The sequence below is a fragment of the Bradyrhizobium denitrificans genome (assembly GCF_013179005.1).
GTDB lineage: Bacteria > Pseudomonadota > Alphaproteobacteria > Rhizobiales > Xanthobacteraceae > Bradyrhizobium > Bradyrhizobium denitrificans.
The window spans coordinates 1-56,625 of sequence record NZ_JABFDP010000033.1; the positions used below are offsets into that span (position 1 = coordinate 1).

Below are 56,625 nucleotides of genomic sequence, written 5' to 3' on the forward strand. Positions count from 1 at the left end.
ACCCGCCTCTGGACCAGGGTTTATGAGTCCACGCCCTAGTGGAGACCGTGATTCCGTCGAACCCGGCCTATCAGGACACTCTGCATCAGATGACGAACTACTTCACCGCCCATGGCAGTTCGCTCGTCCAGGCGCAGCAGCAGGCGATCGCATGGATCGGCCAGACCGTACAGATGCAGTCGTCGCTGCTCGCTTATGTCGACGTCTACTGGGCCTTGATGCTGATTTCGCTGTCGGCGATTCCGCTGGCGCTCACCTTGCGCAAGGTCAAGCTCGGCGGCGGCCCGGCCATGGCACATTGAGGAGCGCGACTACGGTGGTGATGAACAGGCCCTCTCCCACAAGGGGCGAGGGCGCTGCATTGTACAGTGCGCCGGACGGCTCGTTGGTCCGGAGTATCTCTCTGCCAGGCGGGGCACGCTGCCGCTTGGCGGCGGCTTTGCCTACCCGACATGATCACGTCGCGCTCAGGCCTGTTCGTCCGCGATGCCGTTGCGCAACAGGCCGATACGGTCGATTTCGACCTCGACGACGTCGCCGGGCTTCATCCAGAGCGGGGGCGTGCGGCGGGAGCCGACGCCGCCGGGCGTACCGGTGGCGATGACGTCGCCCGGCTCGAGCCGGGTGAAGGACGAGCAATATTCGATCTGGCGCGGGATATCGAAGATCATCTGGCTGATCGTCGCCTCCTGCACCACCTCGCCATTGAGCCGGGTCTGCAGCTTGAGCGGGCCGAGATCGTCGATCTCGTCCGATGTGACCATCCAGGGGCCGAAGGCGCCGGTGTCGGGGAAATTCTTGCCCGGTGTGAACTGATGGGTGTGGCGCTGGAAGTCACGCACGCTGCCCTCATTGTAGCAGGCATAGCCGGCGATGTGCTGGAAGGCCTCGCTGCGCGGAATATAGCGGCCGGGCTTACCGATGATCACGGCGAGCTCGCCCTCGAAATCGAGATCGGTCGAGACGCGCGGGCGGATGATATTGCGGAGGTGCCCGGTCTGGCTGTTGGCGAAGCGGCCGAACACCGTGGGATTCTCGACCTCCGAGCGACCGGTCTCCTTGCGGTGGGTCTCGTAGTTCAAGCCGATGCACAGGATCTTGTCCGGGTTCGGGATCACCGGCAGGAAGGTGATCGTTGAGAGCGCATGCCGTGTGGCCTTGGCCGCCGCAGCCGCCGCCTCCGTCAGCGCGTTGGCCGCGATCGCCGATTTCAGGTCTGGGAAGCGGTCGCGCAGGAGGGCCCCGAGATCGGCGATCTCGTCACCTTCGACCAGTCCCCAGGACGGCGCGTCGTGAATTGTGAAGCTTGCAAATTTCATCTGATGTCCTTTGGTCAGGTCGAGGCCGCCGCGACGGCGGAGGAGGAAGACGGGTCCTGCGTCGTCCTCGCGAAGCGCGCAATCGTGCGCTCCGGGAAGATCAGCGCAAAGGCCGAGATGGCGCCGGTGATCAGCACGCCGGCGGTGAAGGTCATGGCATGGGCATAGCCGAGCGGGACGTTGCTGCCGGCCTCGCCGACGATCCAGCCGGTGAGCGCGTTGGAGACCAGCGCCGAGGCAGCATTGCCGGAGTAGATCACGACGATCAGCCGGCCGCGCTGCACGGCGGGCGCGATCGCGCCGAGCGCGACCGGGCCGAAGATCGTGGTGAGGCTGGGCGCGGCGAACGCGATCGCGACGCAGGCGAGCTGCAGCGGGCCTGTCGTGACGATGCTGAGCAGCAGCGCGCATCCGGCGGCGAGCAATGCCAGGCCCGAGGCATGGCCGAGGCAGGCGCGCAGGCTGAACCCCTTGCGCTGCAGATATTGCGTCAGCCAGGAGCCGCCGAGCAGCAGCGGCGACTGGAACAGATAGATGCCCGAGATGATCCAGCCGACGTCGACCTGCTTGTAGCCGAGCCCGAGCTGCAGAAAGGGCGGCAGCCAGGTCGCGGACATGCCGACGATCCAGTACGACGCGGTGGACATGATGATGACGCCGATCACGGTCGCATCGCCCCACAGCACGCGCACGGGCAGCGCCTTGTCCTTGGCGGCCGTGGCTTCAGGGCCGTGCGCGGCCGAATAGGGGCCTTCGCCGCCGATGAAGAACCAGCCGGCCATCCAGACGAGACCAAGCAGGCCGCAGAACAGGAAGCCGGTGCGCCAGCCGTAATTGACGATGACATAGGTCAGGATCGGACCGCCGGCCAGGAGACCGACGCTGATGCCCTGCAACACGACGGCGCTCGGCACGCTGCGCCGGTCGGCTGGAAACCAATTGTAGCAGGCATGCAGCGCGGTCGGCAGGCCCGGGCCTTCGCCGGCACCGAGGATGATGCGGCAGAGCACCAGCACGGCGATCGAGCTCGAGAAGAAGATCGGGAGCTGCGTCGCCGACCACACGCCGGCCATGATCAAGAGCAGCCATTTCACCGGAAAACGTCCGACGACGAACATGCCAACCGCCATGCCGGACAGCGAGAACAACAGAAAGAAGCTGCTGCCGATCAGGCCGAACTCCTTCGGGCTCAAGCCCAGTTCCTTCATCATCGGCACGGCCGACAGGCCGAACACCAGCTTGTCGAAGAAGTTGAGCGTCTGGAACAGGAACAGCATGATGAGGACGGCGATCGCACGTCCTCCCATCAGTCCGCTTCTGGCCTCGGTTGATGTCGTCATGGCGCTTCCCCGTTTGATATTCTTGTTGTGATTAGTTCAGTCGTTCGGTCAGCTCGCTCAGCAGTGCCGCGAGTTCCGGCGTGTCCTTGGCGACGCCGTAAACATAATGGTCGGGCCGGACCAGCGCGGCGCTGCAGCCGTGGCGCTCGAACCAGCGTGCGACCACGCCGCTTTCTTCGGGCAGGCCGCTGCCGCCGATACTGACCGTATGGATGCCGGCCGCGCCGGTTGCAGCATCGCTCGCGCGGAGCTCGCTGCGTCCGTCGAGGATCAGCCGCCATCCGGCGCCGGCCAACCGATCGAGCAGGGCCCGTTCGCCGTCGCACAGAATCCAGGGCTGCGGAAACAGCGTGCCGTTGGCCGCGTTCGGCTTGGTCGCCAGCAGGCCGGTGGTCAGCGGCGGCACGATCTCCTGACGGGTGATGGTGCGCGGCACGCCGCCGCCCTCGGCGAGGATGCGCGCATCGCGGGCCGCGGCGGCTGCCGGATCCTGCTCGCAGATGACGCGGCCGATCGCCTTGATGCGGGTGGTGAGCTCGCGCACATGGGTGCTGCGCTCGGCCTCATAGCTGTCGAGCAACGTTTCGCGCGACTGTCCGCGCAGCACGCGGCTGAGCTTCCAGCAGAGATTGGCGGCATCGCGCAGCCCCTGGCACATGCCCTGGCCGATGAAGGGCGGCTGCTGATGCGCGGCGTCGCCCGCGAGCAGCACGCGGCCCTGGCGCCAGCGGCTCGCGACCAGCGCATGGAAGCGGTAGCTCGCCGCGCGCCAGAGTTGGCCGTCTTGCGGCGCGAGCCAGGGCGACAGCAGCTGCCAGACGTGCTCCGGCTGCGCCATCGCATGGCGGTCTTCGCCCGGCCGCAGCATGATCTCGAAGCGCCGATGGTTGCCGGGGCCGAGAATGTAGGTGGTCGGGCGCGCCGGATTGCAGAATTGGGCCGCGGTTGCCGGCAGCTTGCGCACGCCGCTGTCGTTGACCCTGATGTCGACGACCAGCCAGGGTTCGTCGAAGTCGAGATCATCGAAGGTGATGCCGAGCTTCTGGCGCACGGTGCTGGAAGCGCCGTCGCAGGCGATGACGTAGTCGGCCGTGACCTCGCGCGTGGCGCCGTCCTCGCGTGTCAACACGACGGTGGCGGCGTTCGCGTCCTGGCGGATGTCGACCAGGGTCGTGCCGAGCTCGACCGTCACGGACGGAAGGCCGGCGACATAGTCGCGCATCACCTGCTCGACCGGCGGCTGCGTGAACACCATGCTCGGCGTGTAGCCGAGCGGGTAGGGCTCACCGATCATGTCGATGCGCCGGATCAACTGGCCCTGGGCGCCGAAATGCTCCGATGCCGGAAACGGCGCGACGTAGCGGCTCACCTGCTCGGCGATGCCGAGATTGTCGAACAGCCGCATGATCTCATGATCGAGCGCGATCGCGCGCGGCTTGTCGTAGATCTCGCGGGCGCGGTCGATCGCGAGCGTCGTGATGCCGTCGCGGCCGAGCAGGCTCGCCGCGATGGCGCCGGTCGGACCGAAGCCGATGATGACGACCTGATAATGGTTTGCGTCTGACATGAATGACATGAGTCCCGGCGCTCTCGGCGTGAAGAAGGATCAGGCGGCGAAGCCGACCGCGAGCTGCGCGGCCTTGACGTGTTCGGCCTTGGGCGGCGCGATGCCCCATTGATCGGTGCGGCCGGGCGGCCAGACCCAATGCTCGGGCCCGCGCACGACATAGTCGTCGTCGACCTGCAGCACCTCGGCGGTGTATTCGATGACGGTGCCGACGGGATCGATGAAATAGGCAAACACATTGTCGCCCGGGCCATGGCGGCCGACGCCCCAGGCGATCGGATAGCCGGCATCGATCATGCGGCCCGATCCGCGCATCACGCCCTCCCAGGTCGGCATCAGGAAGGCGACGTGGTTGAGTCCATTGACCTTGGCCGCGGCGATCACGACAGCATGGTGGTCGGAATTGCAGCGAACGAACGCCATCGCCGCCGAGCGGTCGGTCAGCTTGAAGCCGAGCGCCCGCGCGTAGAATGCGGCGGTGCGATCGACATCGGTGCTGTTGAGATTGACGTGGGCCAGCCGCTCGGGGAGCTCAGGCCGTGACGGCCTGGCATCGTGCCTGATATCGCCATGGACAAAGCGCAGCAGGCCGCCCTCGGGGCTGCGGAGCGTCATGATCGTCCCGCCGTCGGGCGCCACATTCGCCGCCGGCGCGGCGATCAGCGTCGCGCCTTGTTCAATGGCATTGCGAGAGATCGCCTCGAAGTCATCGGCGTCGGCAACGCGGAAGGTCACCGCTCTCAGCTCGGTGCGCGCGCTCCGATGCAGCGCGACGACGTGATGATCGCGTCCCGTTGCGCGTAGATAGACGACGCCATCTGCCGTCCCGACGCGCTCCAGCCCCCAGACCTCCCGATAGAACGCTTCCGAGCGTGCGAGATCGGGCGTGCCGAGATCGACGCTGCGCAGAGCCGTGACCGGAAACCGGGTCATGAGCGTGTCCTCCCGCGCAATCACCTGAGGCGACGCGCCATGTTTCTTTATGCCGTGGGCCAGCGAGCCGGCTGGAGCGTTTTATTACATAAAAAATCGGAATCAACCAGAATTTATAAATTTTACGTTCTCGGATCGGGCTCTATATATGTTGCGCGATTCAGAGGAGATCGAACGTGGACGCAGCGGTAGCTGTCGAGGGGCAGGTCCCGGCGACCCAGGCAAGCCATGTCTATGATCGGCTGCGCGAGGACCTGCTGTCCGGGCGGCTCGCACCGTCGCGCAAGCTGCAGATGCGTTTCCTGACCGAGACCTATCAGACCGGGCAGACACCGCTGCGCGAGGCGCTCAACCGGCTGACAGCTGACGGCTTGGTCGAGGTGCGCGAGCAGCGCGGCTTCTACGTCAAGGACATCAGCCGCGCCGAGCTCGCCGAACTGACCAAGACGCGCTGCTGGGTCGAGGCGCTGGCATTGCGCGAGTCGATGGCGGCGGCGACGCCGCAATGGGAGGAGCAACTGGTGCTGGCCCAGCATCGCCTCAGCCGGGCGCCGCGCTCGCTCAATGCCACCGCGTTCGAGGACAATCCGGAGTGGGAGCGGCTGCACCGCATCTATCACCGCGTCCTGATTTCGAACTGCGGCTCGCAATCCCTGATCGGCTTCTGCGGCCAGCTCGCCGACCAGCTCTACCGCTATCGGCGGCTGTCGATCCGCAAGGCGTTTCCGTCACGCGCGGTCGGCGACGAGCACGCTGCGATCGTCGAGACGGTCCTGAACGGGGATATCGAGCGCGCGGTGCAGCTGTTGACGGCGCACTACCAGCGCACCGCCGACGTCATCCTGCAGGACGAGACCATCTTTCCGGAGCTGCGAGACCGCGGCCCCGGGAAAGGTGAGTAGTTGCTCACGTTGATGCGGCCAGGAAGAAGTCGACGCGCTCTTCGACATAGGTCTGCGCTTCCTTCTTCAGCGCGCGCACGTCCTCACCGAGCAGGGCGCGAAACAGCATGGAGAAGACTGCGAGGTCGATGAAGATCCTTGCGGTCTCCTCGATCCGCTCCGCCGCGAACGCGCCCCTGCCGTACAGCCCCTCTGCCCGCGCCAACTCGGCGATGACATGGCCGACATTGCGCGTGGCGCGCTGGCGCGCCGAATCCTGGACTTCCAGCGTGAGGTCGGGAAAGCGCGGACTCTCGGCAATGGCCGTGCGCATCAGGCCGATCGTCTCGTCCGCAAAGGCGCGTTCGATCAGCGTCACAGCGAGGTTGACGAGCCGCGCGCGGAAGGTGCGGCCCTGCGGCACCAGATTCTCATATTGTGTGTTGTTCGCGGCCTGACGGCCGATGACCGCCGCGAACAGCGCCGCCTTGCTGGGGAAGCGCGCATAGATCGTGGGCTTTCCGGCGCGGGCGGTCTGCGCGATCACGTCGACGCTCGCCCCTTCGAAGCCATGGGCCAGGAACACCGTCTTGGCGGCATCGAGAATGCGCTCCTCGACCTCGCCAGCCCGTTCGAGCGGCGGCCGCCCGACCTTGCCACGCGCCGTCTTGGGAACTGCCATCCGATCTGCCATCGCTTTCTATCGAGCTCGTTGAGATTTCAGCCCTCTTTGGCACACCAGCCGGGATTGATCAATCAAGGGCGCTGCTGCGGCGCGGGCTTTGGCCAGTATCGCCTTGCATCGCCCTTCCAGGGCGTCCTCGCCCGCCAGACCGCTGAATACGGCTGTGGACCCCCTGCATCCGCCAACGCTCAGGCCGCCTTGTCAGGCGCAGGGCTCGGCATCGGCGTGTCTGCGCGCTCTGCCGAGAGCAGCATCAACGCCGCCAGCGCCGACAGGCTGAGGCTCGCTGAGACGAGCAGCACCATTCGGCCGAGCGCGTCGATCAGCAGGCCGAACACCAGCGGCGCAAAGGCCTGGCAGATCCGCGATGGTGCGCCGATCAGGCCGAGCCGGTAGGCGTAGTTGGCCGGGCCGAAGATCGCGAGTGGCAGCGTGCCGCGGGCGATGGTCAGGATGCCATTGCCGGAGCCGTGCAGCAGCGCGAACGCCGCGGCCGCTCCGCCGCCGAACAGCGCGATGGTCAGGGCGCCGATCGGATGGGTGATGCAGGCCAGCCGCGCCGAGGCGAGCGGATGAAAGCGGCTGAGAAAGCCGGCCTCGACCACGCGCGCGGCGACCTGCGCCGGCCCGATCATCATCCCCGCAAACAAGGCCTGCGCCGGCGTCGCGCCGAACGCCTGCATCAGCCGCGGTAGATGCACGGCCATCGCCGCGGTCACCGTCCAGGCCGCGGCCATCGCGAAGGCGATCAGGACCATCGGGCGGTCGAGCGGGATCTTCGGCTTGGTGGTCTGCTCCTCGCCCGCCGCGATCTGCGTCGCGCGCGGCAGCGAGAGATTGAGCGGCAGGCCGATGACGAGATGCGCGATGGCCCAGGCAAAGCAGGTCTCGCGCCAGCCGATCGTCGCCAGCCCCCAGGTGCTCAGCGGCCAGCCGACCGTCGAGGCGAAGCCGGCGATCAGGGTGATGCCGGTGATCGCGCCGCGGGCGTCCTTGCCATAGATGCGCCCGAGCGTGCCGAACGCGGCGTCATAGAGGCCGAGCCCCATGCCAACGCCGAGCCACAGCCACGCCACTGCCATCACCCAGAGCGAATGCGACAGGCCGAGCAACGCGAGTCCGATCGCGAGCACGATGTTGGAGGCACACAGCACCTGCCGGCCCCCGACGCGATCGATCTGGCGGCCGATCCGCGGACCCAACAGGCCGGAGATGATCAGCGAGGCGGAGAACGCGGCGAAGAACCAGTTGTTGGACAGGCCGAGATCCCGGGCGATCGGATCGGCCAGGATCGCCGGCAGATAGTAGCTCGAGCCCCAGGCCAGGGTCTGGGCGGTGCCGAGAGCGATGACCACGCCCAGCCGTCGTGCCTGCATTGTCAGATCTTTCGCCAGTTCGCGTTACGAGCAGCCGCAGCCCGCGCGCCCCGCCGCCTTGGCCTTGGCGTCGTCCGCGCAACAACTGTCTACGCGCGACGGAGCAGGGCCGCCACAGCAGCCGGACAAGGCAGCAATGCTCTCCAGTCCGCCGCGGGTGCAGACACCGGTCTCGGGCAGTTGCAGCTCGACCCGTGCGGCCGCCGCCTTGTCGCCGGCGATATCTGCGGTGATCGAGCGGACCTGCTCATAGCCGGTCATCATCAGGAATGTCGGCGCCCGGCCATAGCTCTTCATGCCGGCGAGGTAGAGACCCGGCTCATCGGCTTGCGCCAACTCGCGTGCGCCGTGCGGCCGGACCGTGCCGCAGGAATGTTCGTTCGGATCGATCAGCGGGGCCAGCGCCACCGGAGCCTCGATCGCCGGATCGAGCCGGACGCGCAACTCCGACAGCAGCGACAGGTCGGGGCGGAAGCCGGTGGCCACGATCAACTCGTCGGTGCTGACGGTTCGGCCGCTGCTCGCGACGACCTGCAACTGGCCATCCTGTCCGGCGATCTGCGTCACATGAAATCCGGTCTCGAGCCGGATGCGTCCTGAACGCACCAGCGCCGCAAACGCCATGCCCAGCTCGCCGCGTGCGGCGAGCTGGTCGGCGCTGCCGCCGCCAAAAGCGCGCGTCGGATCGTCGCCGCGCAGCAGCCAGATCGCCTGCGTTCCCTGCGCCTCTTCGGCGAGGGCGGCGAGCTCCATCAGCGTGCCGATCGCCGAATGGCCGCTGCCGAGCACCGCGACGGTCCTGCCGGCATAGCGGCCGCGCTGCGCGTTCAGCACGTCGGGCATTGCATAGGCGATATGGTTGCGATGGTCGATCTCGCCGCGCGCGGGCAGGCCATTGCTGCCGGCCGGATTGGGCGAGAACCAGGTCCCGGACACGTCGATGACGGCATCGGCCTGCATGGCCGCCTCGCCGTCGCCGTTGCGATAGCGGACCTCGAACGGCACCGCCGCGCGTCCTTTCGACTTGGCCTTGTCGAAGCCGACGCGGCTGATCGCGGTGACGCGATGCGAGGTATGCACGACCTCGCGCAGCGCCGTGCGGGTCGCCAGCGGCGCAAGATACGCCTCGATCAGTTCGCGCCCGGTCGGATAGACCTCGGGAGCGGGCGGAGTCCATCCGGTCGCGGAGAGCAGCCGCGCCGCCGCCGTATCGATGTTGTATTTCCACGGCGAGAATAGCTGCACATGCTGCCATTGCCGGATCGCATGGGCAGCCTCCGGACCTGCTTCGAGCACTACAGGTAACAGGCCGCGCGCGAGCGCATGCGCCGCAGCCGCGAGTCCGACCGGCCCGGCGCCGATGATCGCGATCGTCTTTACTCCCGTCATGGCTTATCCTTTTATATTTCTAGAATGATCGAATAATGAGGCAAATGATCACGCCGCCGGTCTGGCCGAGCCACAGCCGCTTTCGTCCACGCAGCATTCCGAGACCAGAAATCCGACCAGTGAGCGCATCATGTCGTACTCGGCATGGCAGACCAGGGTGGTGCCCTCGCGCAGTTGCGAAATCAGCCCGACCGCGACCAGCGTCTTGACGTGATGCGACAGTGTGGACGCGGGGATCTTCAGCCGCTCCTGCAGTCGACCGACCGGCATGCCGGCATGACCGGCGCGCACCAGCGCCCGGTAGATCTTCAGGCGCGTGGTGTTGCCGAGGGCTTCCAGGCGGGCGGCGGCATCGTCGAGCTTCATGGTCCCAAGCTTGCCGCACGCGGCCGGTGGGAGTCAACGCTATTTCTAGAATATTCGAAATAGCGGGTGAGAGTGCCAGTCTGGGAGGCTTGACCTCCGGTCATTATATCGGTAATTCTGGATATATGGAAGACGAACAAGCCGTCCTTGCTTTGGCCGCGCTGGCTCAGCCGACCCGGCTGCAGGCTTTCCGCCTGCTGGTGCAGAACGAGCCGCAGGGGCTGCCGGCGGGCGAGCTCGCGCGCCTACTTGAGGTGCCGCAGAACACGCTGTCGGCACATCTGGCGGTGCTCGCCCGCGCCGGGCTCGTCCGCTCCCAGCGGCACAGCCGCTCGATTGTGTACCGCGCCGATCTTACTGAGCTCCAAGCGGTCACCTTGTTCCTCCTGCAGGATTGTTGCGGTGGCCGGCCTGAGATCTGCGCCCCCGTGATTGAGAGCCTCACCCCGTGCTGTCCGCCCAAACGCAAGGACAAGAGCCGTGCCTGATCGCATCTACAATGTGCTGTTTCTCTGCACCGGAAACTCGGCGCGCTCGATTCTTGCGGAATCGATCCTGCGCAAGCAGGGCGCCGGCCGCTTCCGCGCGTTTTCGGCCGGCAGTACGCCGAAGGGCGCTGTGCATCCACTGGCGATCGAGCTGCTCGCGCGCATGGATTATCCGACCGATGATCTGCGTTCCAAAAGCTGGAGCGAGTTCGCCGTCGCGGGCGCGCCGGTGATGGACTTCGTCTTCACCGTCTGCGACGCCGCGGCCGGCGAGGCCTGCCCGATCTGGCCGGGGCAGCCGATGACGGCGCATTTGGGCATCGAGGATCCGGCGGCGGCCGAAGGTACGGAGCTGGAGCGGCTCGCCGCGTTCACCACCGCCTTCCGCTATCTGAACAACCGCATCGGCGCCTTCATCCAGCTGCCGCTCGATCGCATCGACAGGCTGTCGCTGGGGACGCGGCTGCGCGAGATCGGAACCCGTGAGGGGGCTACATCCTCGCGCTCCGACGTCGCGTGATCCGATGACAGTGTTCGAGCGCTATCTGACGATCTGGGTCCTGCTCTGCATCGTTGCGGGCATCGGCTTTGGCCATCTGATGCCGGACGTCTTCGCGGCGGTGGCGGCGGCGGAAATCGCCCGGGTCAACTTGCCGGTGGCGGCCCTGATCTGGCTGATGATCATCCCGATGCTGTTGAAGATCGATTTTGCCGCGCTCGGCGGTGTCAAGGCGCATTGGCGCGGCATCGGCGTCACCTTGCTTGTGAACTGGGCCATCAAGCCGTTTTCGATGGCGCTGCTCGGCAGCGTCTTTATCGGCCATGTCTTCGCGCCGATGTTGCCGCCCGGGCAATTGTCGTCCTACATCGCCGGTCTCATCCTGCTCGCCGCCGCGCCATGCACGGCCATGGTGTTCGTGTGGTCGAATCTCTGCGAGGGTGAGCCGCATTACACGTTGAGCCAGGTCGCGCTGAACGACGTCATCATGGTGTTTCTGTTCGCGCCACTGGTCGGCCTGCTGCTCGGCGTCGCCTCGATCACGGTGCCCTGGACCACGCTATTGCTGTCGGTGCTGCTCTACATCGTGGTGCCGGTCATCGTCGCTCAGCTTTGGCGAGCGGCCTTGCTGCGGACGAAACACGGGGCGTTAGAGCGCACCTTGCAGGTTTTGCAGCCGGTCTCGCTGGTCGCGTTGTTGGCGACGCTGGTGCTGCTGTTCGGCTTCCAGGGCCAGCAGATTCTCAGGCAACCCGTGGTCATTGCGATCCTGGCCGTGCCGATCCTGATCCAGGTCTATCTCAATGCGGGCATTGCCTATTGGTTGAGCCGTCGCCTCGGGGTTGCCTGGTGCGTCGCCGCGCCGGCCGCCTTGATCGGCGCCAGCAATTTCTTCGAGCTGGCGGTCGCGGCTGCGATCAGCCTGTTCGGGCTCGATTCTGGTGCCGCTCTGGCGACGGTCGTCGGGGTTCTGGTCGAGGTCCCCGTGATGCTGTCGGTCGTGCGCATCGTCAAGGCGAGCCGCGGCTGGTACGAAGCGGGACAGGCGGCGTAGCGACGTCTCACTTGGTGCAGGATCCGGAAAAGCGGAAACCGGTGCTCCGAACCGATCATGCTCGAACAAGAGTGAGATCTGATGCGTTTTTGTGGAAACGCCTCATGATCGAGGCCGAGCGACCCAGCGGGCCGTCTCAGCGGCGCGGCTCGTCCTCGTCGTCATCGTCACCTTCATGATCTCGCTTGCTGGGTTCGTAACGCAGGTCTGGCTCCTCCGGCAAGGTGTGCAGCGCCGCCAATTGCAAGTAGGCCGGTCCAGCTGGATCGATGCGGGCCACGGGCACGAGATTGGGGGAGCCATCTGCTGCAGCCAAGGTAAAGGCCAGCATGCCGCCAAGTCCCGCCACCAGCGTGGCGAGTGTCAAAATATCCCGCACGACTACCCTCCTCATGACCAGGGCAGGCATCGATACAGCCGTCGATACCCGCGCCGGTAGGATTGTGTCGCACCGACCCTTACCGTAGCCTGTCGCGCGGCGTCAGCGAATTGTAAGCTTCCCTGGGGCAGGATGCCGCTGTGGACGACATTTCGCCGCCTGCATTGGTTGAGCTCAATTCCGACATCGGAAAATCAAACTAATATCCGTACCAGCTCCCTAGCATTTGCAAATGCGCCGCGATCCGAGTTCGGCAACCGGGAGCGGTGCAAGCCATGACCGTTTCGATAACTTCGATAACCAAGGCGCTACGTCCCAGGAAGTCCATGCATTTGCCTCAAATTGGACAGTTCATGCGCATCATGATGCTGGCGATGTTGATCTCGACGGCGGCATCGGCGGCGACGGTCGCGCGCGAGGACGATCGCGAGCGTCGCGACGCGATGCGCCGCGCGGTTGAATCTGGCGATGCCATGCCGCTGTCGCAGATTCTTCCCAAGCTGCGCAGCCGGATTGCCGGGGATGTGACCGGCGTCGACGTCGAGCGCCAGCGCGGCCGCTGGCGCTATGAGTTTCGCATCATCGGCCGGGATGGCCGCGTGCGCGATGTCTATGTCGATGCGCGCAGCGGCGAGATCGAGCGGATCGAGGAAAAGTAGATGCGTGTGCTGCTGGTCGAGGATGATCCGCGGCTGTCGTCCGACCTGTCGCGGACGCTGCAGGCGGCAGGTTATCTGGTCGAGACATCCGATAATGGCGAGCAGGCCTGGTTTCTCGGCGATACCGAGGATTACGGTGCCGTGGTGCTCGATCTGGGCCTGCCGGGCATGGACGGCCTCTCGGTCCTGAAGCGCTGGCGCACGGCCGGTCGGCACATGCCGGTGCTGATCCTGACGGCACGTGCGAGCTGGGCCGAGCGGGTCGACGGTATCGATGCCGGCGCCGACGATTATTTGCCGAAGCCGTTTCGCAACGAGGAGCTGCTCGCGCGGCTGCGGGCGATCGTGCGGCGCTCCGCCGGCCATGCCGCTCCGGTGCTCTCGTCCGGCGATCTCATGCTCGACGAGCGCCAGATGAAGGTCAGCCTAGCCGGCGTGCCGGTGCCGCTGTCTCAGCTGGAATATCGTCTCATTGCCTATCTGCTGCGGCAGAGCGGCCGGGTCGTGCCGCAGCATGAGCTGGAGGAGAATGTCTATGGCCTCGGCCATGATCACGACTCCAACGCGCTGGAGGTGCTGATCCGGCGCGTGCGCAAGAAGCTCGGCGCCGAGATCATCGAGACCCGGCGCGGTTTCGGCTACATGATCCCGGAGACGGCTGAATGAGGTGGGGCTCGCTGCGGCTGCGGCTGGTGGCGGCGGGCACCATCGCCCTTCTGGTCGCGCTCGGTGTCGCCGGCTTCGGCATGGTCGTGCTGTTCAAGCGCCACGTCGCGCGGACGCTCGCCGCCGACCTCGATATCCACTTGCGGCAGCTGTTGAACGGTCTCGAGCTCGATCCGGAGGGACGGATCATGGTGTCCCGCCCGCCGGCGGATCCGCGTTTCACGGTGCCGCTGTCGGGGCTGTACTGGCAGATCTCGGACGATCGCGGCCAGCTGCTGCGCTCGCGCTCGTTATGGGACGCGATCCTGCCGCTGCCGATCGATGAGCCGGGGCCGACCGACGTGCATCAGCACGAACTGGCCGGCCCGGACGGCGCGCGCGTGCTGGTTGCCGAGCGCGGCATCCTGATGAATCCGGAGCGCCAGAGCCGGGTGCGGGCGGCCGTGGCCTACGATCTCGATGGCGCCACCAGCGCGGTGCGCACCTTCGCCAAGGATCTCTCGATTGCGCTCGCCGTGCTCGCGTTCATCCTGGCCGTGGGCACCTCGGTTCAGGTCAGTCTCGGTCTGCGTCCGCTCGCGGTGCTGCGCCGGGGCGTTGCCGAGATCCGCAGCGGCAAGCGCCGGCATCTTCCGGTCGAGGTGCCGACCGAGGTGGCGCCGCTGGTCGAGGAGGTCAACGCGCTGCTCGACGCCCAGCAGCGCGAGATCACGCGGTCGCGCAGCCGCGCCGCCGATCTTGCGCATGGCTTCAAGACACCGCTCGCGGCGCTGGCGGCGGACGCCGCCCGACTGAGGGAGCTCGGCCAGCTGGAGCTCGCACGCAATGTCGAGGATGTTGCCGACGCGATGAGCCGGCAGGTCGATCGTGAACTGGCGCTGGCGCGGCTGCGCGGCAAGGTGCGTGGCGGGCCCGAGGCTGCGACGGAGCTGGCGCCGCTTGTCGATGCCCTGCTGGGGACGCTCGGCCGCACGCCGGCCGCCGCTCACGTCAGCTTCGACGGTGCGGTGCCTCCGGGCATGCGCTTGGCGATGGATCGCACCGATCTCGCCGAGGTGCTCGGCAATCTCCTGGAGAACGCCGCGCGACATGCGGTGAGCACGGTTCGCATTTTCGCCAGTGTGAGCCCGCTGTTCGTATCCGTCGAGGACGACGGACCAGGAATTCCGGATGCGCAGATCGGCCGCGTGCTCGAGCGCGGTGGTCGGCTCGACGAGCAGGGGCCTGGGAGCGGATTAGGGCTCGCGATCGTGCAGGACGTGCTCGAGGCCTATGGCTGGCGGTTGCAGATCGGCCGCTCCGAACTCGGCGGAGCCAGGATCACCATCGCGCCGGCGCTGACGTCAGCGGCGGGCCGGCCCGCGCCGAGCCGGCAGCGGAAGGAAATGCGGTCCATCCTGACAGCAGGCTGACGTCCCGCGTCAGCGCCGCGACGCCTGCGCTGCTTTATCCCTCGGACATGCCACCCCGCGCCTCGGCTCGCCAGCACGGAGGTGCTCCACGCATCGACGAAGGATCTGTCTCATGCGCCTACGAAACTCTGCCAAAACCTACGGGTCTGTCGCGATCGGACTGCACTGGATTGTCGCAGTTCTGGTGCCCGCCGCCTGGATATCCGGTCATCTCGGCGACATGCTGCCGCGCGGGTCGCATGATATGGGCCTGTTCATGCACGTCTCGCTCGGACTCGCGATGCTCGGCTTCGCGCTGGCGCGCCTGGCGTGGCGGCTGGCCGATCCGCCGCCGACGCCGGAAGCGACCAAACTCGGACCGTGGACCGTTCATGCCGGCGAGATCGTGCATCTCTTGATCTACGGCATCATGTTCGCAATTCCGATCCTGGGGATTCTCACCCAGTTCGCGCGTGGCTACGGGCTGCCGGTGTTCGGCCTGTTCGAGATCGCCTCGCCCTGGGTCGGTGATCGCGGCTTCGCCCATGACATGAAGGAGATGCACGAGGCCTTGGCCAACGGCCTGATGATCCTGATCGGCCTGCATGCCGGCGCGGCCCTGCTGCACCATTATTGGCTGCATGATCGGACCTTGAAGCGGATGGTGCCGGGACTGCGGTGATCCTTCCTGTCATACAGGCAGGCTAGAAGCTTCGGTCGAGGACCGAACCGGAGGACTGCATGCCTGCGACGCCGCATCTCGAAAAGCACTTCACCGCCACAGAAGCCGTTCGTGACGTGGTGATCGGGATGGCGGATGGGCTGACCGTTCCGTTTGCGCTGGCGGCCGGTTTGTCGGCCGCCGTCACCTCGACCGGCGTGATCGTGACGGCCGGCCTCGCCGAGGTCGTCGCGGGTGCGATCGCGATGGGGCTGGGAGGCTATCTCGCGGCCCGGACCGACGCCGAACATTATGCGGCCGAGGAGAGGCGGGAGAATGACGAGATCGACCGCCTCCGTGGTCGGGAAATCGAAGAGGTGGCGGCGATCTTCAGAGATTACGGGCTCAAGGGCGACGCCCTGACGACGGTGGTCGAGGCGATTGCGGCCGATCGCAAGCGCTGGGTCGACTTCATGATGCGCTTCGAGCTCGGCCTCGAACGTCCCGATCCCAAGCGCGCGCCGGTCAGCGCGGTGACGATCGGCGGCTCCTACGTGATCGGAGGGCTGATCCCGCTGATCCCCTACATGCTGGTCCACGACATTTCGGGCGCGCTGCGCATCTCCGTGATCGCGACCGGCGCGGCGTTGCTGATCTTCGGCGCCATCAAGGGCCACTTCACCGGCGTCAGCAAGGTCAAGTCGGCCTTGCAGACCGCGCTCGTCGGCGGCCTCGCCGCCGGCGCCGCATTCTGGCTGGCCCATCTGTTCGGGTAGGCAAGGGCGGCCAGCCTCGATTCCAGGCCGCAGCCGATCGCTGCCGGGAACCAAACTCCGCAGCCACGGTTAGATGGCATGCAGGAGGACTCCCATGCGCCGCGCCAAGATCAAGCCGACCCGCAACAAGCTCGACATGACCGACGAGGCCCAGGTCCGCGTTGTGACCAAGCGGCTCAAGATGTCGCCCGCCGAGCTGGCTGAGATGGTCGGCCGCATCGGCAATTCCATCACCGCGATCAACAAAGAGGTCACGCAGCAGCGCGCCGCGAAGCTGGCAGCGCCGGCCGGCGCGGTGATCGCCTCGGTGACCGTGACCGAGACGAAGGCGGAAGTCATCATGCCGGACGACACGCCGCCGGCCACCTGACAGCCGGAAAGTCCTAATCAACACCTGACATCCGCATTCGGGCTTTAAACAAGGGGCAGACGATGGATCAGCGCACCGATCGGGGTGACGCGTTGACGCGGGCAGCACTCAACCTCCGCAAGGCCAAGATCAGCGAAGGGCGGCCGTTTCCGCTGGGCGCCACTTGGGACGGTCTCGGCGTCAACTTTGCGATCTTTTCCGCGCACGCGACCAAGGTCGAGCTCTGTCTGTTCGATGAGACCGGCGACACGGAGCTCGAGCGCATCGAGCTGCCCGAATACACCGACGAGGTCTGGCACGGCTATCTGCCGACGGCGCGCCCGGGGACGGTCTATGGCTATCGCGTGCATGGACCCTATGAGCCGGATGCCGGCCACCGCTTCAATCCCAACAAGCTGGTGATCGATCCCTATGCCAAGCAGCTGATCGGCAATCTGCGCTGGGGTCCCGAGCTGTTCGGCTACCAGCTCGACCATGCCGACAAGGATCTCTCCTTCGATGATCGCGACAGCGCGCCCCTGATGCTGAAATGCCGGGTGATCGATCCGGCCTTCACTTGGGGCACCTCGCGCAAGCCGGAGATTCCGTGGGAGCGGACCATCTTCTATGAGATGCACGTCAAGGGCTTTACCAAGCTGCATCCGCTGGTGCCGGAGGCCGACCGCGGCACCTTCGCCGGCCTCGCGCATCATGACATTCCAGCCTATTTGCGCTCGCTCGGCATCACCTCGGCCGAGCTGCTGCCGATCCATGCCTTCATCGACGACAGCTATCTGATCGAGAAGGGGCTGCGCAATTATTGGGGCTATAATTCGATCGGTTTCTTCGCGCCGGAACCGCGCTATTTGAAGACGCCGTTCGCGACCGAATTCAAGACCATGGTCAACCAGTTCCACGCCAACGGCATCGAGGTGATCCTCGACGTGGTCTATAACCACACCGCCGAAGGCAACGAGCTCGGTCCGACCTTGTCTTTCAAGGGCATCGACAACGCCAGCTACTACCGGCTGATGCCGGAGCAGAAGCGCTACTACATCAACGACACCGGCACCGGCAACACGGTGAACCTGTCGCACCAGCGCGTGCTGCAGCTGGTGGCGGATTCGCTGCGCTATTGGGCGACGGAGATGCGGGTCGACGGTTTTCGCTTCGACCTCGCTACCATCCTGGCACGCGAGCCCTATGGCTTCGACGAGGGCGGCAGCTTCCTGGACGCCTGCCGCCAGGACCCGGTGCTGTCGAGTGTCAAGCTGATCGCCGAGCCCTGGGACATCGGTCCCGGTGGCTACCAGGTGGGGCAGTTTCCGCCGGGCTGGGCGGAGTGGAACGACAAGTTTCGCGACACTGCGCGGGCGTTCTGGAAGGGGGACGGCGGCACGCTCGCCGATTTCGCGAAGCGCATCTCCGGCTCGGGCGACCTCTTCAACAAGCGCGGCCGTCGGCCCTGGGCGAGCGTGAACTTCATCACCGCCCATGACGGCTTCAATCTCAACGACCTCGTCTCCTACAACGACAAGCACAATGAGGCGAACGGCGAGGACAATCGCGACGGCCACAGCAACAACCATTCCTGGAACTGCGGCGTCGAGGGACCGACGGACGATCCCGAGATCATCGGCTTGCGCGAGCGGCAGAAGCGCAACCTGCTCGCCACGATGCTGCTGTCGCACGGTACGCCGATGCTGCTCGCCGGCGACGAGTTCGGCCACTCGCAGGGCGGCAGCAACAACGCCTATGCGCAGGACAACGAGACCACCTGGCTCGACTGGATGGGCATTGCGCCGCAGGGGCGGGCTCTGCGCGAGTTCACACGCAAGCTGATCGCGATGCGCAAGGCGTTTCCGATTCTCTACCGCAGCCGTTTCCTGGTCGGCTCGCACAATGAGGACCTCGGCGTCAAGGACGTGACCTGGCTCGCTCCCTCAGGCGAGGAGATGACGACCGAGCAGTGGACCGACGACAACGCGCGCTGCTTCGGCATGCTGCTCGACGGCCGCGCCCAGGAGACCGGTGTCAAGCGCCGCGGCTCGGACGCGACGCTGCTTTTGATCTACAATGCGCATTTCGACGTGGTGAACTTCACGCTGCCCGCGGTGCCCGAAGGACACAATTGGCTGGCGCTGATCGACACCAACCAGCCTGATGCGCAGCTCCAGTCGTTTCCCTTCGGCCATGTCTATGCGGTCACGGGACGGTCGATGCTGGCGCTCGGCCTGTCGTCCGAGCAGCAGCCGATGCGCAGTCTGCGCCACGGCCTCGGTGCCCTGCTCGACATCGCGGAGGCGCCGCTGCCGGGGTAGGGGTCTTCGCGGGAGATCGCGGTTAAAGGACGTGGAGGCCAGACGCTTGCGGCCGTCCGAGCCATGAGGCCGAGCTGTCGCGGCATCAGCCGGCGGCCGCTGTCCGGCGTGCTTCACGCCCCCCGCGCGTATTTCGCAAGCCGCGCGTCCAGCACGCCGAGCATGGCCTCGCGCGCCGGATCGCGCGAGCCGCGCAGCCATGCCGCGGCCAGCGGCAGTCGTCCCGCGGTGCCGCCGCGCTGCAGCCGCAGCGGCACGAAGCGCACGCCCGACACCGCGAGCCGCGAGGTCCAGCGCGGCACGATGGCGATGCCGAGCCGGGCCGCGACGAGATGCACGATGGTCTGCTTCTCGTCGGCGAATTGCGCCACGTCGGGCGACAGCCCGGCCTGGGCGAACAGCTTCATTGTGAGGTCGTGGCTATGCGGGCGCGATCTCCGGTCCGGGACGATCAGCGGCTGGTCGGCGATGTCGGCGAGCGAGACCGAGGCGCGCCCGGCCAGCCGGTGCCGCTGCGGCAGCGCTACAACGGCGCTCTCGCTGAGCAGAGCACGGAATTCCAGCCGGGGGTCGGTGCGTTCGGGCGGCCGCACGAAGGCCAAATCGAGAGCACCCGAGAGGATCTTGGGCAGCAGCCGGATGGTCTTCTCCTCCATCAGCTGCACCGCGATGTCCGGATGGGCCTCGCGGAAATCATGCAGCAGCTGCGGCAACAATCCGGCGGCGGCGCTGTCGATGGCGCCGACCCGCAGCCTTGGTGCCTTGGTGCTGCGGGCGCGGCGGCGGAAGGAGGTCTCGACCGCCTCGACCTTCGCCAGAATGCTGCGGGCGTCGCGCAACAGCATCGTGCCGTGTTCGGTCAGCGATACCGCCCGCGTCGTGCGCGCGAACAGCGGCGTCGCCAGATCCTCCTCCAGCAGCTTGATCTGGCGTCCGAGCGCCGAGGGCAGCATCTGCAGCCGCTGCGCGGCCTTGCCGAAATGCAGCTCCTCGGCAGCAGCGATGAAGCAGCGGAGTTGGTGCAATTCCATCAGCAGCGATCCCGGGCAACGACGATTATATCATTTTTTTGTATAATGCCGCCGACATTGAAGCCAGTCCCTTTTACCGCCTACGGTCCCTCGATCAACGACAAGATGGGACGAGGGAGGTGACGATGGCCGGAGAGCTGGAGACGCGCGTGCTGCGCAAGATCACGTTGCGCATCGTTCCTTTCATCATGCTGCTTTACTTCGTGGCCTTTATCGACCGCGTGAATGTCGGTTTCGCGGCGCTGACCATGAACAAGGATATCGGTCTGTCGGCCTCCGCCTACGGCTTCGGCGCTGGCATCTTCTTCTGGGGCTATTTCCTGTTCGAGGTTCCCTCCAACCTCGCGCTCGACAAGTTCGGCGCACGGATCTGGATCGCGCGGGTCATGATCACCTGGGGCCTCGTCTCCGGCGCGATGGCGTTCGTGCAGGGCCCGATGAGCTTCTACGTGCTGCGCTTCCTGCTCGGCGCCGCCGAGGCTGGATTCTTCCCCGGCATCATCCTCTATCTCTCCTACTGGTTTCCGGCGCGGCAGCGCGCCGCCGTCACCGCGCTGTTCATGGCGGCCGCGCCGCTGTCGACGGTGCTTGGATCGCCGGTCTCGGGTGCGCTGTTGGAAATGGACGGCATTCTCGGCTTCAAAGGCTGGCAGTGGCTGTTTCTGATCGAGGCGCTGCCGGCAGTGTTGCTCGGCTTCGTCGTGCTCGGCTACATGACGGACCGCCCGGAGCAGGCCCGCTGGCTTGCCGACGACGAGCGCGACTGGCTGGTGCGCACGATGAATGCGGAACTCGCGAGCAAGGCCGCGACCGCGAGCCACAGCATCTGGCGTGGCCTCGCCGACATCCGTGTGCTGGCCTTGGCGTTGGTCTATTTCGGCACCTCTGCCGGCCTCTACACGCTCGGCGTCTGGGCGCCGCAGATCATCAAGCAGTTCGGCCTGTCGTCATTTGCGGTCGGCTTCCTCAATGCCGTGCCGCCGACCATCGCGGTCGTCGTCATGATCCTGTGGGCGCGGCATTCCGACCGCACCGCCGAGCGCACCTGGCATGTCGTGCTGGCCTGCGTCGTCGCGGCCGTCGGCCTCTGGTTGGCCGGACTGTCGACCAGCGTCGCCGCGGTGCTCGCAGCGCTCACTTTGGTCAATGTCGGCATCTCATCGTCGAAGCCGCCGCTGTGGAGCATGCCGACCATGTTCCTGTCCGGTTCGGCTGCCGCGGCCGGCATCGCCACCATCAATTCGATCGGCAATCTCGGCGGTTTTGTCGGTCCGGCCATGATCGGATGGATCAAGGACCAGACCGGCAGCTTCAACGGCGGCCTCTATTTCGTCGCCGGCCTGCTGGTGGTATCGGCAGTGCTGACCCTGTTGCTGGCGCGATCACAAAGCGCGAAGGCCGAGCAAGCGGCCACGCAGTCCTGACCCTCATACGGAGCCTCTTGTCATGCGCACTCATTCCATCGCCGCCATTCCCGCCGACGGCATCGGCCCCGAAGTGATCTCGGCCGGCGTCCGAGTCCTGGAGGCGCTCGCCAAGCGCTCGGGCGACATCAGCTTCAACGTCAAGACCTTCGATTGGGGCTCGGACTACTACAAGAAGAACGGCGTGATGATGCCGGCCGACGGCCTCGCCGAGCTGAAGAAATTCGACGCGATCTATTTCGGCGCGGTCGGCGCGCCTGACGTGCCCGATCACATCACGCTGTGGGGCCTGCGGCTGCCGATCTGCCAGGGCTTCGATCAATATGCAAATGTGCGCCCGACCAAGATCCTGCCCGGCGTTTCTTCGCCGCTGCGCAATGTCGGCGTCGGCGATCTCGACTGGGTGATCGTGCGCGAGAACTCCGAAGGCGAATATGCCGGCATGGGCGGACGTGCGCATCGCGGTCTGCCGGAGGAGGTGGGCACCGAGGTCGCCGTCTTCACGCGCATCGGCGTCACCCGCATCATGCGCTTTGCCTTCAAGCTCGCGCAGTCGCGGCCGCGCAAGTTCCTCACCGTCGTCACCAAGTCGAACGCGCAGCGCCACGGCATGGTGATGTGGGACGAGATCGCCGCCGAAGTGGCGCGCGAATTCCCCGACGTGACCTGGGACAAGATGCTGGTCGATGCGATGACCGTGCGTATGACCCTGCAGCCGAAGAGCCTCGACACCATCGTTGCGACCAACCTGCACGCCGACATTTTGTCGGATCTGGCCGGCGCGCTCGCCGGCAGCCTCGGCGTGGCGCCGACCGGCAACATCGATCCGGAGCGCCGCTTCCCGTCGATGTTCGAGCCGATCCATGGCTCGGCCTTCGACATCACCGGCAAGGGCATCGCCAATCCCGTTGCGACATTCTGGACCGGCGCACAGATGCTCGAACATCTCGGCGAGAAGGAGGCCGCGACACGGCTGATGGCGGCGGTCGAGAAAGTGTGTGCGGCCGGCATTCTGACGCCCGATGTGGGCGGCAAGGCGACCACCAAGGAGGTGACCGACGCTGTCATCGACGCGATTCACGGCTCCAACGTCTGAGGCGAGCCGGTCTCCCGTACAATCTCGGCGTGTTCGGGGTTGCGCTTGCAATGGACGCTGCGGGGCGTATATCAGCGCTTCCGCTGCGTCCGCGCATGCCAATCACATGCACGTCATACAGACGCGACAAATGAAGCGGGGGAGAAAGGACACATCATGCGTCGTCACCGTCGAGCCAAGATCGTCGCAACAGTTGGTCCCGCCAGCAATTCTCCGGAGATGCTGAAGGCGCTGTTCCTCGCCGGTGTGGACACTTTCCGTCTCAATTTCAGCCATGGCACGCAGGCCGACCACGCCAAGGTACACGCCGCGATCCGCGCGCTGGAGAAGGACGTGCAGCGGCCGATCGGCATTCTGATGGATCTGCAGGGGCCGAAGATTCGTGTCGGCACCCTGCGCGACAAGAAGATCCAGGTTGAATCCGGCGAGACCATCCGCTTCGTATTGAACGGCACCGAGGGCGACAAGACCTCGATTCCGTTGCCGCATCCGGAGATCTTTGCGGCGGTCGCGCCCGGTCACGATCTTCTGATCGATGATGGCCGCGTGCGTGTACGCGTCACCGGCCTCGGCGACGACTGGATCGAGGCCAAGGTGATCGTCAGCGGGACGATCTCCAACCACAAGGGCATCAATCTGCCTGGCACCATCCTCGAACTGTCGCCGCTGACACCGAAGGATCGTTCCGATCTCGCTTTCGGCCTCGAACTCGGCGTCGACTGGGTGGCGCTGTCGTTCGTCCAGAAGCCGTCGGACGTGCTGGAGGCGAGGGGCCTGATCAACGGCCGCGCCGGAATCATGTCCAAGATTGAGAAGCCGGCGGCGCTCGACCGCATCGATGACATCATCCAGCTGTCCGACGCGATCATGGTCGCGCGCGGCGATCTCGGTGTCGAGATTCCCAATGAGGACGTGCCGGGCAAGCAGAAGGAGCTGGTGCGCGCCTGCCGGCTGGCGGTGAAGCCGGTGATCGTCGCGACGCAGATGCTGGATTCGATGGTGGCGACGCCGACGCCGACGCGCGCCGAAGTGTCCGACGTGGCGACTGCGATCTATGACGGGGCCGATGCGGTGATGCTGTCGGCGGAATCGGCCAGCGGCCAATATCCGCGCGAGGCGGTGGCGATGATGGACAGCATCATCAAGGCGACCGAAGGTCACAAGATGTATCGCTCGATCGTCGAGGCGACGCAGCCGGGCGAGGAGCAGACGCCGCCGCACGCCGTCGCGACGGCCGCGGCCGATCTCGCCTCGGCGATCCATGCCAAGGCCATCGTGGCCTACACGTCGAGCGGCACCTCGGCGTCACGCGTCGCGCGCAAGCGGCCGAGCCTGCCGATTCTCGCGATCACGCCGAACGAGGATACGTCGCGCCGCATGTGCCTGCTGTGGGGCGCGCACAGCGTCCTGTCGCAGGACGTGCAGAGCTACGAGGAGATGGTTGAGCGCGCGACGTTCTTCGCGGTCCAGGAAGAGTTCGCCCAGGCTGGCGACCTGCTGGTTGTCGTCGCCGGCATCCCGTTCGCACAGGCTGGCACCACCAACAATCTGCGTGTCGTGACCGTGCCCAGATAGGAGGCAGCGAAAATCCCGTGCGTGCGGGCCGCCTGTCGCCTGTTTGTCGCACCCCGCTGGTATCGCGGGAATGTGACGAGGACATCGCGAGTCGTCATACGAGCGGCGTCAGCAGCAGTCCGAAAGGGTCAGCTCTGTGATGCGGCCGGTCGTCATCGCAGTGTCATCAGGGACTGTTAGGTGGGCGCGCATGGGACTTGAGACTGCTGGTGAAGAAAGCCCGACCCGGCGCTTTCGTACGCTCTTCATCTCCGATGTTCATCTCGGAGCCCGCGGATCGCAGGCCAATCTGCTCGTCGATTTCCTGCGCCATCACGACGCCGACACCATCTATCTGGTCGGCGACATCATTGACGGCTGGGCGCTGAAATCGAGCTGGCACTGGCCACAGTCACACAACGATCTCGTCCAGAAGATGCTGCGCAAGGCGCGCAAGGGGGCGAAGATCGTCTATGTGCCTGGCAATCACGACGAGTTCCTGCGCGGCTATTACGGCACCCATTTCGGTGGCATCGATGTCGTCGAGAACATCGTGCACACCGGCAAGGATGGGAAGCGCTACCTCGTCATTCACGGCGACATCTTCGATCTCGTGGTCCAGAACGCCCGCTGGCTCGCCCATCTCGGCGACAAGGCCTACGACTTCGCGATCCAGATGAACCGTCTGGTGAACTTCTTCCGTCGCATGTTCGGCGTGCCCTATTGGTCGCTGTCGCAATGGGCCAAGCAGAAGGTCAAGAACGCCGTGAACTATATCGGCGCGTTCGAGACCGCGCTGGCGGCCGAGGCGCGGCGGCACGGCGCCGATGGCGTGATCTGCGGTCATATCCACTGTGCCGTGATCCGCGACCAGGACGGGATCCGCTACATGAATTGCGGCGACTGGGTCGAGAGTTGCACGGCGCTTGTCGAGCACGAGGATGGCAGCTTCGAGATTCTGACCTGGACCGATCCGTTGAAGCAGGCAGCCCCGGTTCCACAACTGACGGCCCGCGCCGCCTGAGACGATCTGAGCCTTCCCTTGATCTGAGCCTTCCCTTGCCTCCCGGCGATGGGGCGCGGTAAAATGGGGGATGACAGCCCATTCCCCGATCCTGCCCGTGACCGCTGCCGACATCGATGCCGCGGCGGCCACGCTGGCGCCCGTGGCGGTGCGGACGCCGCTGCTGCCGGCCCCTGTGCTCAGCGCGCAGTTCCAGGCGAATGTCTTCGTCAAGCCTGAGGTGCTGCAGCGGACCGGCTCCTTCAAGTTCCGCGGCGCCTACAACAAGCTGGCGTCGATCCCGCAGGCAGAGCGTGCCAACGGCGTCGTCGCATTCTCCTCCGGCAATCATGCGCAGGGCGTCGCTCATGCCGCGACGCTGCTCGGCATGCACGCGACGATCGTGATGCCGTCGGATGCTCCGGTGGCCAAGCGCCAGCGCACCAAGGCGTTCGGCGCCGACGTGGTGCTGTACGACCGCGACCGCGACGATCGCGAGGCGATCGCCCGTGACATCGCCGGCAAGTGCGGCTCGACAATGGTGCCGCCCTATGACGATCCCTACGTCATTGCCGGGCAGGGCACGGTGGGTCGCGAGATCGCCGAGGATCTCGCTGGGCTCGGCCTGTCGCCCGACGTGGTGATCGTGCCGGCCTCTGGCGGCGGATTGCTCGCCGGTGTGTCGACGGCGGTGAAGGCACGCTTTCCAGAGACGCAGATGATCGTGGCCGAACCCAAGGGCTTCGACGACCATGCCCGCTCGCTGCGGGCGGGCCACCGCGAGGCGCATGAGGCCAAGGGGCGCACGATCTGCGATGCGTTGATGGCGGCGATCCCCGGCGAGATCACCTTCGCCATCAACAGCCGGCTGTTGTCGGCGGCGGTCGAGGCCTCCGATGAGGAGGTCGGGCGCGCGGTCGGTTTCGCCTTCCGTGAATTGAAGCTCGTCGTCGAGCCCGGCGGTTCGGTCGGGCTCGCGGCGCTGCTGGCCGGCCGGCTCGACGTCGCCGGCAAGACGGTGGTGATCGTCTTGTCAGGCGGCAATGTCGATGCCGATCTCTACGCCCGTCTGATCGCTTGAGGATGGATGATGGTCTCAGCGGAAGCTGAGGCCACCCCGCGCCAATCCTCCACCACCTGGACGCGGTCCGGTCTGTGCGAACTGCGGCGTGCTGGGGCCTCGCATCGGACCGCGTGCCAGCGCGGGACGTTGCGCGGTGAAGCCCGGCTTGAATGGCCCGGAATTGCCAGGGAAGGGATGCCGGACGTCGCGGCTGTCGAACGGACGGCCGGGCGCGCGCTTCAGCGGGTCGCGCTGGATCTTCGCAACCGCAGGCGGGATCGGTGTCGGCATGGTCTTGTCGCCGATCTTGCTCGGACCGACCGGCCGTGGGTCGACGATCTTGCCGGCGGCGGGGGTGGCGATGGGCTTGCCGTTGGTGATGACGGTGGGCGGCAGCGTCGGGCGCGGCGGCAGAGTATTGGCCGGCGGATTGTTGTTCGGCAATTGCGGCAACGGGCCGGGACGCGCCTGCATCTGAGCGCCAGGGTTGAAGGGACGCGTCACCGGCCCCATCTGCGGCGGCATCATCAGGCGGCTCGGCTGCAGCACCGGGATCGGACGCGGCTGAGCCTGCAGCCGCAGCGCGACCGGCGCATACGGACTGTCGGCATAGGTCTCGCTGAAGCTCTTGTAGGCCTCGGGTGAATTAGCGAGCACCGTCCGGTGCCACGCTGCGGCTTGCACAAGGCCGGTGAGCAGGGCGCGGATGCGGTCGGCAAGCGGATCGCGCGGATACATCTCGATGAACTCGCGATAATATTGCGGGCGGTTCTCGGATAGGACGTAGTCGTAGGCCTGCCGCACGGACCGGCTAGGCAGGTTGGCTGCCATCTGGACCACCGGCGCGTTGTCGGCCGGACGCGCCGCGGCGACCAGCGTGTCGCCAAAGAATGTGAAATCGCTGGTGAGCGACGAACTCTCCCACGGCGTCTGCCGCCCATCGGTCACCTGGTTCACTTGCAGACGAATGCGCTTGAACAACTGCTCGATCGGCAGGTTCGGCTGTCGTGCCAGATTCAGGAAGGCCTGCGTATAGGGGCTGTGCTCGCCACGTCCGTCGAGCGCCTCTTCCCCGGGCGAGGTGGAGTAGCCGACGATCGAGCCGTTGGGCGCATCGACGATGGCGAGTCCGCGCCCGGCATCGCTGACGGTCGGGAACGGGTTGTTGCGGCAGGCATCGAGCACCACGATCCGCATGCGGCTCGGAATGGCATCGAGCGTGGCCATGAGATCGACCAGTCGGATCGTGCTCGTCGTCAGATCGGAGGGCGCGGAGATGCGGGCATCGATCGGAATCAGATAGTTCTCGCCCGCAAGCTGAATGCCGTGGCCGGCATAGTACACCATGGCCACCGCGTTCGGTCCATGCGCGGAGACGCGGCTTGAAAAATCCTGCACGACCTTCAGCATCTCGCTCTGCGTCAGGTCGGTTGCGGTGATGACCTCGAAGCCGGCCGAGTGCAACAGCCTGGCGACCGCATGGGCGTCGTTGTCGGGATTCGCAAGTGGCGGTGCATTTTGATAGTTCGCATTGCCGATCACGAGGGCGACGCGCGGTTCGACCGCTTGGCCGGTGTCCAGCTTTGTGGTGTCAGCTGTCCCCGGCGTGGCGGTGGCCAAGGCACGCGGCGGCGTTTGCAGGCTGTCGATGTCATTGGCGGCGCGAGCCAAGCTCGGGCCGAAGCAGGCGATCAGGCTCACCAGCCCGATGACGAGCAGGGAGTTCCAACCCGGCAAGCGAAAGCGGGACAGCGGAGCGGACACGGCGTTCTCCTCAAGCAGCGCGAAATGGCGCGAGAAGCACGCTACGTGGCTCGAACGGAGACGTACGTGACCGATGTCACCCAGCGGATATCGGCGGATCTGCCCCGGCCCATGACAGCCGGGCGGATCTCAGGAGAAGAACGCGATCTTCTCCGGCTGGCTCATGCGGCGGATCGGCGTCAGCGGATCGTTGCCGGACGGTTGTTGGCGCTGCAGCAGGCCGTTCGACAGCAGGGTCGAGCCCAGCGAGGGTTCATAGGCCGGCTTGGGCATTGCCTGGGCGGTGGAGCTGACGAGTGTCGCGAGCGCTTCCCGGTCGAGCGCGGCATTTGAAGGCTGCGGCACGGGCGTGCGCTGCGCGGCCGGGACGACTTCGACGCTGATTTCCGTGTCGACCGCGACTGATACTTCGAGGGTCGACGGTCCGACACGAGCCGCTGGCGTGCTCGGCGCCGGCATCGGCGCAACGGCCGGAGCTGGCGATTCGACAAGAGGCCTCGCTGCGGCGAGCTTCGCCGGTGCAGGCGCGGGCTCCGGCGCCATGGGTTCCAGCGCTATGGGCTCGGGCGCCAAAGCAGCCGCCATCAAGGGGGCCGCTGCCAAGGGCGCCGGCGTCATCGGGGCTTGCGTCGTCGGGGCAGGTGTCACCGGCGCATCAGTCATTGGAGCAGGCGTCAGCGGAGCAGGCGTCAATGCGGCTGGTTCGCTGAAGCTTGCGACGATGTCGTCATCGATTGCGGTGGGTTCCTCGATGTCAAAGCCCAAAGTCCGCGCGCGGCTGAACTCCTCGTCCTCGAACGGATCGGGCGCACCCATCTCGGCGGCGACCAGTTCCAGGATGGCCTGATCCTGCGCCTCGGCTGCCGCGGCCTCGTCGAGAGCTTCAGCGGGCACCGGCTCCGCGATCTGCTCCAACTCAGGCTCGAGCGCCGGGATCGTCTTGGCAGCCTCGCGCTGTGCGACATCGCTGTCGTTCGATGCGGGCGCCGGGGCCGGATCGGCAGGGGCGGCCGGCATGGCACCGGACGCTGTGGGCGGGTTGTCGGCCTGTTCGATCGCGGCGACGGCCGCGACGAGCTGGGACATGGCGGCCTGGACCTTCTGCGCGGCCTCCGGCTGCGTGGCCGGCTGGGCGGCCTCCTCGGTTGGAGGCGCTGCTGCCATGTCGGCGGTCGCCGTTGCCGCGGCCGTCTCAGGTGTCCGGGCCGCATCCGTCTGGGGGGATGCGCTCTCATCGCTCCCAGGCGTGATCGGCCCGTCGCCGCGATCCAGCTCCGCGAGGCGGGACTTGATGATCTCGAAGGCTGCCATCAACGCAACCTTCGGGTCGGTGCTGGCGAGCTGCTCGCAGGCCGCCTCGATCGACGTCACCTGCGAATCGATCAGATCGCAGATTCGCGAGTCCGCGCCGATCTCGCGCCAACGCCAGGAGATCTCCTTGATGATGCGGGTTCCCTTGCGCACGGGCGCGAGGTTCTGCTCAAGAGCCAGGCTGTCGACCGCCGACGCAGCCGCAAGCGCGGCATCCTCAACCGCCGCGCGGATCGCGGCCAGCGCTTCCGGCAGCGCTTTGTCGTCGGTGCGTTCGAACTCCTGCTGCTGCTGACGTTGCGAGGCCAGGGCATGTTCGATGCGTGCGACCGCGTCGAGCACCATGCTGGTGTCGGCATTGCGGTTGCGCTTGGCGTACTCGCCGAGGAACCAGCGGCCGCGCGAGGTCTCCATGAAGGCGTCCCGGATCGCCTCGTAGTCGGCCTCGTTCGGCTGTGCCGCGCGGGCGGAGATAGGCGAGAGGGCGAAGACTTCATCGACCATGGCAAACCCATCGCGCAAATTGCTGCGCGTTGGCATAACGATCACCATGATATTGACCGAATCGCAATTGAATTGATGCCACTATCCCGACAAATCTCCACCACATCGCCGGCCGTGGCGCGGCGATTCGCCGGCCGCCTGGGACTGTTTTACGGCGCGGTGTTTGCGTTGTCGGGCACGCACCTGCCGTTTTTTCCCGTGTGGCTACGGGCGATCGGGCTGGATGCCGCCTGGATCGGCATCGTCATCGCCGTCCCCGCGCTGACCCGGTTCACCGTCCTGCCATTGATCACCACATTGTCCGAGCGCCGCCAGGCGCTGCGCGGCGCCATGCGGCTGACCACTTTCGCAACGGCGTCAGGCTTTGCGATGCTCGGCTTTCAGCACGATCCCTGGCTGGTCTTCCTGGTCTATGTGGCTACCTGCAGCCTATGGACACCGGTCGTTCCGCTGACCGATGCGTATGCGCTGTGCGGCGTGATGAGCTACGGCTTGAACTATGGACGGCTGCGGCTGTGGGGCTCCGTCGCTTTCATCGTTGGAACGCTGCTCTGCGGCGCGCTGGCTGACGTTGTTGCGGCGCCGGACCTGATTTGGATCATCGTCTCGATGGCGCTGGTCGGGGTCGCGAGCGGCCTGCTGCTCGAGCGGCTGCCGCCGTTGCCGCGCGGCAGTGGCCCGGCGCGGGAGGGACGGCATCTGCTGAGCGATCCCGCCTTCCTGTGCATCATCATCGCGTCGGCCCTGATCCAGGGCAGCCACGCGGCCTATTACACGTTCTCCGCGATCGAATGGAAAGCACAGGGGCTCAGCGGGCTCATGATCGCCTGGCTTTGGACCATGGGCGTGCTCGCTGAGATCGTGGTGTTTGCTCTGTCGTCACGCTTCACGCTGGCGCCTGCAAGCCTGGTGATGATCGGTGCTGTCGCGGCCGTGCTGCGCTGGACGCTCACCGCCATGGAGCCGCACGCCATCGGGCTCACCGCGGTCCAGCTCAGCCACGGCTTCACCTTCGGACTGACCCTGGTCGGGACCATGGGGCTGCTGATCCGCCAGGTGCCGGCGCACGTGACCGCCCGCGGCCAGGGCTATTACGCAGCTGCCAGCGGCATCGTCGGCTCGGCCGCTTCAATGGTGTCGGGGCCGGTCTATGCGCAATACGGGCCCGGCGTCTATTTCCTTATGGCGGCGATGGCCGGATCCGGCGGCCTTCTGGTCTGGGTCGCGCGGCATCGCCTGGCGCATCAGCCCCACAGCGCTGCATCGGGCGGGTAGACGAGGCTGTCCTGATAGTACAGCCCGTGCTCGCAATCCTCGGCCAACAGCAGCGGCCCATCCAGATCGACAAAGCGCGCGAGCGGGGTCAGCAGCATGGCCGGGGCCATCGACAGCGACGTGGCGACCATGCATCCGACCATGATGTCAAAGCCCAGCGCACGCGCCGCATCGGCCATTGCGAGCGCCTCGGTCAAGCCGCCGGTCTTGTCCAGCTTGATATTGACGGCGTCGTAGCGACCGCGCAACGCTTCGAGCGAACCGCTCGCATGAACACTCTCGTCGGCGCAGATCGTGAGCGGGCGCGTCATCTGGGCCAGGGCATCGTCTCGTCCCGCCGGCAGCGGCTGCTCGACCAGCGTGACGCCGGCGGCGACGCAGGCGGCGAGATTGGCCTCCAGGTTCGCCTCGTTCCAGGACTCGTTGGCGTCGACGATCAGTTGCGATTGCGGTGCCGCCGCACGAACCGCGGCGATCCGCGCTGGATCACCATCTCCGCCGAGCTTGATCTTCAGCAGCGGGCGGTGCGCGGCCTTGGCCGCCGCCTTGGCCATGACCTCGGGGGCGCCAAGCGAGATCGTGTAGGCCGTCACGCAAGGCTCGGGCGCTGGACGTCCAAGCAAGTCCCAGATTCGCCGGCCGCTGCGCTTGGCCTCGAGATCAAGCAGCGCGCAATCGAGCGCGTTGCGTGCGGCGCCGGGTGGCATCGCCGACTGCAACGCGTTGCGATCGAGGCCGGAACTGACGGCGTCGCGCATGGCCAGCAGGGCGCTCAACGATGTCTCGGGCGTCTCGCCATAACGCGGATAGGGCACGCATTCGCCACGGCCTGTGAGCGCGCCGAGCCGGACCTCGGCCATGATGGTGACGGCTTCGGTCTTGGCGCCGCGGCTGATCGTGAAGCTGCCGGCGATCGGCCAGTGGCCGAGACGTGCGTCCAGTATTGGGAAACCGTTGGAAGTCATCTGGAAATCTGGCGATTTGTGAACCGGGATGAGGCGCTGGGGACTTGCGCGAGCGGAGCGACTATGGCTGTTGATGGGGGTCTCCGGCAAGGTGGTGGCGACGCGGTGGGATTTCTCTCGTCAAGGAGCGAACGTCCTGGGCTCCGAGGATGGTCGTCGTGACGGGCGACCCTGATCTGCAACGCAGTGGCGAGGGCAGTGCACTGTCGCTGCGCGCGACGGGCGCCTGGACCGCGCCGTTTGCGCCGTCGCTCGAGCGGCTCGTCGCCGATGCGGAGAAGCTCGCCGGCAAGAAGATCGATGTGTCCATCGATGTGTCGGAGGTCTCCAGGCTCGATACGTTCGGCGCCTGGCTGATCGAGCGGCTGCGCCGCAGCTTCACGACGGGAACCGCCGAGGCCAGGATCGATGGCCTGTCGGCGAACTATGCCAGTCTGGTCGACGAGGTCCGCCGCGTCAGCGCCGCGCCCGACGGCGATGCGACGGCGGTGACCATCACCGGCATGCTCGGCCAGATTGGCCGCAGCGTCGCCGGCATCTTCGGCACAGTGGCCGCCCTGATCGACATGCTCGGCGCCGTGATCGTCGCCAGCGGCCGGGTGTTCATCCATCCGCGCAGCTTCCGCCTGACCTCGACGATCCATCATCTCGAGCAGGTGTGCTGGCGCGCTGTTCCAATCATTGTGCTCATCACCTTCTTGATCGGCTGCATCATCGCCCAACAGGGCATCTTTCATTTCCGCAGGTTCGGCGCCGACATCTTCGTTGTCGACATGCTCGGCGTGCTGGTGCTGCGCGAGATCGGGGTGTTGCTGGTCGCGATCATGATCGCGGGCCGGTCGGGCAGCGCCTATACGGCCGAACTCGGCTCGATGAAGATGCGCGAGGAGATCGATGCGCTCAGGACCATGGGCTTCGATCCGATCGAGGTGCTGATCCTGCCGCGCATGCTGGCGCTGGTGATCGCGCTGCCGATCCTGTCCTTCCTGGGCGACATCGCTGCGCTCTATGGCGGCGGGCTGGTGGCGTGGTTCTATGGCGGCGTCGATCCCGAGGCGTTCCTGCTGCGCCTGCGCGAAGCGATCTCGATCGACCATTTCACCGTGGGCCTGCTCAAGGCGCCGGTGATGGCGGCGGTGATCGGGATCGTTGCCTGCGTCGAGGGGCTCGCGGTGCAGGGCAGTGCGGAGTCCTTGGGGCGCCACACCACGTCCTCGGTGGTCAAGGGAATCTTCTTCGTCATCGTGATGGACGGCGTGTTCGCGATCTTCTTTGCGACGGTCGGGATGTAACATGACGCAGGACGTGACAGATCCGATCATCCGCGTCCGCGGCGTCACCGTGCAGTTCGGCGCGACGCGCGTGCTCGACGAGCTCGATCTCGACGTCAAGCGCGGTGAGATCCTCGGCTTCGTCGGTCCATCGGGGGCGGGCAAGTCGGTGCTGACCCGCACCATCATCGGCCTGGTGCCGAAGCTGGCGGGGCGCATCGAGGTGTTCGGCGTCGATCTCGATGCCGCGGACCGCGCCAGCCGCCGCGCCGTCGAGCGGCGCTGGGGCGTGCTGTTTCAGCAGGGCGCATTGTTCTCCTCGTTGACGGTGCGGCAGAACATCCAGTTTCCGGTGCGGGAGTATCTCAGGGTCTCGCAGCGCCTGCTGGACGAGATCATGGTCGCCAAGCTGGTGATGGTCGGATTACGGCCCGATGTTGCTGATCGTTTCCCGAGTGAGCTGTCCGGAGGCATGATCAAGCGCGTGGCGCTGGCGCGCGCCTTGGCGCTCGATCCGGAACTCGTGTTCCTCGATGAGCCGACCTCGGGGCTCGACCCGATCGGCGCCGGCGATTTCGACGAACTGGTACGCACTCTGCAGCGCACTTTGGGACTGACCGTTTTCATGGTAACGCATGATCTCGACAGCCTCTACACGGCCTGCGACCGCATCGCCGTGCTGGGCAACGGCAAGATCATTGCCGCGGGATCGATGGCTGACATGCAGGCCTCGGAGCATCCATGGCTCCGGCAGTATTTTCACGGCAAGCGCGCCCGCGCGGTGGTGGGGGAGAGTGCCGCGACTGCGGTTCGTTAATTTGTGAGCGGGAGTGGCGACTCCCGCGACAAAACAGATGGGGCAGGTGCCGAACCCGGCGCCGACCGAAAGGCACGGCAGCGCGGGACATGATCGTCGCCGCCATGCCGGTACCGGAGTTGATAATGGAAACGCGGGCGAATTACGTCCTGATCGGTTCATTCACGCTGGCGGTGATCGCTGCGGCGGTCGGGTTCGTCCTCTGGTTCCAGAGCCTGCATACGACCAAGCAGCGCAGTCCCTTGCGGGTGGTGTTCGAAGGCCCGGCCGCCGGCCTGCGCAATGGCGGCAGTGTCAATTTCAACGGTATCCGGGTCGGCGAGGTGATCTCGGTCAAGCTCGACAATCCGCGCCGCGTGGTGGCGCTGGCGATGGTTGAGAACAATGCGCCCATCCGCAAGGACACGCTCGTCGGGCTTGAGTTCCAGGGTCTGACCGGAGTCGCCGCGATCGCGCTCAAGGGTGGGGAGGAGGCGGCACCGCCGCCGCCCCTGGATGAAGACGGTGTGCCGGTGCTGCGCGCCGACCCGACCCGGCTACAGGATGTGACCGAAGCGATCCGCGCCACGCTGCAGAACATCAACAAGGTGGTGGCTGACAACCAGGATGCCGTGAAGAACTCGATCAAGAACCTCGAGGTCTTCACCCAGTCGCTGGCGCGCAACTCCGAACGCATCGACGGCGTCATGAGCCGGGTCGACGGCATCATGGGCAAGGCCGATACGCTGATGCTCGGGCTCAATTCGCTGGCCGGCGGCAAGGATGGCGGCGAGTTGTTCCTGACAGTGAAGTCGATCCGCGAACTCGCCGAAGATTTCGACAAGCGCTCCGGCGCGCTGATGGCTGACGGGCGGCGGACCTTGTCCGACATCAGCCGGGCCGTGAACAATTTCGACCGCAACCCGACCCGCGTCCTGTTCGGCGCCAGCAATTCAAGTCCGAGCAATGCCCAGGCCTCGCAGCCCGCACCGGCGCCCGCGCCGCCGGCCAGCAGCAGGCGATGAGACCCGGCGAAGAGCAGGCTTCGTGGCCGCAAATCGTACGGGGCGTGCCGCGCCGACCTCGATTGATTGCTCCCGGCGGGCTCCCTTAGTGACCTCGCGGTCCTGCTGAAGCAGGGCGTGACTGGCGGGGCCGATTCTATTGCAGTCCTCAAAGCGAAACGGAGGCCTTGCGGCCTCCGTGTGTCGTCGTTGCGCGGCGCGCTACTCGCCCCATTCGCTACTCGCTCTTCGCCCCACCGATCACGCCAGCCGGCCGGCGGCGTGGGCGAGCAGGGTGTAGACGAGGCCCGTCTCCGAGGTCAGCTGGCCGCGCAGAGCCTGCGGATTGCGATCGTCGCGCGCGACGTCATCGAGCAGCCGCTCGAACTCGGTGATGTAGCGGTCGACCGTCTGCTTGAAGGTGCGGTCGGCGCGATATTTGCGGGCGACCTCGTCGAACGCCTTCTGACCGGCCGGCGTATACAGGCGCTTGGAGAACGCCTTGGTCTCGCCGCGCTGATAGCGGTCCCACATCTCGGCTGCGAGATTGCGGTCCATCAGCCGCGCAATGTCGAGCGACAGCGATTCCAGCGGATTGCCCGGCTGGGCCGTCGCCGATCCGCGGCCGCGCGGCGCCGTCTGTCCGGCCGTGCTGTTGTCGGCGCGGTTGAGCAGGTCGGACAGCCAATTGTCGCGCCCCTGATCGGCGACCGGACCCATCGGCGGCGCCTCGACCCGGCGCGGCTGGGGCGGCGGAGGCGGCGCCGGCGGCTGCATGCCGAGATCCGGAGGCGGCAGGTTGGTGACGCTGGTCGAGCTCGACTCGCGCAGCCGCATCTCGGGCCGTGCGCCGACGGCGGCTGCCGCCACGATCGGCTCCTCCTGGCGGACGACGGCAGCGGGCGCGACTGCGACGGCAGCGGGGCGCGCCGTGCTGACGACATCCAGGCCGCGGCCGTGATGCGCGACGATACGGTTCAGCTCCGCCAGCGCCTCGATCTGGTCGACGATCACCTTGCGCATCTGCGCGGTGCTCTCGGCCGCTTCCTGAGGCATTTCGAGCACGCCGCGGCGAAGCTCGCCGCGGGTCGCTTCGAGCTCGCGGTGCATCTCGGCCGTCATCTGCTTCATGCTCGAGACCAGCGCGGCGAACTTCTCCGCCGACTGCTTGAACATCGCTTCGGCTTCCTGCGTGCTCTGCTGGTAGATCTCCTGCATCGAGGAGGTGGTCAGGCGGCGTTCCTCCTCCGCATTGGCGCGGATGGCTTCGAACTGACGGCTGATCGCGGTCGAGCCGGCGCCGGCGGTCTCGGCCACCACGCGCGCGATGTCGCGCGCCCGCTCCTCGGCCGCGGCCAGCGACTCGTCGAGCAGGGAGGTGAAGCGCGACAGGCGCTGATCGAGGTCCGCGGTGCGCAGATCGATGGTGGTGATCAGCGATTCCAGCGTCGACTTGCGCTCCGAGATCGAGACCGTCGCATCGCGGTTGCTCTGTTCGACCACCGCGGCCGCCTCGATCAAGGCCTTGCCATGGGCGTCGAACTGGCTCGACAGCGAGTTGAGGTCTTCCAGCGCCCGCGTCGTCTTCACGTTGAAGACGTTGAGCTGATCCTCGAGGTTCTGCGTCGCAGTGCCGTTCCGCGAGGTCACGTCGTTCATGGCGGTGACGAAGTCGGCGACGCGCGTCACCAGCGCCCGTTCGAGCGAGTTGAGGTTGTCGTGGGCGCCGGTGAGGACTTCCTGAAGCAGGATGTTGCCCTCGCGCAAACGCTCGAACAGAGCGACGGTATCGGTGCGCAGGATCTTGCTGGTTTCCTGCATTTCGGTGACGGCCGCGACCGAGACCTGGCGCGACTGCTCGATCGCCGCGCGCGAAGCCTGCTCCAGCTCCCGCAGCGACTTGGTGATCGCCGTGGTCGCGAGTTCGCCGGCCGAGGTGATGTTGCGGGCCACGTCCGAACCGTTGCCGCTGACCGCCTGAGCGAAGGCCTGGCCGCGCGCCTCGATCGACTTCAGTGCGTCCGCCGTGACGCGATCGACCTCGATCGTCAGCTGGTTGGTCTTCGAACTCAGCGTCTCGACCAGGGTGCCGCGCTTGCCATCGAGGATCTGCGACAGACGCTCGGTCTGCTGCTGCACATAGGTGACGATCTCGTCGGTCTTGCCGGTCATCGCCGAGCCGAACGAGTTGCTGGCTGCGAGCACCGAGCGCTCGATTTCGGTCGAGGTCGATTTCACGCGCGTGGAGACCTCGTTCGAGGCGGCGACGAGCGCGCTCTGCGCGTTCAACGCACTGTTCTGGATCGCATCCGTCGTGTTCGCCGCGACGCTGTTGATCGAGCGCTCGATCTCCGAGGAGATCGCCTTGAGCTGGCCGGCGGTGTCCGTCGAGGTCGCGGTCAGCATGTCCTGCGCCTCGCGGGCGCCGCTCACGATCACCGAAACGGTCTCGGTCGTGGTCGTGGTCAGGATGGTCTGCGCCTCGCGCGCGCTGCCGACCAAGGTCGCCGCCGTGTCGGCCGAGGTTGTCGTCAGCGACATCTGGGCCTGACGTGCGCTGTTGAGGATCGAACTGGCCGTGTCGGCGCCCACCGAGGACAGCGTCCGCTCGACGTCGACGGCGAGCGATTTGACGTGCTCCGCCGCCTCGGTCGAGGCCGAGATCAGCTTGGACTGGACGTCGCGGGCGCTGTCGATGATCACGGTGGCCGTGGTGGTGCCCACCGTCGCCAGCGTCCGCTCGACATCGATGGCCAGCGACTTGACGTGATCGGCCGCCTCGGTCGAGGCCGCTACCAGCTTTGACTGGACGTCGCGCGCGCTGTCGACGATCGTCGCAGCGGTGCTGGTGCCGACGGAAGCGAGCGTCCGCTCGACATCGGCCGCCAGCGACTTGACGTGATTGGCTGCGTCCGAAGAGGCGCTGATCAGCGTCATCTGGGCTTCGCGCGCGCCGCTGGTGATGGTCTCGGCCGTCGTGGTGCCCGCGATCGAGAGCGAGCGCTGCACATCGACGGTGAGCGCCTTGACCTGGGTGGCGGCCTCCTGCGAGGCGGCGAGCAGGGTGGACTGGGCTTCGCGGGCGCCGGCGGTGATGGCTTCGGCCGTCGCGGTTCCGACGCCGGTGAGCGAGTGCTGCACGTCCGCCGCGAGCGATTTGACGTGGTCGGCGGCGTCCGAGGAGGCCGATACCAGCGTGCTCTGGACTTCGCGCGCGCCGGCAAGGATCGAGGCTGCGGTGGCTGAGCCCGCCGCGGTCAGCGTGCGTTCGACGTCGGCCGTCAGCGACTTGATCTGGGTCGCCGTCTCGCCGGAGGCCGTCAGCAGGGTCGCCTGGGCCTCGCGTGCGCTCGACAGGATCGCATCGGCCGCGTTGCTGCCGGCGCCGGCAAGGGCGCGCTCCACCTCGGTCGAGGTCGTCTTCAGCTGCGAACCGACATCCGTCGAGACGTTGAGCAGGGCCTGTTGCGCATTGCGTGCGCCGGTCTGGATCGTCTCGCTCGTGTTGACCACCAGGTCGGTGAGAGCGCGCTCGGCGTCCTCGACATGCGACCTGATGCTGGCGGACAGCAGCTCCGCGCGGGTCATCAGTTCGTCGCTCGCCTGGCGGCCGCTGCTTTCGATGCGGCCGGCCACGGCCTCGACGCGCGATCCCAGCAGGTCCTCGAATTGCGACACGCGCTGGTCGATGTCCCGCGCGATCGAGCCGACCCGGGTCTCGATGCTCTGGTGAATGTCCTGGAACCGTGCGGTGACGGTCTCGGTCAGTTCGGAGCTGCGGCCGTCGATGATGTTGGACAGGCTGACGATGCGCCCATCGATCGCTTCAAGCGCCTTCTCGGTGCCGTCGGCCAGCGATGAGGTCAGAACATTGAGGCGGGAATCGATCGACTGGATCGCCTGGGCCGAGCCGTCGGTCAGCGAGGTGGTCAGCACGGTCAGCCGCGAGTCGATCGCGCTCAGCACCTGGGCCGCGCCGTCGGTCAGCGAGTTGGAGAGGGTGCCGAGGCGTCCTTCGATCGTTGCGGTCACCGAGGTGGCGCGGTTGTCGAAGCTTTCCTCGAGCGTCTTCAGGCGTCCCCCGACAGTATCGTCGAAGGTCTTGATCTTCGAATCGAGCGAGGAATCGAAGCTGGTGATGCTGGTCTGCAGGTTGGTCTCGAACTGGCTCAGCCGCTGGTCCAGCGTCGCCGTGATCTCCCCGCTGTTGGTCGACAGCCTTGTATCGAACGTATCGACATAGGTCTTGAGATTCTCGGAGATCTCCTGGGTGCGCTGGCCCATGCGCTCGACGATCTCGCCGCCATAGGTCTTCACGGTGCGGTCGAATTCGGTGATGTGCCGGGTGATCAGCGCGCCGAGTGTCGAGCTGTCGCGCGCGAAGCGCTCTGCGAGCTCGGTGCCCTGGTTCTTCACCAGCTCATCGAAGGCACTGATCTGCGTCGAGAGCGTGTCATGCGTGCTCTCGGTCTGGCTCACCACCTTTGCCACCAGCGTGTTCACGGTGGCATCGAGGGATTCGCTCGCCTTCTCGCCGCTCGCCAGGATCTGGCTGGACAGGCGCTGGCTCGCCTCATCGATCTTGCTGACGAGGTCGCCGCCGCGCAGCTCAAGCTCGAGCAGCAGCGAGTCGCCGGAGGCCTTGAGCGAATCGTGAACCTGTTCGGTGCGCACCGAAATGCCGTCGACGATGGCCGCCGTGCGCTGCTCGAATTCGCTGGTGATGCGGTCGATGCGCTCGTTGAGCATCTCGTGGACGCGGTCGGACAGGTCGGCAAACTCGTCGTGGACGTGGCCGGTCTTGAAATTGAGGCTGGTCGTCAGCCGCTCGGACGCGTCGAGCACGGCGCGGGTGGTTTCCGCGCTGGCCTCCTCGAGCCGGTCCAACAGATCGCCGCCGCGCTCGCCGAGCGCGAGGATCATGTTGTCGCCGGCATTGCCGAGGGCCGCCGTGATGTGGGCGCCGCGTTCTTCCAGCGCGCCGGTGATGCTCTTGGCGACTTCGTCGACGCGCGAGGCGATCGCGTCCGAGATCAGCGCGATGTCGTGGCGCAGGTCGATCTGCACGCCCGAGATGGCGCTGCGCACCTGTTCCGCCTGGCCGACGAGATTGTCGCGCTGATGGGCGATGTCCTGGAGCAGGGCGCGGATGCGAACCTCGTTGTCGCTATAGGCGCGCTCGAGCGCGGCGACCTCGTTGGCGACCAGCGTTTCCAATTCGCCGGCGCGCGCGATCGCGCGCTCGACACCGTCGCCCATCGCGGCGACCTCGCGGCGGATCGCCTGGCCGACGGTGACGATCGAATCGCTGGCGGCCCCTTCCGGCTCCGAGAAGCGGATCGCAACCTGCGCCATCGACTGCGCGATCATGCGCAGCTCCTGGCCCCGCCAGGCGAGGCTGGCGAGGAAATAGAACAGCAGCACCGGCGCAAAGAACACCGCGGAGAGGCCGGCGAGCACGAGCACGCCGCCGCTCTGTCCCAGCAGCGCCTGCAGCGACGGCAGGAAGCCGATCGTGATCAGGGCACAGCCGACGATCCAGATGCCGGCGAACGCGGTGGCCAGCGTGTAGACGCTGCGCGTCGGGCGGCCCTTCTGGATGGCCTGGAGAAGCTGGCCGATGGTTTCGCGGTCGTCATTGGCCGGCCGTCGCACGGCCAAAGGCGGTGGTTCGATGTCGTCCAGCGTCCCGCGGTCGGCGCCCGGACGGTTGTCGAACGAATCATAGGACGAGGCGCCGGCGGACTTCCCCGACGCGGCCCCGTCAGCTTGGACCGGACCCTGCTGTTCCAGGGGCGCGGACGTGTCGCTGATGTTCAAAGCCTCCTGAATGGCGGACAGCGCAACTTCAGTCGGGTCTTTGACCTTTTTAGGGGTGTTCGCCATGTTGAGTCCGAGCCCTCGTCTTAATTTCGATCCGGCGAGCCGCACACGAGTGCCCCCTCGAATGGCTCAAACCGGACGTCATCCCTCTACAGGGCAACCTGAGGTGGCAAATTCCGCCAGGTGGCCCATTCCATCCGAAGGAGCATCCTATTGGCTGCGCCATTTGAAAGAAATGGGCGTGGTTAAGAGATTCTTAATCATCGTTAACAGCAGCTGTCGTTAACACTTTAGAAGTCCTGCGAATTCTCGTTTCAGCCGCGATTGGGGCGGAGCGAGGTCGAAATCGCGGCAAACCCGCGGCAATTGGGGCGCTAACGAAGCGTTAACCATTGTCGTGCTTGGCTTGCGGACAGAGGCGCCATCGGCGCCGCCGCACCGGACCGCCGCCATGATTCCCGACCTGCAACGGATCGAATGGATGCCTTCGCCCCCGCTGGTGCCCGATGATGGGCCGATCAGCCTGGACCTGTTGCGGCGCATGACGCTGGGGGACGCCGACCTTGAGCGGGAGGTCCTCGGCATGTTCTCCAACCAGGCGGTTCGCCTGTTGGAGCGGCTACAGGTGATGCCCGAAGACGCCGCCGCTGTGGCCCACACCTTGAAGGGCTCGGCCCGCGCCATCGGCGCACTCGATGTCGCCGACGCCGCCGAGGGCCTGGAAGCGGCGCTGCGCGACGGCGATCCGGCCGACGCGTTGGCCTGGCTCGGCACCGCGGTCGCACAGGCGCGCGCGGCCATTGCCGACATGCTCGGCGTCGCCTGAGCCGCCGGCCGCAGCACTAGCGCGGAGCGGAGCGGTCCGTTATAGGACAGCCCGACTTCATTTCCTCCGCAGCATGAGCGCACATGGCCAAGATCACCTTTGTCGACCATACCGGCGAATCCCGAACCGTTGAGATCGAGAACGGCGCGACCGTCATGGAAGCGGCGATCCGCAATGCCATTCCCGGTATCGAGGCCGAATGCGGCGGCGCCTGCGCCTGCGCGACCTGCCATGTCTATGTCGACGAAGCCTGGCGCGAGAAGGTGGGTCCGCCGACCCCGATGGAAGAGGACATGCTCGATTTCGGCTATGAAGTGCGGCCGAATTCGCGTCTGTCCTGCCAGATCAAGGTATCCGACGAGCTGGACGGCCTCGTGGTCGCGACGCCCGAGCGTCAGGCCTGACCCGTCCGGGGGCCGTCCGCCGGGACGGCCTGTCCTGAGCCTCGCTCCCGCGCTCATGCCGACGGCGTCAGCGTTACGCCCCGCCGGGCCCAGGGCTGCAGCGCCTGGACCAGCTGCACCGCCAGCGGCGCCGGCTTGCGTGTCACCTCGTCGATCAGCACCATCACCGCGGTGGCCGAGGCCACGCAGCGCCCCTCCGAGAACACGACCTGCTCGCAGGTCACCGAGGTGCGCCCCAATCTGACCACGCCCAGCCCGAGCTCGATCGTCCCCGGCCAGCGCAGCTCGGCGCGGAAATGCATGTCGAGCCGCACCATGATCCAGGCCAGCCCCTCCTGCAGGAGGCCATGGCGCGGGTCCTTCATCAGCGTCACTCGGCCGGTCTCGAAATAGGTCGCATAGACCGCGTTGTTGACGTGCTGGTTGGGGTCGAGATCGCCAAACCGCACATTGTCCGTGAGACGGTACGGGAAGTCTTCAAGGCGGGGCGTCTGGTCGCGGCGGGCCGTCTCTGTCACCGATTGATCTCCATCATTTCACCTCTCCTTCAAACCCCGCTACGCTCGGCGCTGCAAGCGGCGGCCGGCGAGGGGGGCTTTTGTGCCTTCCCTGACACTGGCCCGTTGGCTACAAATTCGGGACCGCCACCTGCCGCCACCACCGAGCGGCGCCTCTCAACGAGAAGAGCGACATGAGCGAAGCGATCAAGACCGACGTGCTGATCATTGGCGCGGGCCCTTGCGGACTGTTTGCCGTGTTTGAACTGGGGCTGCTCGACATCAAGGCGCATCTGATCGACATCCTCGACAAGGTCGGCGGCCAGTGCGCCGAGCTCTATCCGGAAAAGCCGATCTATGACATTCCGGGTGTGCCGATGGTGACGGGGCAGGGGCTGACCGATCAGCTGATGGAGCAGATCAAGCCGTTCAGCCCGACCTTTCATCTCGGCGAGATGGTCGAGAAGGTCGAGAAGATCGGCGATCCCGGCTTTCGCGTCACCACCGACGCCGGCAAGGTGTTCGAGTGCAAGGTCGTGGTGATCGCCGCAGGCGGCGGCTCGTTTCAGCCGAAGCGGCCGCCGGTGCCGGGCATCGAGGCTTATGAAGGCACCTCGGTGTTCTACGCCGTGCGCAAGATGGAGCAGTTCCGCGACAAGAATGTCGTCATCGTCGGCGGCGGCGATTCCGCCCTCGACTGGACGCTCAATCTGCATCCCCTGGCCAAGCGCATCACCCTCGTGCATCGTCGCGACGATTTCCGCGCGGCGCCTCACAGCGTCGAGCAGATGCGCGCGCTCGTCGCAAGCGGCAAGATGGATCTGCGGATCGGCCAGGTCAGTGCGCTCGAAGGTGCCAACGGCGTGCTCGCCGCCGCTTCCATCAAGGGCAACGACAATTCGGTCGAGACCGTCGCCTGCGATATGATGCTGCCGTTCTTCGGATTGACGATGAAGCTCGGTCCCGTCGCCGATTGGGGCATTGCACTCGAGAACAATCTCATTCCGGTCGAGACCTCGGCGTTCGAGACCAGCGTGCCCGGCATCTTTGCGATCGGCGACATCAATACTTATCCGGGCAAGATCAAGCTGATCCTGTGTGGATTCCACGAGGGCGCGTTGATGGCGCAGAAAGCGCACCGCTACGTGTATCCGGAGAAGCGGCTGGTGTTCCAGTACACGACGTCGTCGTCGAGCCTGCAGAAGAAGCTCGGCGTCAACTAATTCGTTGGTGAGGTGGAACCCGACGTCGTCCATCCAACTCAAATGTGAAGAAATGTTTCCTTTGTGCGCCGGTTTCACCGGCGCGCAAGACCTGTTATGGGCTGGAGCGACGCTCGAAAGGCCCGGACTGGCGGGCCATTCGATTTGTGGATTGGTCAAGGTGAGGTGATGATGCTGAATGCGTTTTCCCGGCTTCGGTTGGCATCTGGCGTGGCGAAGCTCGCGATCGGCGCGCTTGTCGTTGCCGGTGCGCTGCTGACGCGGCCTGCGCTCGCAGCGGAGCCGTCCGCGGCGGGACTGTGGCAGAAGGTCGAGAACGGTCAGCCGGTGCTCTACGTGCTTGTCGTCGACCACAACGGGGTCTTCGAAGGCGTGATGGCAAAGCTGTTTCCCAAGCCGACCGATCCGCCGAACCGGGTCTGCGACAAGTGCACCGACGATCGAAAGAATGCGCCCTGGCTCGGTCTGTCCTTCATCCGCGACATGAAGCGCGACGGCCTGAAGTACGAAGACGGCAATGTGCTCGATCCCCGCGACGGCAAGATCTACAGCGCCAAGATGACCTTGAGCCCCGACGGCCAGTCGTTGACGCTGCGCGGCTATATCGGTTTCTCGCTGCTCGGCAGGGACGAGACCTGGGTGCGCCTGCCTGATACGGCCATGGCGCAGATCGATCCGGCGGTCATCGCCAAATATCTGCCGCCTCCCGCGGCCCCCGCGATTCCGGCGGCGAAGCAGGCAGCCCCGCCGATGATGAAGAAGCCGGCGCCAGCGAAGTAGTCCGCTGCCGGGCCGCGGCTCGGCGGTTGCTGATGAGCATGGTGTCGCGATCTCGCGGCGCATGGCGTCCGAGCCTTGCAGCACTTTCACCCTCTGAAAGACGAGGGCGCGGGGAATGCCGGGTGAAGGCCTCACCCATGGCCCGCCTGCAACAAGATAAGCAGGCGGCAGTCACCACAGGTTCAGCCGATCACCGGCATTCCCCGCGCGATGGCTTGACGGCTTATACGGACTCTCCCCGGGGACCGGCTTGTTTGCCCCCGTCACAGGCGGATCATCATCACCGCCGGCTTGGCCTCAGCATCGGGAGACCAGGACCATACGATTTCACCGTGCGCCGCCGATCGTTCGTCGGCATGATCGGATCACGCTGCGACCGGTGGCGCCCACCGCATCCCGCGCTCCACGTTCGTGACGATCGCGACGCGCCCCTCTGTGAGCACGGGATGCGTGAGCAGAGCATAATTTCTGTAAAAACGAAAGGGCGAAATTCGGCCCGGCGCCAGCGGACAGGATGATCCTTCTGACGAGGTTGCCGATTTTCGTTCATGGGCGCGCACGACGCGCGGCGTGTTCGCGGCGCTTGGCGGCCGGTCGACCATCCCAAGCGCATGCACGGACGCCCGACGGGCAAATCGATGTCAGGCCGGCGTCACTGCCGCACCCCGCCAGCGGGTGGCAGCGGCTGGCTGGTAATCTTGGGCTCCGGGGCATCGAGGTCGAGCACTTCCGCCGCGGCCGGAAACGCCGCGTCTGCCATCGCGGCATGGCCTTCGGCGCTCGGATGCACAGCGCCGCCATAGACCGCCGACAGCACGCCCCAGCTCGCATCGTGAATGTCGGCCGGCTGCATCGCCGCGGGCAGGCCCTGCGGATAGGTCATGGCCGAGAAGTAGCTGTCATTGGCGTCGCGGATCCAGCGTGCGCGCGGCAGATAGGGACGATACTCGCTGGCGCCGCGACCGCACAGCAGCGGTTCATTGGCGGCGCTGACGATATTCGGATCGAAGCTGTCGCCGGCCTGCGAGAAGCATTCGCGGTCGAAGGGCGGGTCCTGGGGCGAGCGCGCGCAGAAGCCGTGCTGGGCGAAGGCGGCCTGATGCGCATCGACGAACGTCATGCGATCGGTGCCGGGATCGCGGCACAGCACACCCGCGGTGCATTGCGCAAGCCCGCGCAGCGACGGCAGGAACTCGTTCTCGACGAACCCCGCGACCTTGGCGAGCCGCTGCGGATTGGCATTGAACGAGGGATGCACCTCGAAGCCGGCCGGACCGCCGGGGCAGGGAACCCCAGGCCCGCTCAGCGCCGGATTGCCGTAGGCGGTGTAGATGACGTGCGAGAGGTCGCCGACCAGCGGCTTCAACGCCTCGCGCAGCTTGGCGAAGCCCTGCGGCAGGTCGCGCGCCAGCTCGCTGCGCGACTCCTCCACCGAGCCGATGACGCCTGAGCGCTTGAAGAGAGTGCGTTCAGTCGGCGTGTCGACGATGACGTCGGCGACGAGGCCGGAGAAGTTGATGTCGTTGGCGCCGATCGACAGCAGCACCAGATCGAGCCGCCGATCCGGCTGGCGGCGCTTGGCCGCGGTGAGCGCCTCGCGCAACTCGCCGATCTGGCCGTTGACGCCGCCGGCGCAGGTGGTCACCGAGCGGCCAGGCGTGCATTCGCGCGCGCGCTGGCTGCCGAACAGGCCGTCGGCAATGGTCGCGCCGGTGCAGGCGAGCGGCAGATAGGTGACGGCGACGTGCGGATAGCGCACCGCGAGCGCCAGCGCGGTGCGGGTCTGGTAGCTGTAGAGCGAGCGGTGGCAGGCGGCGTTGAACCACACCGCACTGTACTTCTGCCAGTTCTGCAGCGTGTCCGGCGCCTCACAGGCGCGGCCACCTTTGAAGCCGGCGCGGCTCGGCCGATAATATTGCGCGGTCGGCCCGCCGAGATAGGAGCGGAAGCAGAAACCCTCGTCAGCGAGCGCGATCGGGCGGTCGGGATTGCCTTCACCCGACGCGATGCTGTCGCCGAGACCGGCGATGAAGACGTCGCGGACCTGGATGCCGGTCGAGACCTGTCGCGTGCCTTCGGCGCTGGTCACATCCACGCTGGCAACGGTCTGGCGGCCATAGCGGACGCGCAAATTGACCGGCTCGGCGCAGTCGAAGGTCGATGTCTGCGGCCCGTCGCCATCGTCGAACGACCAGGCGCAGGTGGCGCCGACCGGCACCGGCCCGGTGAGGCGCACCGTGACGGGATGGTCGATCGGCGTGAGATAGCTTTCTTTCACGTTGTCGCGCGTGCACGGTTCGTTGACGTGGCCGGCCAGGTCGATGCACAGCCGGTTGACGACGTTGCGGGCCCAGCCGCGGCCGTCGCTCTGCACCCCCAGGCCCTGCTCGGCGGCGAGAATCGAGCGATCGCGCGTGCTCTCGGCATGGAGCAGAAAGTCGCGCTCCTCGCGGAACAGGCGGAAGCGATTGCGCACCTCCCAGCTGATCTGCAGCGGCGGGGCACCGAACTGCGCAGCCGCCTGGGTGGCCGCGAAAGGGGCGAGCAGGCCGGCCAGCACGCCGGCCGCGAGCATCGGACGAAGGGACATTCGGGTCATACGCGAGGATTCACGTCAGCGATGGGGCGGAAATAAGAGGCCAGCGCGCAACGTCAACTGCGCCTATGTCCTCTCGCTGCGGGCATGATGCGATATCACGGGATCGCATAAGGCTCTCAGCCCTTTGTTTAAGCATGATCGCTGCGGAAACCTGTTTCCACGACCTCAGATCATGCGCGCGGGCGTCGCTCACCCCTGGGAGTGCCGTCGCTTGATGCGATGGGGAACGGCCGCCGCAGCTGTCGCAGCCGCGCGCTTGGCGGCGACCTCGTCGTCGCAGGCGGATTGCAGCCGGCGCCGCTCCTGCCAAGGCTTCACGACGTTGAGCCAAAGCTCGCGCACGCCCATGATCGAGATCGCCGTCGCAAACGGAATGACGAAATACAGCACGCGGAACACGAGCAGGGTGGCGAGCAGCTGCTCGCGGCCGAATTGCGGCAGCGCCACGAGCATCGCCGCATCGAAGACGCCGATGCTGCCCGGCGCATGGCTGGCGAAACCGAGCAGGGTGGCAAGGATGAACACCACCGACAGCGACAGGAAGTCGATCGGCGGATTGGACGGCACGAGCAAGTACATCGCCAGTGCGCAGAAGCCGAGATCGACCACGCCGATCAGGATCTGCACCAGTGTCAGCTGCGCCGAGGGCAGCACAACCTTCCAGCCGTTCTGGCCGAGCTGGCGGCGGTTCTTGCCGGCGGCGAGCCAGCCGAGATAGGCGAAGATCGCACCCAGGATGCCGATCGCGATCAGCTGGTTCACGGCCGGGGGCAGCTGGTCCATCGACGAGGCGGCGGCCGGATGCAAGGTCATGCCGATGCCGAGCACGAACAGATTGCCGAGCCAGAAGGTCAGCCCCGACAGGAAGCAGATCTTGGCGACGTCGATCGCCGAGAGCCCGTAATCCGAATAGATGCGGAACCGGATCGCGCCGCCGGTGAACACGGTCGCACCGATGTTGTGGCCGATCGAATAGCTGGTGAAGGCGCTCATCGCCGCGATGCGATAGGGCACATGTTTTTTGCCAATCGTTCGCAGTGCAAAATAGTCGTAGAAGGTGAGCGTGCAGAATGCGCCGATCACACACAATGCCGCGAGCGCGATGTGACCGGGCGGGATTTCGGTCAGGGCGGTCAGGATCACGCTGCCGTCAACGCCCTTCAGCGTGCGGACGAGCGTCGTGACCGCGAAGGCGATGATCGCAAGGCTCGCTGCAATCCCCAGCCGCTTCCAGCCGATCCATTTCTTGAAGCCACGCGAGAGCGTGGTCAGCAGGCGCTGCATTCATCCTCCCGGCGGGGCGGCACTAGGTCTTGGAAGAGAGACGAGATCATTGATCGATGAGGGCGGGCAATCCGTGACAGCCTGTTCCTTAAGCTAAAACGTGCGTCTTGTGCAGTCCTTGACACAGCGCAGCTCCGACTTCGTCCTGCGGGTCTGTCACACTCCAGTCACATAGCTGCGACCGCCTTAGTTCGGTCTCAAAGGTTACCCGCGCGGTTCAGTCGCAAACGTCCCGCCGTCGGCACGAGTTCCGCTCAGCCCCGGGGGCGCAAAGCCGGAACAACCGGGTCCTCAACCGGTTAGCCGCAGGCAAGACCTACAGCGAACATGGTCGCGACGGGTCGGGGAGGGACCGCCATGTTCCGAACCGAGAGGACGTGAGGAAAATGGGACTGTTCACCAAAGACATCAAGACAATGAATGACCTGTTCGTGCATCAGCTGCAGGACATCTATTACGCCGAGAACCAGCTGGTCAAAGCGCTGCCGAAAATGGCCGAGAAGGCCACTGATCAGCAGCTCAAGCAGGGCTTTCTGACCCATCTCGACGAGACCAGGACGCATGTGCAGCGGCTCGAGCAGGTGTTTCAGATGCAGGGCATCGCTCCCAAGGCGGTCGATTGCCCGGCCATCGACGGCATCATCGAGGAGGCCGAGGAGGTCGCGGGAGAGGTCGCGGACAAGACGGTGCTCGACGCTGCCCTGATCAATGCCGGCCAGGCCGCCGAGCATTACGAGATCACCCGCTATGGCAGCTTGATCGCCTGGGCCAAGCAGCTCGGCCGCAGCGATTGCGCCGCCGTTCTCCAGAAGACCCTGGACGAGGAGAAGGCGACTGACATGAAGCTGACCAAGCTTGCCGAGACCACCGTCAATCTGCGCGCGGCCAGCTGATCACCCGATCGCGTCACGACAGCTCATGAGACAAAACGCCGCGCCCTTGCGCGGCGTTTTTGCGCCGCACTGGTCGTGACGGGCAGGAGATCTTCCATCATTCGATCGATATCGAAGCATGCTTGTCTTTGGTGGGGTAGAGTAAGGCGGTCTTTCGGCGCCAGCAGGAGGTCCGGCATGAGACGAGCATCAACTGCGACAACAGCCCGCATGGCCGCGGCGCCCGCGCTGCGGCCCCCTCGGGGTCTACGGCCTGCGGCTGTCGCTGGTGATCTCCGGTACGCTGATGCTCACGGCCGCCGGCGTGATCCGCTGGGGTGCGTCGACGCGCCCGCCACAATGAAGCCTCAGGTCTTGAGCTTCAGGTCTTAAGTCTCAGGTCTTGCGGAGCGCGAAATTGGCGCCGCAGAACGCCATCAGCGCGCCGAGGCCGAGCGCGGCGAGGCCGGCCAGCACGCCGGCCGCCGAGGGCACCGGGCTCGGTCCGGAGATCGCCTGGCCGATGCCGGCGAGCATCAGGACGCCGACCACGACCAGGAAATTGCGCATGCGCTGCGGAATCTCGCCCGACACCGCACTGTGCATGATGTTGGCGATGAAATAGCCCGACGAGAAGCCGACGGTGGCGATCAGCCACCAGGCGATCGCCGACCCGGCCGGCATGAAGGCGCCGTCCTCGGTCTGCCACAAGCCGCCGAGATCGAGCCCGTAGCGGGCGCCGAGCATGTGCACGGCGAGCGCCAGCAGCACGCCGGCCGCCATGGCGCCGGCCAGGATCAGATGGCGGGGGAAATAGACCGTTTCGCTCATGGCTCGTTTGTAGGATAAGGCGCGCGGGCCACGCAACAGGACCGAGCCATTTCCGGGGACACTACCACAGCCGACGGCCAATTGATCCGCTACGCCTATAAGGCGTCGCTGATCGGCGCCGCGCAGCAGTTCGAGCTGACGGAGGAGGGCCTGTCGTGGCGGTTCGCGGGCCGCACGGGTCTGTGGCCCTATGCCGATATCACCGCCATCCGCCTGTCCTATCGCCCGGTGTCGATGCAGGCGAAGCGGTTTCGCGCCGATGTCACCAACCGCGATGGCCGCCGCCTCAGCATCATCTCGACGTCCTGGCAGACCGCGGCATTGATGGCGCCGCAGAGCGAGGCCTATCGGGCTTTCGTCGTCGGTCTGCACGCGCGGCTCGCCGCAAGCGGCAGCACTGCGCGGCTCACGGCGGGCCTCGGCCGCTTCGCCTATGGCGCGGCGCTGGCCGCGATTGCGCTGTTCGCGCTGGCGATGGTCGGGCTTCTGCTCCGCGCGCTGCTGATCGGCGAGTGGCCGGGTGCGCTGTTCCTGGTCGGCTTCGCCGCCATGTTCGCCTGGTATGTCGGCGGCTTCCTCACCCGCAATTTGCCGCGCAGCTACACGTTCGCCGACATTCCGCCGGCGCTGCTGCCCTGATCACGCGGCGTCATCCCGGGTCATCGAATGTGACCGCGCGGTGCCGTCGCGCCATGCGAGAATGAGCGGCCCGCCTCAGGGGACAAAGAGGACAATGATGGCTGATCGCACGCTGCGCATGCCCGACGACGCCGAGATCGCGGCGATCTCGACGCGGCACTTCGCCGACACGCCGCTGCGTCCCGCCGACCTCCTGTTCGTGTTCGGCACGCGGGTCGAGGAGGAGCTGCGCGCGGCCACGGCCGCGCGGCTGTGGGAGCAGGGCTATTTCCGTCACGCCATCGTCAGCGGCGGGGTCACACCGGGAGCTGAGGCCTCCGAATGTGCGCTGATCAAGGATGCGATGGTCAGGCGCGGCGTTCCCGCCGACCGCATTCTCGAAGAGCACCACGCCATGAACACCGGCGAGAATGTGCTGCTCTCGCTGCCGGTGATCGACACGGCGCTCGGCCTCGCCAATGTCCGGACCGTGATCTGCCTCGGCAACAGCTGGACCGCGCGGCGCTATGCGATGACGCTGCAGCGGCACTGGCCGGAAGTCGAGAAGATGCTCCTGACGGTGGATAGTTTCGGCGTGCCGCGCCAGCTCTGGCACACCCATCCCGAATTCCGCCGCCGCGTGCTCAGTGAATGGGACAAGATCGCGCCGTACAAGGCGAAGGGTTTCATTGCGGAGTGGCCGTAGTCTCGGGAGCGAAGCGTGAACGGCAACAAAAATCTCCGCATTGCGAGGCGCGATGCGACGAAGCCCTCCAGGGTTTCGCGCGCGGCTCTGGCTGGCTTCGCTGCGTTCGTAATGACGCCGTGACGGAGTATTTCGCGCGACAGCCGCGATTTGCCGATCCCTGGGGCCGACGACGCTGCGCGCCTACGGCCTGACCACCAGCACCGAGCATTTCGCGTAGCGCACCACGTGCCCCGCGTTGCTGCCGAGGAAATAGGTGCGCATCGCCGGGCGGTGCGAGGTCATGACGATCAGGTCGGCCTTGACCTTGGCCGCCTCCTCGAGGATCTCGTGATAGATGCCGCCCTGGCGGACCGCGTAGCTGACGCGCTCGGCGGGGATGCCGGATTCGCGCGCCACGATCGACAGCGCTTCCTCGGCTGTCTCGCGCTGCTGCGCGTCGAAATCGGCCGGGACATATTCGGCCAGCATCACCGGCGTCATCGGCATGACGTTCAGCAGATGCACCGTGCCCGCCCATGTCTCCGCCAAGGTGGCAGCGGTCGCGATCGCGGGCTTGGCAAGGTCGGTATCGGCCAGATCGATGGGAACCAGAATCGATTTGAACATCGCGAGGCCTCCTCACTGCCGTGACATTACGCGCCCCGGGAGGCCGGCCTGTCAATCGGAGCCCTGCTTGAGGAGCTTCGGGGTCACGAACATCAGGAGATTGCCGCGCGTGAAGCTCACATCGCCCCAATCCTCGGTGTCGAAATCGAGCACGGCGAGCCCCGCCGTCGGCATGTTGCGCATCAACTCGTGCCGGCCGTCCGGGTCACCCTGGCCGGTGAGCGCCAGCGCGAGTTCGTGCATGCCCGGATTGTGGCCGACGACCAGCAATTGCTTCGGATCGAGCGCGGCGGCGAGCCGGATGTGATGCAGGATCTGCATCGGCTCGGCGCCGTAGAGCTCGGGCACCGTCTCCACCTGCGGAGCGGCGACGCGCCCGTTCATCGCCGCCCAGGCGAGTTCCCAGGTTTGCTGCGCCCTGACCGCGGTCGAGACCAGCACGAGCTCCGGCATGGGCGGATGGCTCGCGATGAAATCGCCGATCATGGCGGCATCCTGGTGCCCGCGTTCGTCGAGACGGCGGTCCTGGTCGCGGCCGGTCGGTGCGTCAGTCTCGGTCTTGGCGTGGCGCAGCAGCATCAATCGGCGCATGGAATCCGGTCTCGAATCGTTCAGGCTATGTCAGGCTGTACCACGTCTCTTTATCGCCACTAAAAGCGTCATGACGTCCGGCGCAGGGTTGGCTAAGAAAACGCCATGAGCGAGACTTTCACAAGCGCGAACGATGACGCGGATGCCGCAGGCGCGATCGGCCGCATCAGGCTGAATTTCGACCTCGACGTCGATGTCTGCGTGGTCGGGGCGGGCCTGGCCGGTTTGACCACGGCGCTGTGCGCGGCCCGGCAGGGGGCCAGCGTCGCGGTGCTGGAAGGCCGTCATGTCGGCTGGAACGCATCCGGCCACATGGTCGGCACCGTCCTGCCTGGATTCGACCTGCCGCTGCCCGATCTGATCGAGCGCATCGGGCTGGCGCATGCCCGGGCGCTGTGGGCGTTGTCCTGGGCGGGCTGCGAATTCATCCGCGCCCAGGCCAGCGAGGCGTCGATGCCGGGCATCGGGCTCAGCGAGGGCGCGCTCGAAGTCTCCAATGTCGATGCGGGCGATGCCCTGATCCGACGCCTGCAGATGCTGCACGAGGATTTCGACACCGACGTCGAAGGCTGGCAGGTCGAGCGGGTCAGGACCGAGCTCAAGACCGATCGCTATTTCCACGGCGTGTATTACCCGAAGGCTTTCCAGCTCGACGGCCGCAAATATGTCCACGCGCTGGCGCGGCTCGCCCGCAAGGCGGGCGCACGGATCTTCGAGGACACGCCGGTGGTCAGCATCGACCCGTCAGGCGTGCGCAAGCGCATCGTCACGCCGTCGGCGCGGATGCGCGCCTCGCATATCGTGCTGGCCGGCAACGTCCATCTCGGCGCGCCGCTGCAACGATTGTCGGATACGCTGCTGCCGGTGTGGCGCTATGGCGGCGTGACCGCGCCGCTCGGTGAGCGCCTGGCGGAGGCCATTGCCTTCAAGGGCTCGGTCAGTGACGCCGACGGCGTCGACCATTTCCGCGTCGTCGATGGCGACCGGCTGATATGGGCGAGCCCCGAGACCACCTGGAACGCGCGGCCGAGCGGGTTCGCCTCGGCGCTGCAGCGCCGCATCCGCACCGTGTTTCCGCAGCTCGGCAATGTCGAGATCGCCGAGACCTTCGGCGGCGTCACCGGCCAGACCGTGCACGGCATGCCGCAGGTCGGTCAGCTGCGCAAAGGCCTGTGGGTCGCGAGCGGCTTCGGCCGGCAGGGGATGAACACCTCGGCCATGGCGGGGCAGCTGATCGCGCAAGGAATCCTCGCCGGGGATGACCGCTGGAAGCTGTTCTCGCCGTTCGAGCTGGTCTGGGCCGGCGGCGTCAGCGGCCGGGTGGCGGGTCATGTGGTCAATCTCTGGGTCCGCGGCCGCGCGGCGGCCGCGGGTACGCTGGCGCGGCACCGCGAGCGGGCGCGGGCGCAGGAGCGGGCCCGCGAGCTCAGGGCGGCCGAGGCCCGTCGCCAGGCGGCCCAGCGCCCGGGCGCGCGGCTGCCGCTGCGGCCGCAGCCATCCGACCTGACCCGTCGTCCCGATGCCGGCGAGGGCTGAGACCTCGCAAGAAAGTGAGGCGTCGGACCGGCGCCTGACGTAACTTCGCGGCATCCCATCCGTAACTCCGGCAACCCCCCGCCGCACGGAGACCGCCATGATCGACCGCCGCCTGATGCTTACCACTGCTGCCGGACTGTTCGGTTTCGCTGCCTTGCGCTGGTTCGGCGGCCCCGCGCCTGCCCGCGCCGCCGAGAAGTTCGAGATCGAGAAGACCGAGGCCGAGTGGCGCGCCCAGCTGACCCCGCAGCAATATGAGATCCTGCGCGAGGAGGGCACCGAGCGGCCCTGGACCAGCCCGCTGCTCAAGGAGCACCGCAAGGGCATCTTCGCCTGCGCCGGCTGCGACCTGCCGCTGTTCTCCTCGGAGACCAAGTTCGACAGCGGCACCGGCTGGCCAAGCTTCTTCAAGCCGCTCGACAATGCGGTGGGCACCCGCCAGGACAAGACCTACGGCATGGTCCGCACCGAGGTGCATTGCCGGCGCTGTGGCGGCCATCTCGGCCATGTGTTCGATGACGGCCCCAAGCCGACCGGCCTGCGCTACTGCATGGACGGCCTGTCGCTGGTGTTCCATCCGGCCAATCCCTCCTCGACCTGACGAATCTGCGCCCGGATTCGCCGGCGCGCCCGTTCAAGCCTGGACAAGCGGGTCTGACGACGCGCCGGCGCGTGCAACATGCAGCTGAGCCGGGGCGCGATTGCGCGCGTCTGGCCCGGCAAGAACTGCCGGCTCGGCAATTGTTCACCACTTTTGATACTCGTTTTTTGACGTTGTCATTTCACAAGTCGCTGATTTCGCAGCGAATTCATATTTGGCACGGCGATTGCGACACTCTCCACGAAAACGCGGCCAGGGGCGGACCGGCGGCCGGGTCAATGTGGAGAGAATGGTATGGGTATCTTCGACGCGATGAACACCTCGGTGAGCGGTCTGTCCGCTCAGTCATTCGCGCTGCAGAACATTTCCGGTAACATCGCGAACGCGTCGACCGTCGGCTACAAGGGCATCGGCACCAGCTTCGAGGACCTGATCCCCAACGCCACCAACCCGACCCGGCAGAATGCCGGCGGCGTGACCGCCTTCGCCAAAGCGACCATCACCACCCAGGGCACCGTCTCGACGTCCTCGGTCGCCACCAACATGGCGATCAATGGCGACGGCTTCTTCAACGTCCAGAAGGCCTCGTCGGTGGTCGACAACGTGCCGGTCTTCACCGGCGTCACCAACTACACCCGCCGCGGCGACTTCCAGCTCAATGCCAACGGCAACCTGATCAACGGCGCCGGCTACTACCTGATGGGCGTGGCGGTCGACCCGAAGACCGGCAACGCCACAGGCAACGTGCCGACCGTGCTGCAGTTCGCCAACAATTTCGTGCCGGCGCAGGCGACCACCGCGATCCAATATGCTGCCAACCTGCCGACGCAGCCGAAGACCGGCGCCAGCGGCAACGCGGCCACGGGCACGCTGGTCGCGGCCGGCGGCCTCAACTCGGCCGACCTCTCCAACGTGCCACTGCCGGTCGGCACCAATTTCTACGCCGACTCCACCGTCACCGGCGGCACCGCCGTCAACAAGAATGCGGCGAACATCACCACATCGACCTTGCTGTCGGGCGCGGCGGCGACCGACTCGATCACGACCAACTTCACCGCCGGCGACACCATCACTCTGACCGGCAGTGCTGGCGACGTCGTCACCTTCACCTTCGTCGCCTCCGGCGCTTCGGGCACCCAGATCAATGTCGGCGATTCCGTCGGCACGCTGCTGGCGAAGATCGCCGCGGTGACCGGCGTGCAGCCGACCATCACCGCCGGCAAGATCACGCTGCATTCCGGCAGCGGCGAGAATTGGAGCCTGAGCAGCGCCTCGGCCGGCTTCACCGCGCTCGGCTTCACATCGCCGGTGGCGCTGAACCGCACGGCGAGCGCCGGCACCGGCATCGTGATCGGCAACGACCTTACCAATTTCAACAACGAGACGATCTCGGGCGGCGCGGTCACCGCCTACAACTCCGCGGGTACGCCCGTGAACGTGCAGCTGCGCTGGGGCAAGGTCGACAGCTCGACGCTCGGCACCGGCCACAAGGATATCTGGAACCTGTTCTATCAGACCAATTCGAGCGCGACCGGCTCGACGGTGGCCTGGCAGAATGTCGGTACCAATTTCACCTTCGCCTCCGACGGTTCGCTGACCTCGCCCACAACGTCGTCGATCTCGATCCCCAACATCGTGGTCGACGGTACCACGCTCGGCACCGTC

The 56,625-nt window shown here is 66.3% G+C and carries 51 protein-coding genes (1 of these 51 only partly in view); 31 read left to right on the forward strand and 20 right to left on the reverse strand.

What is annotated here, in order from left to right; translation table 11 throughout:
* The first annotated feature begins 47 nt into the window (after nt 1-47).
* A complete protein-coding gene (locus HL671_RS30630) occupies nt 48-302 on the forward strand; it encodes a hypothetical protein (RefSeq protein WP_246706013.1) in 255 nt (84 codons plus the stop codon).
* 165 nt (nt 303-467) lie between these two features.
* Here HL671_RS30630 and HL671_RS30635 read toward each other — a convergent pair whose 3' ends face one another.
* From HL671_RS30635 to HL671_RS30650, 4 genes are read right to left on the reverse strand one after another with little or no spacing between them, the layout of a single operon-like run.
* Entirely contained in the window at nt 468-1,319 is an 852-nt protein-coding gene (locus HL671_RS30635; protein WP_172241570.1) for a fumarylacetoacetate hydrolase family protein, read from the reverse strand.
* 14 nt (nt 1,320-1,333) lie between these two features.
* Nucleotides 1,334-2,659 carry an MFS transporter gene (locus HL671_RS30640; protein ID WP_172241573.1) on the reverse strand — a complete coding sequence of 442 codons (1,326 nt, stop codon included), beginning with the start codon at nt 2,657-2,659 and terminating at the stop codon, nt 1,334-1,336.
* A 31-nt stretch (nt 2,660-2,690) separates the two neighbouring features.
* On the reverse strand, nt 2,691-4,235 hold the full coding sequence (locus HL671_RS30645; protein WP_172241576.1) for a bifunctional 3-(3-hydroxy-phenyl)propionate/3-hydroxycinnamic acid hydroxylase: 1,545 nt from the start codon (nt 4,233-4,235) through the stop codon (nt 2,691-2,693).
* A gap of 30 nt (nt 4,236-4,265) precedes the next feature.
* Complete coding sequence (locus tag HL671_RS30650) at nt 4,266-5,159, reverse strand: VOC family protein (protein WP_172241579.1); 894 nt, start codon at nt 5,157-5,159, stop codon at nt 4,266-4,268.
* A 176-nt stretch (nt 5,160-5,335) separates the two neighbouring features.
* On the opposite strand from HL671_RS30650, the gene HL671_RS30655 reads away from it, so the two are divergent.
* Entirely contained in the window at nt 5,336-6,061 is a 726-nt protein-coding gene (locus tag HL671_RS30655) for a GntR family transcriptional regulator (RefSeq protein WP_012045502.1), read from the forward strand.
* Between the two features lie 4 nt (nt 6,062-6,065).
* Here HL671_RS30655 and HL671_RS30660 read toward each other — a convergent pair whose 3' ends face one another.
* The 4 genes from HL671_RS30660 to HL671_RS30675 all read right to left on the reverse strand — a co-directional run bounded on the left by HL671_RS30660 (nt 6,066) and on the right by HL671_RS30675 (nt 9,856).
* Complete coding sequence (locus HL671_RS30660; RefSeq protein WP_012045501.1) at nt 6,066-6,722, reverse strand: TetR/AcrR family transcriptional regulator; 657 nt, start codon at nt 6,720-6,722, stop codon at nt 6,066-6,068.
* 191 nt (nt 6,723-6,913) lie between these two features.
* The gene (locus HL671_RS30665) at nt 6,914-8,101 is read right to left on the reverse strand and encodes an MFS transporter (RefSeq protein ID WP_012045500.1); all 1,188 of its coding nucleotides are present in this window, start codon (nt 8,099-8,101) and stop codon (nt 6,914-6,916) included.
* A gap of 24 nt (nt 8,102-8,125) precedes the next feature.
* The gene (locus HL671_RS30670) at nt 8,126-9,490 is read right to left on the reverse strand and encodes an NAD(P)-binding domain-containing protein (RefSeq protein WP_172241582.1); all 1,365 of its coding nucleotides are present in this window, start codon (nt 9,488-9,490) and stop codon (nt 8,126-8,128) included.
* Nucleotides 9,491-9,538: 48 nt separating this feature from the next.
* The gene (locus HL671_RS30675; RefSeq protein WP_012045498.1) at nt 9,539-9,856 is read right to left on the reverse strand and encodes an ArsR/SmtB family transcription factor; all 318 of its coding nucleotides are present in this window, start codon (nt 9,854-9,856) and stop codon (nt 9,539-9,541) included.
* A 125-nt stretch (nt 9,857-9,981) separates the two neighbouring features.
* Here HL671_RS30675 and HL671_RS30680 point away from each other — a divergent pair, with 125 nt between their 5' ends.
* From HL671_RS30680 to arsB, 3 genes are read left to right on the forward strand one after another with little or no spacing between them, the layout of a single operon-like run.
* Nucleotides 9,982-10,344, forward strand: a complete 363-nt coding sequence (locus HL671_RS30680) for an ArsR/SmtB family transcription factor (RefSeq protein ID WP_172241585.1) — start codon at nt 9,982-9,984, stop codon at nt 10,342-10,344.
* Nucleotides 10,337-10,864, forward strand: coding sequence for an arsenate reductase ArsC (locus tag HL671_RS30685; protein ID WP_172241588.1), 528 nt, complete (start codon nt 10,337-10,339; stop codon nt 10,862-10,864). Before HL671_RS30680 ends, HL671_RS30685 begins: the two co-directional genes overlap by 8 nt.
* A gap of 4 nt (nt 10,865-10,868) precedes the next feature.
* Nucleotides 10,869-11,897 (forward strand): ACR3 family arsenite efflux transporter, encoded by a 1,029-nt coding sequence (gene arsB / locus HL671_RS30690; RefSeq protein ID WP_012045495.1) that lies wholly within the window; start codon nt 10,869-10,871, stop codon nt 11,895-11,897.
* Nucleotides 11,898-12,033: 136 nt separating this feature from the next.
* Here arsB and HL671_RS30695 read toward each other — a convergent pair whose 3' ends face one another.
* Nucleotides 12,034-12,276, reverse strand: a complete 243-nt coding sequence (locus HL671_RS30695) for a hypothetical protein (protein WP_244424118.1) — start codon at nt 12,274-12,276, stop codon at nt 12,034-12,036.
* Nucleotides 12,277-12,629: 353 nt separating this feature from the next.
* Here HL671_RS30695 and HL671_RS30700 point away from each other — a divergent pair, with 353 nt between their 5' ends.
* From HL671_RS30700 to glgX, 7 genes are all read left to right on the forward strand, one after another.
* Nucleotides 12,630-12,935, forward strand: coding sequence for a PepSY domain-containing protein (locus HL671_RS30700; RefSeq protein ID WP_012045493.1), 306 nt, complete (start codon nt 12,630-12,632; stop codon nt 12,933-12,935).
* Complete coding sequence (locus HL671_RS30705; protein WP_012045492.1) at nt 12,936-13,601, forward strand: response regulator transcription factor; 666 nt, start codon at nt 12,936-12,938, stop codon at nt 13,599-13,601.
* Nucleotides 13,598-15,013, forward strand: a complete 1,416-nt coding sequence (locus tag HL671_RS30710) for a sensor histidine kinase (RefSeq protein WP_012045491.1) — start codon at nt 13,598-13,600, stop codon at nt 15,011-15,013. Before HL671_RS30705 ends, HL671_RS30710 begins: the two co-directional genes overlap by 4 nt.
* A 112-nt stretch (nt 15,014-15,125) precedes the next feature.
* Nucleotides 15,126-15,674: a cytochrome b gene (locus HL671_RS30715; protein ID WP_012045490.1), complete on the forward strand. Its 549-nt coding sequence runs from the start codon at nt 15,126-15,128 to the stop codon at nt 15,672-15,674.
* Between the two features lie 59 nt (nt 15,675-15,733).
* Nucleotides 15,734-16,429, forward strand: a complete 696-nt coding sequence (locus HL671_RS30720; protein ID WP_172241591.1) for a VIT1/CCC1 transporter family protein — start codon at nt 15,734-15,736, stop codon at nt 16,427-16,429.
* A 94-nt stretch (nt 16,430-16,523) separates the two neighbouring features.
* Nucleotides 16,524-16,799 carry a DUF3606 domain-containing protein gene (locus HL671_RS30725; RefSeq protein WP_012045488.1) on the forward strand — a complete coding sequence of 92 codons (276 nt, stop codon included), beginning with the start codon at nt 16,524-16,526 and terminating at the stop codon, nt 16,797-16,799.
* Between the two features lie 62 nt (nt 16,800-16,861).
* Nucleotides 16,862-19,099: a glycogen debranching protein GlgX gene (glgX, locus tag HL671_RS30730; protein WP_172241594.1), complete on the forward strand. Its 2,238-nt coding sequence runs from the start codon at nt 16,862-16,864 to the stop codon at nt 19,097-19,099.
* Nucleotides 19,100-19,212: 113 nt separating this feature from the next.
* Here glgX and HL671_RS30735 read toward each other — a convergent pair whose 3' ends face one another.
* Entirely contained in the window at nt 19,213-20,130 is a 918-nt protein-coding gene (locus HL671_RS30735) for a LysR family transcriptional regulator (RefSeq protein ID WP_012045486.1), read from the reverse strand.
* A gap of 125 nt (nt 20,131-20,255) precedes the next feature.
* Here HL671_RS30735 and HL671_RS30740 point away from each other — a divergent pair, with 125 nt between their 5' ends.
* The 5 genes from HL671_RS30740 to HL671_RS30760 all read left to right on the forward strand — a co-directional run bounded on the left by HL671_RS30740 (nt 20,256) and on the right by HL671_RS30760 (nt 26,288).
* Nucleotides 20,256-21,554 (forward strand): MFS transporter, encoded by a 1,299-nt coding sequence (locus HL671_RS30740; RefSeq protein ID WP_172241597.1) that lies wholly within the window; start codon nt 20,256-20,258, stop codon nt 21,552-21,554.
* Nucleotides 21,555-21,576: 22 nt separating this feature from the next.
* On the forward strand, nt 21,577-22,650 hold the full coding sequence (locus HL671_RS30745; RefSeq protein WP_012045484.1) for a tartrate dehydrogenase: 1,074 nt from the start codon (nt 21,577-21,579) through the stop codon (nt 22,648-22,650).
* 156 nt (nt 22,651-22,806) lie between these two features.
* Entirely contained in the window at nt 22,807-24,225 is a 1,419-nt protein-coding gene (gene pyk / locus HL671_RS30750; RefSeq protein ID WP_172241600.1) for a pyruvate kinase, read from the forward strand.
* Between the two features lie 190 nt (nt 24,226-24,415).
* Nucleotides 24,416-25,228 carry a UDP-2,3-diacylglucosamine diphosphatase gene (locus HL671_RS30755; RefSeq protein ID WP_012045482.1) on the forward strand — a complete coding sequence of 271 codons (813 nt, stop codon included), beginning with the start codon at nt 24,416-24,418 and terminating at the stop codon, nt 25,226-25,228.
* A 70-nt stretch (nt 25,229-25,298) separates the two neighbouring features.
* Nucleotides 25,299-26,288: a threonine ammonia-lyase gene (locus tag HL671_RS30760; protein WP_172241603.1), complete on the forward strand. Its 990-nt coding sequence runs from the start codon at nt 25,299-25,301 to the stop codon at nt 26,286-26,288.
* Nucleotides 26,289-26,303: 15 nt separating this feature from the next.
* On the opposite strand, the gene HL671_RS30765 is transcribed toward HL671_RS30760, so the two are convergent.
* Together HL671_RS30765 and HL671_RS30770 are read right to left on the reverse strand one after the other, a co-directional pair.
* Nucleotides 26,304-28,034, reverse strand: a complete 1,731-nt coding sequence (locus HL671_RS30765) for a caspase family protein (protein ID WP_172241606.1) — start codon at nt 28,032-28,034, stop codon at nt 26,304-26,306.
* A gap of 129 nt (nt 28,035-28,163) precedes the next feature.
* Nucleotides 28,164-29,849, reverse strand: a complete 1,686-nt coding sequence (locus tag HL671_RS30770) for a hypothetical protein (protein ID WP_246579730.1) — start codon at nt 29,847-29,849, stop codon at nt 28,164-28,166.
* 75 nt (nt 29,850-29,924) lie between these two features.
* Here HL671_RS30770 and HL671_RS30775 point away from each other — a divergent pair, with 75 nt between their 5' ends.
* Complete coding sequence (locus HL671_RS30775) at nt 29,925-31,124, forward strand: MFS transporter (RefSeq protein WP_041750897.1); 1,200 nt, start codon at nt 29,925-29,927, stop codon at nt 31,122-31,124.
* On the opposite strand, the gene dgcA is transcribed toward HL671_RS30775, so the two are convergent.
* Nucleotides 31,094-32,089 carry an N-acetyl-D-Glu racemase DgcA gene (gene dgcA / locus HL671_RS30780; protein WP_012045477.1) on the reverse strand — a complete coding sequence of 332 codons (996 nt, stop codon included), beginning with the start codon at nt 32,087-32,089 and terminating at the stop codon, nt 31,094-31,096. The genes HL671_RS30775 and dgcA overlap by 31 nt on opposite strands.
* Before the next feature lie 158 nt (nt 32,090-32,247).
* Between dgcA and HL671_RS30785 the strand changes: the two genes are divergently transcribed.
* From HL671_RS30785 to HL671_RS30795, 3 genes are all read left to right on the forward strand, one after another.
* Nucleotides 32,248-33,381 carry an MlaE family ABC transporter permease gene (locus HL671_RS30785; protein ID WP_012045476.1) on the forward strand — a complete coding sequence of 378 codons (1,134 nt, stop codon included), beginning with the start codon at nt 32,248-32,250 and terminating at the stop codon, nt 33,379-33,381.
* A 1-nt stretch (nt 33,382) separates the two neighbouring features.
* The gene (locus HL671_RS30790) at nt 33,383-34,177 is read left to right on the forward strand and encodes an ABC transporter ATP-binding protein (RefSeq protein ID WP_012045475.1); all 795 of its coding nucleotides are present in this window, start codon (nt 33,383-33,385) and stop codon (nt 34,175-34,177) included.
* Between the two features lie 125 nt (nt 34,178-34,302).
* Nucleotides 34,303-35,181 carry an MlaD family protein gene (locus HL671_RS30795; protein ID WP_012045474.1) on the forward strand — a complete coding sequence of 293 codons (879 nt, stop codon included), beginning with the start codon at nt 34,303-34,305 and terminating at the stop codon, nt 35,179-35,181.
* A 240-nt stretch (nt 35,182-35,421) separates the two neighbouring features.
* Here HL671_RS30795 and HL671_RS30800 read toward each other — a convergent pair whose 3' ends face one another.
* On the reverse strand, nt 35,422-41,046 hold the full coding sequence (locus HL671_RS30800; RefSeq protein WP_012045473.1) for an apolipoprotein A-IV repeat region-like domain-containing protein: 5,625 nt from the start codon (nt 41,044-41,046) through the stop codon (nt 35,422-35,424).
* Between the two features lie 388 nt (nt 41,047-41,434).
* On the opposite strand from HL671_RS30800, the gene HL671_RS30805 reads away from it, so the two are divergent.
* Nucleotides 41,435-41,809 (forward strand): Hpt domain-containing protein, encoded by a 375-nt coding sequence (locus HL671_RS30805; RefSeq protein WP_172241612.1) that lies wholly within the window; start codon nt 41,435-41,437, stop codon nt 41,807-41,809.
* An 83-nt stretch (nt 41,810-41,892) separates the two neighbouring features.
* Complete coding sequence (locus HL671_RS30810) at nt 41,893-42,213, forward strand: 2Fe-2S iron-sulfur cluster-binding protein (RefSeq protein WP_012045471.1); 321 nt, start codon at nt 41,893-41,895, stop codon at nt 42,211-42,213.
* A gap of 53 nt (nt 42,214-42,266) precedes the next feature.
* On the opposite strand, the gene HL671_RS30815 is transcribed toward HL671_RS30810, so the two are convergent.
* On the reverse strand, nt 42,267-42,731 hold the full coding sequence (locus HL671_RS30815; protein WP_012045470.1) for an acyl-CoA thioesterase: 465 nt from the start codon (nt 42,729-42,731) through the stop codon (nt 42,267-42,269).
* A 173-nt stretch (nt 42,732-42,904) separates the two neighbouring features.
* Between HL671_RS30815 and HL671_RS30820 the strand changes: the two genes are divergently transcribed.
* Together HL671_RS30820 and HL671_RS30825 are read left to right on the forward strand one after the other, a co-directional pair.
* Nucleotides 42,905-43,933 (forward strand): NAD(P)/FAD-dependent oxidoreductase, encoded by a 1,029-nt coding sequence (locus tag HL671_RS30820; RefSeq protein ID WP_012045469.1) that lies wholly within the window; start codon nt 42,905-42,907, stop codon nt 43,931-43,933.
* Between the two features lie 171 nt (nt 43,934-44,104).
* A complete protein-coding gene (locus HL671_RS30825) occupies nt 44,105-44,713 on the forward strand; it encodes a DUF2147 domain-containing protein (RefSeq protein WP_012045468.1) in 609 nt (202 codons plus the stop codon).
* Nucleotides 44,714-45,365: 652 nt separating this feature from the next.
* Here the strand turns inward: HL671_RS30825 and HL671_RS30830 are convergent.
* Complete coding sequence (locus tag HL671_RS30830; RefSeq protein WP_041750895.1) at nt 45,366-47,312, reverse strand: SGNH/GDSL hydrolase family protein; 1,947 nt, start codon at nt 47,310-47,312, stop codon at nt 45,366-45,368.
* Between the two features lie 189 nt (nt 47,313-47,501).
* A complete protein-coding gene (locus HL671_RS30835; RefSeq protein WP_172241615.1) occupies nt 47,502-48,596 on the reverse strand; it encodes a lysylphosphatidylglycerol synthase transmembrane domain-containing protein in 1,095 nt (364 codons plus the stop codon).
* 386 nt (nt 48,597-48,982) lie between these two features.
* Here HL671_RS30835 and HL671_RS30840 point away from each other — a divergent pair, with 386 nt between their 5' ends.
* Entirely contained in the window at nt 48,983-49,489 is a 507-nt protein-coding gene (locus HL671_RS30840) for a YciE/YciF ferroxidase family protein (protein WP_012045465.1), read from the forward strand.
* 375 nt (nt 49,490-49,864) lie between these two features.
* Here HL671_RS30840 and HL671_RS30845 read toward each other — a convergent pair whose 3' ends face one another.
* Nucleotides 49,865-50,299: a hypothetical protein gene (locus HL671_RS30845; RefSeq protein ID WP_012045464.1), complete on the reverse strand. Its 435-nt coding sequence runs from the start codon at nt 50,297-50,299 to the stop codon at nt 49,865-49,867.
* A gap of 81 nt (nt 50,300-50,380) precedes the next feature.
* Between HL671_RS30845 and HL671_RS30850 the strand changes: the two genes are divergently transcribed.
* Together HL671_RS30850 and HL671_RS30855 are read left to right on the forward strand one after the other, a co-directional pair.
* Nucleotides 50,381-50,938, forward strand: coding sequence for a hypothetical protein (locus tag HL671_RS30850; protein WP_085972636.1), 558 nt, complete (start codon nt 50,381-50,383; stop codon nt 50,936-50,938).
* A 97-nt stretch (nt 50,939-51,035) separates the two neighbouring features.
* Nucleotides 51,036-51,623 (forward strand): YdcF family protein, encoded by a 588-nt coding sequence (locus HL671_RS30855; RefSeq protein WP_172241618.1) that lies wholly within the window; start codon nt 51,036-51,038, stop codon nt 51,621-51,623.
* Nucleotides 51,624-51,806: 183 nt separating this feature from the next.
* On the opposite strand, the gene HL671_RS30860 is transcribed toward HL671_RS30855, so the two are convergent.
* Together HL671_RS30860 and HL671_RS30865 are read right to left on the reverse strand one after the other, a co-directional pair.
* Complete coding sequence (locus HL671_RS30860) at nt 51,807-52,232, reverse strand: universal stress protein (RefSeq protein ID WP_172241621.1); 426 nt, start codon at nt 52,230-52,232, stop codon at nt 51,807-51,809.
* Between the two features lie 51 nt (nt 52,233-52,283).
* Nucleotides 52,284-52,823, reverse strand: a complete 540-nt coding sequence (locus HL671_RS30865) for a SixA phosphatase family protein (protein WP_172241625.1) — start codon at nt 52,821-52,823, stop codon at nt 52,284-52,286.
* 105 nt (nt 52,824-52,928) lie between these two features.
* On the opposite strand from HL671_RS30865, the gene HL671_RS30870 reads away from it, so the two are divergent.
* The 3 genes from HL671_RS30870 to HL671_RS30880 all read left to right on the forward strand — a co-directional run.
* Nucleotides 52,929-54,359, forward strand: a complete 1,431-nt coding sequence (locus tag HL671_RS30870) for an NAD(P)/FAD-dependent oxidoreductase (RefSeq protein WP_172241628.1) — start codon at nt 52,929-52,931, stop codon at nt 54,357-54,359.
* A 97-nt stretch (nt 54,360-54,456) separates the two neighbouring features.
* Nucleotides 54,457-54,960 (forward strand): peptide-methionine (R)-S-oxide reductase MsrB, encoded by a 504-nt coding sequence (gene msrB / locus HL671_RS30875; protein WP_172241631.1) that lies wholly within the window; start codon nt 54,457-54,459, stop codon nt 54,958-54,960.
* A 294-nt stretch (nt 54,961-55,254) separates the two neighbouring features.
* Nucleotides 55,255-56,625 carry the 5' portion of a flagellar hook-basal body complex protein gene (locus HL671_RS30880; protein ID WP_012045457.1) on the forward strand. The gene runs 435 nt beyond the window's last position, so only the first 1,371 of its 1,806 coding nucleotides appear in the window; its start codon is at nt 55,255-55,257; the stop codon falls past the right edge of the window.

What these genes read in the sequence shown, in the direction of transcription:
- HL671_RS30860 (WP_172241621.1), bottom strand. Translation starts at nt 52,232, where the DNA reads ATGTTCAAATCGATTCTGGTTCCCATCGATCTGGCCGATACCGACCTT.
- dgcA (WP_012045477.1), bottom strand. Translation starts at nt 32,089, where the DNA reads ATGACTTCCAACGGTTTCCCAATACTGGACGCACGTCTCGGCCACTGG.
- HL671_RS30660 (WP_012045501.1), bottom strand. Translation starts at nt 6,722, where the DNA reads ATGGCAGTTCCCAAGACGGCGCGTGGCAAGGTCGGGCGGCCGCCGCTC.
- HL671_RS30715 (WP_012045490.1), top strand. Translation starts at nt 15,126, where the DNA reads ATGCGCCTACGAAACTCTGCCAAAACCTACGGGTCTGTCGCGATCGGA.
- arsB (WP_012045495.1), top strand. Translation starts at nt 10,869, where the DNA reads ATGACAGTGTTCGAGCGCTATCTGACGATCTGGGTCCTGCTCTGCATC.
- HL671_RS30840 (WP_012045465.1), top strand. Translation starts at nt 48,983, where the DNA reads ATGGGACTGTTCACCAAAGACATCAAGACAATGAATGACCTGTTCGTG.
- HL671_RS30680 (WP_172241585.1), top strand. Translation starts at nt 9,982, where the DNA reads ATGGAAGACGAACAAGCCGTCCTTGCTTTGGCCGCGCTGGCTCAGCCG.
- HL671_RS30700 (WP_012045493.1), top strand. Translation starts at nt 12,630, where the DNA reads ATGCGCATCATGATGCTGGCGATGTTGATCTCGACGGCGGCATCGGCG.
- HL671_RS30825 (WP_012045468.1), top strand. Translation starts at nt 44,105, where the DNA reads ATGCTGAATGCGTTTTCCCGGCTTCGGTTGGCATCTGGCGTGGCGAAG.
- HL671_RS30855 (WP_172241618.1), top strand. Translation starts at nt 51,036, where the DNA reads ATGGCTGATCGCACGCTGCGCATGCCCGACGACGCCGAGATCGCGGCG.
- HL671_RS30775 (WP_041750897.1), top strand. Translation starts at nt 29,925, where the DNA reads ATGCCACTATCCCGACAAATCTCCACCACATCGCCGGCCGTGGCGCGG.
- HL671_RS30650 (WP_172241579.1), bottom strand. Translation starts at nt 5,159, where the DNA reads ATGACCCGGTTTCCGGTCACGGCTCTGCGCAGCGTCGATCTCGGCACG.
- HL671_RS30795 (WP_012045474.1), top strand. Translation starts at nt 34,303, where the DNA reads ATGGAAACGCGGGCGAATTACGTCCTGATCGGTTCATTCACGCTGGCG.
- HL671_RS30755 (WP_012045482.1), top strand. Translation starts at nt 24,416, where the DNA reads ATGGGACTTGAGACTGCTGGTGAAGAAAGCCCGACCCGGCGCTTTCGT.
- HL671_RS30790 (WP_012045475.1), top strand. Translation starts at nt 33,383, where the DNA reads ATGACGCAGGACGTGACAGATCCGATCATCCGCGTCCGCGGCGTCACC.
- HL671_RS30760 (WP_172241603.1), top strand. Translation starts at nt 25,299, where the DNA reads ATGACAGCCCATTCCCCGATCCTGCCCGTGACCGCTGCCGACATCGAT.
- pyk (WP_172241600.1), top strand. Translation starts at nt 22,807, where the DNA reads ATGCGTCGTCACCGTCGAGCCAAGATCGTCGCAACAGTTGGTCCCGCC.
- HL671_RS30835 (WP_172241615.1), bottom strand. Translation starts at nt 48,596, where the DNA reads ATGCAGCGCCTGCTGACCACGCTCTCGCGTGGCTTCAAGAAATGGATC.
- HL671_RS30675 (WP_012045498.1), bottom strand. Translation starts at nt 9,856, where the DNA reads ATGAAGCTCGACGATGCCGCCGCCCGCCTGGAAGCCCTCGGCAACACC.
- HL671_RS30745 (WP_012045484.1), top strand. Translation starts at nt 21,577, where the DNA reads ATGCGCACTCATTCCATCGCCGCCATTCCCGCCGACGGCATCGGCCCC.
- HL671_RS30705 (WP_012045492.1), top strand. Translation starts at nt 12,936, where the DNA reads ATGCGTGTGCTGCTGGTCGAGGATGATCCGCGGCTGTCGTCCGACCTG.
- HL671_RS30635 (WP_172241570.1), bottom strand. Translation starts at nt 1,319, where the DNA reads ATGAAATTTGCAAGCTTCACAATTCACGACGCGCCGTCCTGGGGACTG.
- HL671_RS30740 (WP_172241597.1), top strand. Translation starts at nt 20,256, where the DNA reads ATGGCCGGAGAGCTGGAGACGCGCGTGCTGCGCAAGATCACGTTGCGC.
- HL671_RS30770 (WP_246579730.1), bottom strand. Translation starts at nt 29,849, where the DNA reads ATGGTCGATGAAGTCTTCGCCCTCTCGCCTATCTCCGCCCGCGCGGCA.
- HL671_RS30870 (WP_172241628.1), top strand. Translation starts at nt 52,929, where the DNA reads ATGAGCGAGACTTTCACAAGCGCGAACGATGACGCGGATGCCGCAGGC.
- msrB (WP_172241631.1), top strand. Translation starts at nt 54,457, where the DNA reads ATGATCGACCGCCGCCTGATGCTTACCACTGCTGCCGGACTGTTCGGT.
- HL671_RS30720 (WP_172241591.1), top strand. Translation starts at nt 15,734, where the DNA reads ATGCCTGCGACGCCGCATCTCGAAAAGCACTTCACCGCCACAGAAGCC.
- HL671_RS30710 (WP_012045491.1), top strand. Translation starts at nt 13,598, where the DNA reads ATGAGGTGGGGCTCGCTGCGGCTGCGGCTGGTGGCGGCGGGCACCATC.
- HL671_RS30820 (WP_012045469.1), top strand. Translation starts at nt 42,905, where the DNA reads ATGAGCGAAGCGATCAAGACCGACGTGCTGATCATTGGCGCGGGCCCT.
- HL671_RS30725 (WP_012045488.1), top strand. Translation starts at nt 16,524, where the DNA reads ATGCGCCGCGCCAAGATCAAGCCGACCCGCAACAAGCTCGACATGACC.
- glgX (WP_172241594.1), top strand. Translation starts at nt 16,862, where the DNA reads ATGGATCAGCGCACCGATCGGGGTGACGCGTTGACGCGGGCAGCACTC.
- HL671_RS30845 (WP_012045464.1), bottom strand. Translation starts at nt 50,299, where the DNA reads ATGAGCGAAACGGTCTATTTCCCCCGCCATCTGATCCTGGCCGGCGCC.
- HL671_RS30865 (WP_172241625.1), bottom strand. Translation starts at nt 52,823, where the DNA reads ATGCGCCGATTGATGCTGCTGCGCCACGCCAAGACCGAGACTGACGCA.
- HL671_RS30800 (WP_012045473.1), bottom strand. Translation starts at nt 41,046, where the DNA reads ATGGCGAACACCCCTAAAAAGGTCAAAGACCCGACTGAAGTTGCGCTG.
- HL671_RS30665 (WP_012045500.1), bottom strand. Translation starts at nt 8,101, where the DNA reads ATGCAGGCACGACGGCTGGGCGTGGTCATCGCTCTCGGCACCGCCCAG.
- HL671_RS30830 (WP_041750895.1), bottom strand. Translation starts at nt 47,312, where the DNA reads ATGACCCGAATGTCCCTTCGTCCGATGCTCGCGGCCGGCGTGCTGGCC.
- HL671_RS30810 (WP_012045471.1), top strand. Translation starts at nt 41,893, where the DNA reads ATGGCCAAGATCACCTTTGTCGACCATACCGGCGAATCCCGAACCGTT.
- HL671_RS30805 (WP_172241612.1), top strand. Translation starts at nt 41,435, where the DNA reads ATGATTCCCGACCTGCAACGGATCGAATGGATGCCTTCGCCCCCGCTG.
- HL671_RS30645 (WP_172241576.1), bottom strand. Translation starts at nt 4,235, where the DNA reads ATGTCATTCATGTCAGACGCAAACCATTATCAGGTCGTCATCATCGGC.
- HL671_RS30640 (WP_172241573.1), bottom strand. Translation starts at nt 2,659, where the DNA reads ATGACGACATCAACCGAGGCCAGAAGCGGACTGATGGGAGGACGTGCG.
- HL671_RS30670 (WP_172241582.1), bottom strand. Translation starts at nt 9,490, where the DNA reads ATGACGGGAGTAAAGACGATCGCGATCATCGGCGCCGGGCCGGTCGGA.
- HL671_RS30735 (WP_012045486.1), bottom strand. Translation starts at nt 20,130, where the DNA reads ATGGAATTGCACCAACTCCGCTGCTTCATCGCTGCTGCCGAGGAGCTG.